General features: G+C 43.1%; 47 protein-coding genes and 1 riboswitch (2 of these 48 running past the window's edge). Of the genes, 31 read left to right on the top strand and 16 right to left on the bottom strand.

What is annotated here, in order from left to right; genetic code table 11:
- Positions 1-510, bottom strand: the 5' portion of a protein-coding gene (locus ACTWP7_RS11070) for an NUDIX hydrolase (RefSeq protein ID WP_443123223.1). It extends 117 nt beyond the left edge of the window; only the first 510 of its 627 coding nucleotides appear in the window; the start codon lies at positions 508-510; the stop codon falls past the left edge of the window.
- Positions 511-607: 97 nt separating this feature from the next.
- Here ACTWP7_RS11070 and ACTWP7_RS11075 point away from each other — a divergent pair, with 97 nt between their 5' ends.
- Positions 608-1,117, top strand: coding sequence for an O-acetyl-ADP-ribose deacetylase (locus ACTWP7_RS11075; RefSeq protein WP_443123224.1), 510 nt, complete (start codon positions 608-610; stop codon positions 1,115-1,117).
- A gap of 216 nt (positions 1,118-1,333) precedes the next feature.
- Positions 1,334-2,401 (top strand): branched-chain amino acid aminotransferase, encoded by a 1,068-nt coding sequence (locus ACTWP7_RS11080; RefSeq protein ID WP_443123225.1) that lies wholly within the window; start codon positions 1,334-1,336, stop codon positions 2,399-2,401.
- A 72-nt stretch (positions 2,402-2,473) separates the two neighbouring features.
- On the opposite strand, the gene ACTWP7_RS11085 is transcribed toward ACTWP7_RS11080, so the two are convergent.
- Positions 2,474-3,280 (bottom strand): LysM peptidoglycan-binding domain-containing protein, encoded by an 807-nt coding sequence (locus ACTWP7_RS11085; protein ID WP_443123226.1) that lies wholly within the window; start codon positions 3,278-3,280, stop codon positions 2,474-2,476.
- 204 nt (positions 3,281-3,484) lie between these two features.
- Between ACTWP7_RS11085 and ACTWP7_RS11090 the strand changes: the two genes are divergently transcribed.
- On the top strand, positions 3,485-4,387 hold the full coding sequence (locus ACTWP7_RS11090) for a hypothetical protein (protein ID WP_443123227.1): 903 nt from the start codon (positions 3,485-3,487) through the stop codon (positions 4,385-4,387).
- A 47-nt stretch (positions 4,388-4,434) separates the two neighbouring features.
- Here ACTWP7_RS11090 and dapA read toward each other — a convergent pair whose 3' ends face one another.
- Entirely contained in the window at positions 4,435-5,328 is an 894-nt protein-coding gene (dapA, locus tag ACTWP7_RS11095; RefSeq protein WP_443123228.1) for a 4-hydroxy-tetrahydrodipicolinate synthase, read from the bottom strand.
- Between the two features lie 119 nt (positions 5,329-5,447).
- Positions 5,448-5,626, bottom strand: a riboswitch (Lysine riboswitch).
- A 391-nt stretch (positions 5,627-6,017) separates the two neighbouring features.
- On the opposite strand from dapA, the gene ACTWP7_RS11100 reads away from it, so the two are divergent.
- Positions 6,018-6,839, top strand: a complete 822-nt coding sequence (locus tag ACTWP7_RS11100; protein ID WP_443123229.1) for a SurA N-terminal domain-containing protein — start codon at positions 6,018-6,020, stop codon at positions 6,837-6,839.
- 60 nt (positions 6,840-6,899) lie between these two features.
- Here ACTWP7_RS11100 and ACTWP7_RS11105 read toward each other — a convergent pair whose 3' ends face one another.
- The 3 genes from ACTWP7_RS11105 to ACTWP7_RS11115 form a co-directional block, all read right to left on the bottom strand.
- Positions 6,900-7,499 (bottom strand): response regulator transcription factor, encoded by a 600-nt coding sequence (locus ACTWP7_RS11105; RefSeq protein WP_014645232.1) that lies wholly within the window; start codon positions 7,497-7,499, stop codon positions 6,900-6,902.
- Complete coding sequence (locus tag ACTWP7_RS11110) at positions 7,496-8,632, bottom strand: sensor histidine kinase (RefSeq protein ID WP_443123230.1); 1,137 nt, start codon at positions 8,630-8,632, stop codon at positions 7,496-7,498. Before ACTWP7_RS11110 ends, ACTWP7_RS11105 begins: the two co-directional genes overlap by 4 nt.
- Positions 8,633-8,798: 166 nt before the next feature.
- Entirely contained in the window at positions 8,799-9,848 is a 1,050-nt protein-coding gene (locus ACTWP7_RS11115) for a fatty acid desaturase (protein WP_443123231.1), read from the bottom strand.
- A gap of 245 nt (positions 9,849-10,093) precedes the next feature.
- On the opposite strand from ACTWP7_RS11115, the gene ACTWP7_RS11120 reads away from it, so the two are divergent.
- The 3 genes from ACTWP7_RS11120 (at position 10,094) to ACTWP7_RS11130 (ending at position 11,964) form a co-directional block, all read left to right on the top strand.
- The gene (locus ACTWP7_RS11120; RefSeq protein ID WP_014645229.1) at positions 10,094-10,471 is read left to right on the top strand and encodes a YbaN family protein; all 378 of its coding nucleotides are present in this window, start codon (positions 10,094-10,096) and stop codon (positions 10,469-10,471) included.
- Between the two features lie 411 nt (positions 10,472-10,882).
- A complete protein-coding gene (locus ACTWP7_RS11125; RefSeq protein WP_443123232.1) occupies positions 10,883-11,209 on the top strand; it encodes a PadR family transcriptional regulator in 327 nt (108 codons plus the stop codon).
- Between the two features lie 2 nt (positions 11,210-11,211).
- Positions 11,212-11,964: a DUF1129 family protein gene (locus tag ACTWP7_RS11130; protein WP_443123233.1), complete on the top strand. Its 753-nt coding sequence runs from the start codon at positions 11,212-11,214 to the stop codon at positions 11,962-11,964.
- A gap of 119 nt (positions 11,965-12,083) precedes the next feature.
- Here ACTWP7_RS11130 and ACTWP7_RS11135 read toward each other — a convergent pair whose 3' ends face one another.
- The 3 genes from ACTWP7_RS11135 to ACTWP7_RS11145 all read right to left on the bottom strand — a co-directional run bounded on the left by ACTWP7_RS11135 (position 12,084) and on the right by ACTWP7_RS11145 (position 15,215).
- The gene (locus ACTWP7_RS11135; protein WP_443123234.1) at positions 12,084-12,461 is read right to left on the bottom strand and encodes a hypothetical protein; all 378 of its coding nucleotides are present in this window, start codon (positions 12,459-12,461) and stop codon (positions 12,084-12,086) included.
- Between the two features lie 191 nt (positions 12,462-12,652).
- Positions 12,653-13,372, bottom strand: coding sequence for an Ltp family lipoprotein (locus tag ACTWP7_RS11140; protein ID WP_443123235.1), 720 nt, complete (start codon positions 13,370-13,372; stop codon positions 12,653-12,655).
- A gap of 169 nt (positions 13,373-13,541) precedes the next feature.
- Positions 13,542-15,215 carry a CoA-disulfide reductase gene (locus ACTWP7_RS11145; RefSeq protein ID WP_443123236.1) on the bottom strand — a complete coding sequence of 558 codons (1,674 nt, stop codon included), beginning with the start codon at positions 15,213-15,215 and terminating at the stop codon, positions 13,542-13,544.
- A gap of 235 nt (positions 15,216-15,450) precedes the next feature.
- Between ACTWP7_RS11145 and ACTWP7_RS11150 the strand changes: the two genes are divergently transcribed.
- Positions 15,451-15,885, top strand: a complete 435-nt coding sequence (locus ACTWP7_RS11150) for a universal stress protein (protein ID WP_443123237.1) — start codon at positions 15,451-15,453, stop codon at positions 15,883-15,885.
- Between the two features lie 96 nt (positions 15,886-15,981).
- On the opposite strand, the gene ACTWP7_RS11155 is transcribed toward ACTWP7_RS11150, so the two are convergent.
- Positions 15,982-17,253, bottom strand: coding sequence for an MFS transporter (locus ACTWP7_RS11155; protein ID WP_443123238.1), 1,272 nt, complete (start codon positions 17,251-17,253; stop codon positions 15,982-15,984).
- An 800-nt stretch (positions 17,254-18,053) separates the two neighbouring features.
- Here ACTWP7_RS11155 and ACTWP7_RS11160 point away from each other — a divergent pair.
- Positions 18,054-19,220, top strand: coding sequence for a lactate 2-monooxygenase (locus ACTWP7_RS11160; RefSeq protein ID WP_443123239.1), 1,167 nt, complete (start codon positions 18,054-18,056; stop codon positions 19,218-19,220).
- 72 nt (positions 19,221-19,292) lie between these two features.
- On the opposite strand, the gene ACTWP7_RS11165 is transcribed toward ACTWP7_RS11160, so the two are convergent.
- Entirely contained in the window at positions 19,293-20,525 is a 1,233-nt protein-coding gene (locus ACTWP7_RS11165) for a dicarboxylate/amino acid:cation symporter (RefSeq protein ID WP_443123240.1), read from the bottom strand.
- Positions 20,526-20,994: 469 nt separating this feature from the next.
- On the opposite strand from ACTWP7_RS11165, the gene ACTWP7_RS11170 reads away from it, so the two are divergent.
- Together ACTWP7_RS11170 and ACTWP7_RS11175 are read left to right on the top strand one after the other, a co-directional pair.
- Positions 20,995-22,428 carry an NAD(P)H-binding protein gene (locus ACTWP7_RS11170; RefSeq protein ID WP_443123241.1) on the top strand — a complete coding sequence of 478 codons (1,434 nt, stop codon included), beginning with the start codon at positions 20,995-20,997 and terminating at the stop codon, positions 22,426-22,428.
- Positions 22,429-22,514: 86 nt separating this feature from the next.
- Positions 22,515-22,688, top strand: coding sequence for a hypothetical protein (locus ACTWP7_RS11175; RefSeq protein WP_443123242.1), 174 nt, complete (start codon positions 22,515-22,517; stop codon positions 22,686-22,688).
- A gap of 627 nt (positions 22,689-23,315) precedes the next feature.
- Here the strand turns inward: ACTWP7_RS11175 and ACTWP7_RS11180 are convergent.
- The 3 genes from ACTWP7_RS11180 to ACTWP7_RS11190 are packed head-to-tail and all read right to left on the bottom strand — an operon-like array spanning position 23,316 to position 24,913.
- Complete coding sequence (locus ACTWP7_RS11180) at positions 23,316-24,038, bottom strand: hypothetical protein (RefSeq protein WP_443123243.1); 723 nt, start codon at positions 24,036-24,038, stop codon at positions 23,316-23,318.
- Positions 24,035-24,481 carry a DUF948 domain-containing protein gene (locus ACTWP7_RS11185; RefSeq protein WP_443123244.1) on the bottom strand — a complete coding sequence of 149 codons (447 nt, stop codon included), beginning with the start codon at positions 24,479-24,481 and terminating at the stop codon, positions 24,035-24,037. The genes ACTWP7_RS11180 and ACTWP7_RS11185 overlap by 4 nt, the downstream gene beginning before the upstream one ends.
- A gap of 18 nt (positions 24,482-24,499) precedes the next feature.
- Positions 24,500-24,913 carry a DUF948 domain-containing protein gene (locus ACTWP7_RS11190; protein WP_014645215.1) on the bottom strand — a complete coding sequence of 138 codons (414 nt, stop codon included), beginning with the start codon at positions 24,911-24,913 and terminating at the stop codon, positions 24,500-24,502.
- 420 nt (positions 24,914-25,333) lie between these two features.
- Here ACTWP7_RS11190 and glgB point away from each other — a divergent pair, with 420 nt between their 5' ends.
- The 9 genes from glgB to ACTWP7_RS11235 all read left to right on the top strand — a co-directional run bounded on the left by glgB (position 25,334) and on the right by ACTWP7_RS11235 (position 38,474).
- Entirely contained in the window at positions 25,334-27,253 is a 1,920-nt protein-coding gene (gene glgB, locus ACTWP7_RS11195) for a 1,4-alpha-glucan branching protein GlgB (protein WP_443123245.1), read from the top strand.
- Positions 27,243-28,403 (top strand): glucose-1-phosphate adenylyltransferase, encoded by a 1,161-nt coding sequence (locus tag ACTWP7_RS11200; protein ID WP_443123246.1) that lies wholly within the window; start codon positions 27,243-27,245, stop codon positions 28,401-28,403. Before glgB ends, ACTWP7_RS11200 begins: the two co-directional genes overlap by 11 nt.
- Before the next feature lie 12 nt (positions 28,404-28,415).
- A complete protein-coding gene (gene glgD, locus ACTWP7_RS11205) occupies positions 28,416-29,522 on the top strand; it encodes a glucose-1-phosphate adenylyltransferase subunit GlgD (protein WP_443123247.1) in 1,107 nt (368 codons plus the stop codon).
- Positions 29,523-29,638: 116 nt separating this feature from the next.
- Positions 29,639-31,069: a glycogen synthase GlgA gene (gene glgA, locus ACTWP7_RS11210; RefSeq protein ID WP_443123248.1), complete on the top strand. Its 1,431-nt coding sequence runs from the start codon at positions 29,639-29,641 to the stop codon at positions 31,067-31,069.
- Between the two features lie 35 nt (positions 31,070-31,104).
- A complete protein-coding gene (locus ACTWP7_RS11215; protein WP_443123276.1) occupies positions 31,105-33,543 on the top strand; it encodes a glycogen/starch/alpha-glucan phosphorylase in 2,439 nt (812 codons plus the stop codon).
- 19 nt (positions 33,544-33,562) lie between these two features.
- Positions 33,563-35,482: a glycoside hydrolase family 13 protein gene (locus ACTWP7_RS11220; RefSeq protein WP_443123249.1), complete on the top strand. Its 1,920-nt coding sequence runs from the start codon at positions 33,563-33,565 to the stop codon at positions 35,480-35,482.
- Between the two features lie 16 nt (positions 35,483-35,498).
- Positions 35,499-35,873 carry a PH domain-containing protein gene (locus tag ACTWP7_RS11225; protein WP_014645208.1) on the top strand — a complete coding sequence of 125 codons (375 nt, stop codon included), beginning with the start codon at positions 35,499-35,501 and terminating at the stop codon, positions 35,871-35,873.
- A 364-nt stretch (positions 35,874-36,237) separates the two neighbouring features.
- Positions 36,238-37,524, top strand: coding sequence for an RNA polymerase factor sigma-54 (gene rpoN / locus ACTWP7_RS11230; protein WP_443123250.1), 1,287 nt, complete (start codon positions 36,238-36,240; stop codon positions 37,522-37,524).
- Positions 37,525-37,637: 113 nt separating this feature from the next.
- Positions 37,638-38,474 carry a YihY/virulence factor BrkB family protein gene (locus tag ACTWP7_RS11235; protein ID WP_443123251.1) on the top strand — a complete coding sequence of 279 codons (837 nt, stop codon included), beginning with the start codon at positions 37,638-37,640 and terminating at the stop codon, positions 38,472-38,474.
- 65 nt (positions 38,475-38,539) lie between these two features.
- Here the strand turns inward: ACTWP7_RS11235 and ACTWP7_RS11240 are convergent, their stop codons facing one another.
- The gene (locus tag ACTWP7_RS11240) at positions 38,540-39,493 is read right to left on the bottom strand and encodes a P1 family peptidase (protein ID WP_443123252.1); all 954 of its coding nucleotides are present in this window, start codon (positions 39,491-39,493) and stop codon (positions 38,540-38,542) included.
- Between the two features lie 380 nt (positions 39,494-39,873).
- Here ACTWP7_RS11240 and gltB point away from each other — a divergent pair, with 380 nt between their 5' ends.
- The 4 genes from gltB to ACTWP7_RS11260 all read left to right on the top strand — a co-directional run bounded on the left by gltB (position 39,874) and on the right by ACTWP7_RS11260 (position 50,443).
- Positions 39,874-44,454: a glutamate synthase large subunit gene (gene gltB, locus ACTWP7_RS11245; protein ID WP_443123253.1), complete on the top strand. Its 4,581-nt coding sequence runs from the start codon at positions 39,874-39,876 to the stop codon at positions 44,452-44,454.
- Positions 44,455-44,473: 19 nt separating this feature from the next.
- Positions 44,474-45,961, top strand: coding sequence for a glutamate synthase subunit beta (locus tag ACTWP7_RS11250; protein ID WP_443123254.1), 1,488 nt, complete (start codon positions 44,474-44,476; stop codon positions 45,959-45,961).
- Between the two features lie 784 nt (positions 45,962-46,745).
- A complete protein-coding gene (locus ACTWP7_RS11255) occupies positions 46,746-48,794 on the top strand; it encodes a catalase (RefSeq protein ID WP_443123255.1) in 2,049 nt (682 codons plus the stop codon).
- A gap of 290 nt (positions 48,795-49,084) precedes the next feature.
- A complete protein-coding gene (locus ACTWP7_RS11260) occupies positions 49,085-50,443 on the top strand; it encodes a dipeptidase (protein WP_443123256.1) in 1,359 nt (452 codons plus the stop codon).
- Positions 50,444-50,479: 36 nt separating this feature from the next.
- On the opposite strand, the gene ACTWP7_RS11265 is transcribed toward ACTWP7_RS11260, so the two are convergent.
- Positions 50,480-51,115: a GrpB family protein gene (locus ACTWP7_RS11265; RefSeq protein ID WP_443123257.1), complete on the bottom strand. Its 636-nt coding sequence runs from the start codon at positions 51,113-51,115 to the stop codon at positions 50,480-50,482.
- A gap of 250 nt (positions 51,116-51,365) precedes the next feature.
- On the opposite strand from ACTWP7_RS11265, the gene ACTWP7_RS11270 reads away from it, so the two are divergent.
- From ACTWP7_RS11270 to ACTWP7_RS11300, 7 genes are all read left to right on the top strand, one after another.
- A complete protein-coding gene (locus tag ACTWP7_RS11270; protein WP_014645199.1) occupies positions 51,366-51,527 on the top strand; it encodes a hypothetical protein in 162 nt (53 codons plus the stop codon).
- 303 nt (positions 51,528-51,830) lie between these two features.
- Entirely contained in the window at positions 51,831-53,018 is a 1,188-nt protein-coding gene (locus ACTWP7_RS11275) for a carboxylate--amine ligase (protein ID WP_443123258.1), read from the top strand.
- A 102-nt stretch (positions 53,019-53,120) separates the two neighbouring features.
- Positions 53,121-54,668: a Mur ligase family protein gene (locus tag ACTWP7_RS11280; RefSeq protein WP_443123259.1), complete on the top strand. Its 1,548-nt coding sequence runs from the start codon at positions 53,121-53,123 to the stop codon at positions 54,666-54,668.
- A gap of 41 nt (positions 54,669-54,709) precedes the next feature.
- Positions 54,710-55,420, top strand: a complete 711-nt coding sequence (locus ACTWP7_RS11285) for an aspartate/glutamate racemase family protein (protein ID WP_443123260.1) — start codon at positions 54,710-54,712, stop codon at positions 55,418-55,420.
- Between the two features lie 59 nt (positions 55,421-55,479).
- Positions 55,480-55,761 carry a hypothetical protein gene (locus ACTWP7_RS11290; RefSeq protein ID WP_443123261.1) on the top strand — a complete coding sequence of 94 codons (282 nt, stop codon included), beginning with the start codon at positions 55,480-55,482 and terminating at the stop codon, positions 55,759-55,761.
- Positions 55,762-56,169: 408 nt separating this feature from the next.
- Positions 56,170-57,066, top strand: a complete 897-nt coding sequence (gene ftsX / locus ACTWP7_RS11295) for a permease-like cell division protein FtsX (protein WP_443123262.1) — start codon at positions 56,170-56,172, stop codon at positions 57,064-57,066.
- A 43-nt stretch (positions 57,067-57,109) separates the two neighbouring features.
- Positions 57,110-57,671: the start of a murein hydrolase activator EnvC family protein gene (locus ACTWP7_RS11300; RefSeq protein ID WP_443123263.1), read on the top strand. Its footprint extends 920 nt past the window's final position; the window shows 562 of its 1,482 coding nt (coding positions 1-562); it begins with the start codon at positions 57,110-57,112; its stop codon lies beyond the right edge, outside the window.

Here is a 57,671-nt window from a genome sequence, read left to right on the forward strand (position 1 = left end):
GTAATCCTTGCCACCCTCAATTAATTCAAAAGGGAAATTTTCCTTAGGTCTTGCCTCGAATCCCACGTGATGGATTTCTGGTTCGGTTTCCATTAAATAGGATAAGGGAACCGTAAATACATCACCGACTTCATCCGGATTCGGATCAACCGCGCTGTAAGGCTGGTTAACGTAACCCGCATAAGGATACACAATCATCCCGAACGGGGAAACGAGGTAATCCAGGGGATGAACGTGAAGCAAATCCTGTTCAGGTATGCCCAGTTCTTCCCTTGTTTCTCGGAGGGCTGCTGCTTTTGCGTCGGGATCCTGCAGATCAATTCTGCCGCCGGGAAAACAGATCTCACCGGGCTGCCTTCTCATTTTATGAGAACGAACTTCAAACAGGACGTGTGTTTCATTGTTTTTCTCAATAAGTGGTAGCAGAATCGCGAACTTCACGAAATTTTTACTTCCAAGGATGGACGGGGTGTGCTTGCTGACTTTATGGAGTAGATTTTCCGGATCCATAACTTCACCTCAAACTTTCTCTATCTTTACTATAACAAATGAACAAGCTTCCGTAAGTCGGACATGCTTACATTATATTCAAAAGGAGTGGGTACATGTGAATCATAAGATCGAAGTCATCCAGGGGGACATTACCAAAATGGAGGTCGATGCGGTGGTGAACGCCGCAAACAAAAAGCTTGCCGGTGGCGGAGGTGTCGATGGAGCGATTCACCGGGCCGGCGGGCCATCGATTATGGAAGAGAGTAAACAGTTTGACGGATGCGAAACAGGCGAAGCGGTGGTGACCACAGCTGGAAACATGCCATCTGAGAAAGTGATTCATACCGTTGGCCCCGTTTGGAATGGAGGTCATAAAAACGAGGCGGACCGGCTGGCAGACTGCTATCGTAACTCCCTGAAACGGGCATCGGAACAAGGTCTTCGAACCGTGGCTTTCCCGAATATCAGCACTGGGATTTATGGCTTTCCGAAAGAGGAGGCGGCCGATATTGCAATCCGAACTGTCCAGGACTATTTAGAGGAGCACGAAGAAATCGAATACGTCTATTTCGTCTGCTTCGACGAAGAGAACAAACAAATCTACGAAAATCGACTAAGCAAGTAATATTACAAAATATTCCACCTCAGGTCATCCAGATTCTGGATGACCTGAGGTGGTCATTATGCTGACCCATTCACGAACCTTAATTGAAATTTTCTAAAAATGGAGACCTGGCTCTTTAAAAGTCCAGCCGTTACACGTACAATGAATACTAATATCTAATCCTTTGTTCATTTAAAGAATAGATGTAAACAAAGACAGGAAAAGGAGATTTGTCCTATGACTCAATCATTAACTACTGTAGAAAGTCGCCTTAGAAAGCAAAAACCGGATAGCGGCCAGATCCCTTTTGGCAGAACTTTCACGGACCACATGTTTGTGATGGATTATGAAGAAAGCAAAGGATGGCATGAGCCGCGAATCGTGCCTTATGAACCTTTGACTCTTGACCCTGCTGCCATGATTTTTCATTACGGCCAGACCGTATTTGAGGGCTTGAAAGCCTATCGTACCGATGACGGTCGTGTGCTATTGTTCAGACCTGAAAAAAACTTCGAGCGTTTGAATCTTTCCAGCGAACGATTGAGCATTCCGCCGATTGATGAAGAAGCCGTTATGGGTTATTTGAAAAAGTTGATCGATTTGGAAAGGGACTGGGTGCCGGAATTTGAAGGCACGTCCTTATATATCCGTCCGTTCATTATAGCGACGGAGCCGAGTCTTGCTGTGGCACCTTCGAAGATGTATAAGTTTATGATCATTCTTTCACCGGTAGGTCCTTATTTTTCAGGCGGCATTCGTCCGGTCACGATTAACGTCGAAGAAGAATTTACACGTGCGGTGAAGGGCGGAACTGGCATGGCTAAAACAGCCGGTAACTACTCTTCCGGCTATCAGGCGCAGGCGAAAGCCAGCAAAGAAGGGAATGCTGATGTGCTTTGGCTGGATGGCGTAGAGAAGCGATACATTGAAGAGGTAGGCAGTATGAATATCTTCTTCAGAATTGATGGAGAGATTGTGACGCCGGCTTTAAGTGGAAGCATTCTGAGAGGCATTACCCGGACCTCTATTCTTGAACTGCTGAAAGAGTGGGGCTGGACGGTGAATGAGAGAAGAATCTCGATTGAGGAACTGTATCAGTACTATGAAGAAGGTAAATTGGAAGAAGCATTTGGAGCAGGTACCGCTGCTGTTATTTCTCCGGTAGGGGAATTCAACTGGCTCGGGAAGAAAATGGTCGTTAATAATCATGAGATCGGACCAGTAGCTCAGAAGCTCTATGATACCGTAACCGGAATCCAGCGAGGAAGAAAAGAAGACGATCACGGCTGGACCGTCGAAATCTAATAGACAAATAATTCCACCTCAGGTCATCCAAATATTGGATGACCTGAGGTGGATTTTTTTTCCTCTTTTTTGTTATTTCATATAGTTGCGGATGTCTCCGGTTTTTGGATCAACGAGGTACCAGCCGTATGTGGCTGTATGGTTATCTACGACCTCATAGACGTGTACGAGATACTTGCGATCCACCATACGGTCGTATTCGACTTTCATATTCGGTTCGTTTTCCAGATCTTTATATTTCCTGACCATTGTTTCTGCCTCTTGCTTCGTTACTCCATCAGCTACAGGACCAGATTTGTCCCCACCCTCATATACTTGCACTTCGGATCCGATCGGTAGATTGTGAGGGTTTATGCCCGTGTTCAACTCGTACAAGTCTTCAAGTGTTACACCTTTATGAAGGTTCGCAATGCTGTAAAGCGTTTCTCCTGGTTCTACGGTATGATAAATTTCCTGTGAACCTTGATCATCAGGCGGGCTGACTCTTACTTCAGAACCAATCTGCAGATTCCAAGGGTCGATGCCAGGATTCCATTCAAATAATTCTGTGAGTGTAACTCCCTTGTGAAGGTTCGCAATGCTGTACATGGTACTGCCGGGAGTTACGGTGTGGAACTCTTCTGTAGGCTCTTCTTCACGTATGGTTTCATCTGTTTTAACTATAATTTTCGAACCTGGCTGAATGACATCTGCATCAATTCCCGGGTTCCATTTGTATAAATCTTCTACGGCCACATCACTGTATTCCTGGGCTATACTCCAAAGCGTGTCTCCTCGTTCAAAGGTCACCGTTGAATTCTCTGCTGATGCACTGCCGGCACCAACCCCAAACGTCATTCCCGCTGCTAATAACGGCGCAAGATATTTAGTTTTTTTCATACAGGACCCCTCCTTGAAAATATTTCAAAAGTGTTACATTTATTGTGTTTCGGTTTTCTCTGTAATCTAAACGTAAAATTTTAAATTTTTCCAATTAAAATTTGATCGTCTTCACGTATTCAGCTTATGATGACCTTAAGTATGCCGATATCAATAAAGAGGATTTGTCATTAATTCCGAAATAAACGTGCAGGAGGGTGAATAATGAAAAAGTTTCAACAGGCTTTAAAGAGAATAATGGTCGTTACCGCCATTGTGATGTTGTCTGGTACCACTCTTTCCTTACCATCGACTACGGTTCAGGCTAAAAGTTTAAAACACGAACTCTATCAGACGGAAAATGATGAACTGAAGTACTCGAAGGAGATTGTACGAGAGGTATTTAAAACCCTAAGGCGAGAAATGAAAGGCCCGCTCAGGTACGACGAAGCGATTTCACTCATTGAAAAAATGAGTAAAGTGGAGGTCATGGATCGCTACCTTGCTTCCTATGGCAAAAAAGTGGACGCAAAGGAAATTCCGAGAATCGTTAACCAGATTTATTCGATTGACCTCGAGCGAATATCTGAGCTGGGAGCGGGAAATCAAACGTATCCGGACGAAATTATCCAAGGGGTGAAAGAATCGCTGCCCAAATGGTTAGATGAAGAAGACATTCCGTCACTATCCAAATTAGAAGTACTGGATTTATACTTAGCGTCTTATGGTAAAAAGATCGATGGCCCTGAAATTCGAAGAGTACTCAATCAGATTTTCGGAATAAACCTGGATGGCATTTCCTCGCTTGAAGGTTCAGGCGTCTCTTTATTTTCAAAAGACCAGTGGATATCCCAATATGATCAGGACTTATTTGTCGTTCAAACAGGGTTAACGGATGTAGATGTGTGGATCTATCCAACCGACTATTTTACAGCTCAAACTGATTTGGAACAGCTGCCTGAGGAACTGCAGAACCAGCTTAAAAAATTGGGGTACAGGTACAATGAGGAAGTAGGAGCGCTTTATTATGCCGATCCGGATGGGAACTCTGTACCTGATCAATTTAAAGGTCAGACACTTGGCACACTCATTCAATTCATCCAGACGAATTATCAGAACTTATTATAAAAAAATCCCTGTGCTCGATTAGACGAGCACAGGGATTTTTTATATAACTAGCTATATGCATGTTCTCTTTGCTGAACAGAAGCCAGAATCGTTTCAATCTCATTGGCTTCTTCTTCTGTTAAGGGAAGCAGCGGCAAACGAACGCCGCCGACTTCTATGCCTTTTCGGTTCAAAGCGGCTTTAACCGGAGAAGGACTAGGGGCAGAGAAAATGGCATGCATGACGGGAAGAAGGGTACGGTGCATAGCTGATGCATAGCTGCCGTTCCCGTTTCGATAGGCTTGTATCATGGCCTGCATTTCATTTCCAATCACATGGGCTGATACGGACACAATTCCAGTACCGCCAATGGATACAAACGGAAGGGTATTGGAGTCTTCGCCGCTGTAAACCGTGAATTCATCCGGTGTACGACTGATAATTTCAGAAGCTGCGTCTAAATCACCGCTCGCTTCTTTTACCGATACAATGTTCTCAATTTGAGATAGGCGGACGATCGTTTCAGGCGTCATATTCACGACACTGCGTCCTGGGATATTATAGAGCATGATTGGCAGGGAAGTAGCTTTGGCAATCGTCGTAAAATGCTGATACATGCCCTCTTGGGTTGGTTTATTATAATAAGGGGTCACAAGCATAATCGCGTCAACGCCTGCTTCTTCTGCTTGTTTAGTTAATTGAATGGAAGCTCTTGTATTGTTGGAACCCGTTCCCGCAATAACTGGAACTCTGCCACTCACGACTTCCACGACAAATTTATACAGGCTTACTTTTTCCTCTGACGTTAACGTTGGAGATTCTCCTGTTGTGCCTGCGATCACTAAACCATCAGAGCCGTTGGAGATTAAGTGATTAACCAGGGAGCGGGTCGCATCAAAATCAATATTTCCTTCTGAATCAAACGGAGTTACCATAGCTGTTAGTACTTGACCAAAGTTCATAACCTCACACCTTTACTTAGTTTTTTATACGTTCGAGGTTTGAGGGCTCTGCAGCAGTAAAGCACAAAAAAGCAGCAACGAGGGTTCGCTGCTGCTTAGAACTTTGATATCCGTTCCTGCATTAAGATAGCCCTCCATATAGTCTCCTATATGACAGTTCTGCACCTCTTAAGCATCAGAACCAGCATCGGGAATATGAGATTCCGTCAGCTTCGGCAAAAACCCCTTTCCTCATGTTTCACAGGATCTCATTCTCCTTCACATGCGTACTCTTGGAATTTGCACCTCTATCCTTACTTCAATAGAATTGAAATAAGAAAATATTTAGTTCCTTGTAACGTATCATAATTTATTTGAAAATTCAAGGTTTATATTTTGTGGTATTTAATGTAAGTTGTTATAGTTAGGGAGAGTTACTATCCATTTATTATCTCATTTATTTCGCAAAAGGTGAAAGATTCCTATACAGTTTGGCAAAACTGAAGAGGACGAGTAATTTTGGCTGTAAAAAATTTTTACACAAAAATTCCACATTTAGAATTACGGGATGACTGGTGTGGTATCGAAGGCTTTGTGACAGGGCATAGGTATATTACAGATGTTACAATGGGCATACACACGAGAATGTGATGGATGTACAGTAGGCGGGCACGTGTTACAATGACAAGCATTAGGTATTCGAAAGGGGAATGACATTGAATAAGAAATGGTTATTAAGCTTATCACTTGCTTTATTCATAGCGTTATTAACAGCATGCGGTAACGATGAAGGATCAGGTGGAGACAGTAACAATGAAGAAGCTCAACAGGAAGAATCTTCTGAGAACAGTGAAAGCAGCCAGGAAGGCGAAGGCAGCAGCCAAGAGGGCGAAAATTCTGAGCAGCCTCAAATGCCAGAACCTGACTTAGAAGGCGTGCCTGAAGTAGTAGCTACCGTCAACGGCGAAGAAATTCCAAAAGAAGAATTTACCCGCACGTACGAAAGCCAGTTCCAGCAAGCTGCCATGCAGTCTCAAATGTCTGGCCAGGAAGTTGATCAAGAACAGTTGAAGAAGCAGACGGCAGAAGGTTTAGTTGGACAGGAGCTTCTTGTACAGGAAGCCAATGACCGCGGACTTGAAGCAACGGAAGAAGAAGTCAATGAACGAATTACCGAAGTGGTCGAATCCAATCAAGGGGTAGAATCTAAAGAACAGTTCTTCTCCACGATTGAAGAACAGCAGGGTATGAGTGAAGAAGAGGTTAGATCCCAGCTTCAGACTCAGGTCAAAGTAGACAAGTTACTAGCTGAAGAAAACGGCGATCTTGAACCTACAGAAGAAGAGATTAAACAAGCGTATGACGATGCGAAAGCTCAGCAAGAAGAATCCGGAAGTGAACAGCAGCTTCCGTCCTATGAAGAAGCTAAGCCAACGCTTAAACAGCAGTTGACTCAGCAAAAAGAATCCCAAGCATATCAAGCTCTTGTAGAGAAGCTTCGTGAAGATGCAGACGTTACAGTTAATCTATAATTCATTAAAAAAACCAGGTCCTTTCCCGCGGGACCTGGTTTTTTAATGGATTTTTTTAACTTACTTGAACCATCCTCTTTCCTTGAAGCGTGAGATGGCTTCAATCCGGTTGGAAACCTCAAGCTTATCCAAGATGACGGACACGTAATTTCGTACCGTACCCGGAGTAATATATAATTCTTTCGAGATGTCTTTGGTGTTCTTTCCCTCAGCCATTAACTTAATCACCTGGCGTTCTCTTTCCGTGAGCGGATCCTGCTCTGTATAGGCGAGATCCACCAGCTCAGGGGAGAAAATACGCTGACCGTCGATAATCTTGCGTATTGCTTCCGCAAGATCTTCACTTGGGCTGTCTTTAAGTAAGTATCCACTGACGCCGGCCTTTCTTGCCCGTTCAAAATAACCGGGGCGTGCGAACGTTGTAAGAATGATGATTTTGCACGGTTCGTCTGCCAGCTCTTCCGCTGCCGTCAGGCCATCTTTCACCGGCATTTCAATATCCATCAGGCAGATGTCCGGCTTAAGTTCGCGCACCAGTTTGCACGCTTCTTCTCCATTACTGGCTTTACCTGCTACTTCCATCCCGTCCTCTAAATCAAGTAAAGCTCCAAGCGCCCCAAGTAACATACGCTGATCTTCTGCAATGACAATTCGGATCATACTGACTCCTCCTTATTAGACTGCTTGATAATATTCGGAACATGCAGACGCAGAGTGGTGCCATGGGACGAGTAGATCTCCAGACTTCCATTTACGAATTCCAGACGTTCCCTCATTCCCTGCATACCATTGCCTTTAAAGGGCTCAATGTTATCGGGCAGCCCGTGTCCATTGTCTTCCACGACGACTAAAATCTCTGTACTGGTCTGGGTAATCGTCACTTTACAATGCGAGGCATGACTATGCTTCACGATATTCGTAGCGGCTTCCTTCAGACACATGCTGAGGACGTTTTCTACGAGTAAGGGTGTGTTTTCAAGCTTAGGGCTGCCTTCGTATTCAAAGCTCATTTCAGCTGCTTCTATAATCTGCTGGACACGAATCAGCTCGTCCTCAAGCTTCGTTCCTCTCATATCGGATACCATTTCCCGAACTTCTTTTAAAGCTGTACGGGCGGTTTGGCGAATGTCCTGGACTTCCTCCACCGCTTTTTCGGGTTTTACGGGAATGAGCTTGCCTGCCAGGTCACTTTTCAAGCCGATCATGGAAAGCTTCTGCCCCAGTGTGTCATGGAGGTCACGTGCAATTCTTTCTCGTTCTTCCAGCACCATTAATTGTGAAATGCGATCATTGGCATCTTGAAGCTCTCCCTCGAGTTTATGCTGCTTATTTCTATATCTCACGGTAAACGGCAGTAAAATAACACCGATTACGGTAATAACGATAAAAGGAAGGTGGGGGAATATATCTTCCACTTCTGTAACAAACGTCATCGTTACAGCAGCAACCGTCGTCGTCAAATGGACAATATAAAGAGACAAAAACCCGCCCAGATGTTTAATGTTTCCGATAAAGAAGGCCAGGAATAAGGCAAAATATATATAGCCAAACAAGAAAGTCATCACAAGACTTATCGCCATCTCTATACTGACCCAAAGGTAAACCATCCGGCTGTTGGAAATGAACGATAATCGATAGGATAAGAAAAAGAGCAAAGTCATGAATATGCCGAATGCGATTTCATACATCGAAGAAGAACGGAAGATGAAGAAAAAGGGCAAAAGGCAGAATATAATCCACACATAAGTGCTCAATCCTGTGTTTTTAGGTATGATATGGTACCAGCTTTGCATGGAAGCTCATCTCCTTAGGTAAATCCATTCTACTACATCCAAATATATATGATAAGCGTTCCTTCTGTCACGATAGATATTTGGATGTAGAAAAAAAGCCCATTCTATGTAGAATGGGCTTTCAGCATTATTATTTTGAAATAGGGAGCAGGTCATATGTGAACCTCTATTTGTCCTGAAATTCAGGATATCTTCGTTCCGGGAGGGTCAATTTATTTCTTTTGATCCGCGGTTTCACTTCTTTAAAGGATACAAAGGTTTTATTCGCTGTATCATATAACCGGAAGCGAATGGATTCAAGGCTCGTGGCCAGTGTGATCGTCGTCGCATGCTCCAGTGCAGGCGTGTTATCATGAGCTTTCTCCAGGTTGTAGTTCGGTACACGAGGGCTCAAGTGATGGACATGGTGGAATCCAATGTTACCGGATACCCATTGTAATGGCTTTGGCAGTTTATAATACGAACTGCCGTCTACCGCAGCCTTTACAAAATCCCATTCTGACTCGTCTTCGAAATAAGAATCTTCGAACTGATGCTGTACATAAAATAACCAGATTCCAAGCATCCCGGAAACATAAAGGATAGGAAGATGAATGATCAGGAAGGACTGCCATCCAATTGCCCATATGATCGAGGAATACAAGACGACGATTGCCGCGTTGATCACATACGTATTCATACGTTCTTTTCGTTTCGCGCCTTTGCGGTTGAAGCGGTTAGAGATCAGGAATAAATAAATCGGACCTAATCCGAACATAACTAACGGATTTCTATAAATACGGTACGCGATTCTCGTTTTTAGAGGAGCTTTCATATATTCCTCTACCGTCATAACCCAAATATCACCGGTGCCTCGCTTGTCCAGGTTGCCGCTTGTAGCATGGTGGATGGAATGGCTGCGTTTCCACTTATCGAACGGAAAAAGGGTCAGAATACCTGTGATCGTTCCGACGATCCGGTTGGCTTTATTGTTTTCAAAGAAGGATTGGTGAGTACAATCGTGAAAGATAATGAATAGACGTACAACGAATCCTCCTGCGATAAATGCAAGTGGAATGGTAATCCAGAGGGACCATGACAGGCTTTCGTAGGCCAGGTACCATACGAGGAGAAACGGAAGCAGTGTATTCAATAGTTGGCGGATGCCCGCTTTATTATCAGGTTTCGCGAATCGTGCTACGCTTTTTTTCAACTCTTTTTGCTTATCTTTATTCATAGTAAGACTCCTTTGTTGTGTCTCTTGTATTCTTAGCATAGGAAAAAAGCGCATATTTTATAAGGCATAAACGTCAGGGTATACCCATGACACTTGTCATGGGTGACAGCCTTCCGGTGGGTTATTAGAAAATGGTAAACTAAAATAAATGCGTAAGGGTTTGCGTTAAAAGGTGCATGGGGAAGCATATATGTGACCAGCAAACCTTTTGGAATAGAAAGTGTTGAATAGTAAGGGAGTTCAAAATGAAGCAGTTTACTAACATTCTTCTTATTATAATCGGAACGATCTCATTGATTCTGGGAGTGCTTGGGATAGTGCTGCCACTGCTTCCCACCACCCCATTTTTATTATTAACGGCCGCTTGCTATGTAAGGAGTTCTGATCGTCTATATAATTGGTTAATGACGAATAAGTGGTTCGGTTCTTATATAGAGAACTACAAAGCGGGCAGGGGAATTCCTCTCAAAGCAAAAGTGTCTGTACTCATTATGATCTGGAGTTCTATGCTTTATTCAGCTTTTTTTATTGCTCCTAATCTGCTGCTTAGAATCGGCTTTATCTTTGGCGCCTGTTTCTTTACCGTGGTGATCGGATTAACGAAAACCTTGCGGAAAGAGTAAGCCGGATCATTTAAATAGCTCTATTAATTCTGAGTGTTGATCTTACAGATAAGCTTCCATTACTTTAAGACTTGAATTCGAGTTTTTTGGTTCGTTACTTTATTAGAGAAGGGGTGGCTACAGGGAACGGCTCGCTTTCCGGCCCTGCACGACGCAGGAAAGCGAGTTGTTTCTGTAGCCCCTTCTCCACCCAATATCTCGAAATCGAGTCTTCAACTAAACGGTCCGTTTGTTTAATAACTTTAATATGAAAATTCCCAATAAAGCTTAAATTAAATTTTTAAAGAGTACTTGTCGTTTTTGGAAAGGCATGGTAATCTTTAACTATATTGTATTGCAAGTTAGTTGCAATACATTTGTTTTGATGTACTATCATGCATAACAAGATAGTGGGGTAAGGAGGCACATATATTGTCATCTAGTCAATTGCTGAAAGGGATCCTGGAAGGCTGTCTGCTGTCGATCATTTCCAAAGGAGAAACCTATGGATATGAAATGATCGAGAAGCTTAACCAGCACGGATTTACGATGGTGAAGGAAGGGAGCATCTATCCGCTTTTATTACGAATGAAAAAAGAAGGATGGGTTGAAACCAGCCAGAAGCAGCTGCCTTCTGGCGGTCCGAAAAGGAAGTATTATAAGCTGACGGAAAAAGGAGAAGTCGAACTTGAGGAGTTCAAGAAAAGGTGGGATACCGTTTCAAGCAGTGTCGAGCGATTATTGGATAAGGAGGGATAGAATTGGAACTTTCTAAAGAAAGTAAAGACTTTATCGGACGGTTACAGGTGTATTTAATGGCGAGCGGTAAAAAGGAAAAGGAGATCGAAGAAATAACGGAAGAATTGGAAGATCATTTACTTGAGGCTGAGCGAAGAGGCAAGAGCATAGAAGACGTGGTCGGCAACTCTCCTAAAGAGTATATGGGACAATTTTCACAGGAGATGAAACTGGATAAAGGTATGATCTTTAAGGTTATTCCTGTGATTTATATCGGAGCACTTGCCTACCTCCTGATTGGAGAAATCATGGATGGAGGGGTCGAATTTTCTCTATTAGAGGCTGTGGGATATCCCGTCATTTTTCTTTTCATTATTGGAATATACTCGGCGGGGCTGAGATATATCAGTAGTCACCAGTCCGCCAGGTGGAAAGAATGGCTGATCTATGCCGTAGCTGGCGTTCTCCCCATGGGTTCTTTCGGCGCCTTAATAGTCTTGAATAATTATTTCAACACCCCCGCGGTTGAATTCGGAACTGTGGGTAATATCCTGGCATTTCTTGTGGCGGCAGCTGTTTTTGTCGGCATGGCGGTATGGAGCAAGCTTTGGCTGCCGATTATTATTCCGATTCTCTTATTCGTCCCAGAGTATCTAATTGGATTAACTGGACTTTCCACCTCCACACAACTCACTTTGACCAGCATCCTCATTCTTACGGGACCGCTGATCTACTTTATAATCGTTTACAAAAAAGAACATTCGAGCTCGACGTAAAGATCGTCATAAAAATGGCCTGAACGGCACCCTGAGGTGGGAAAACACAAACTAGTAAGCCATATCTAAAACAAAAACGCCTGGACGCTAGCATCCAGGCGTTCTGTAGGATAGCTCGATTAACTATTCAATGCAGTCATTAAAAAACAAATAGCTGTGATCAAAGATAAGGGGGTCATGACAAGCTTTTCCTTATTACTTTTCGAAAAAAGGTTCAGGACGGTATTCAGGGATAAATAAACAGCCAAAAAATAACAGGCTCCTCTTGCAATGGGAGCTATTAAATCGATTGAAATTACATGCCCCGCCTGCAATAAAAAGAGGATGGCAGCCAATTGAATCAGTACAGAGATTGCGCAGGCTACTCGCATTTGTTTGGGTAATATTTTATATTTTCCGCCCATGGCAAACTCTCCATAAGGTAAACCTAACGCTAATAATACGTACAAAACAGCTATTGCCAATAAAGTAATACTGCCAATCCAAGCTGTTATCACGATATCACTCCCAACAATGATTAGCCTTTTAACCCAACATTCCTAACTTATTTCCACATAGCATCAAAATTACCCTTCTGGTAAAGCAAATATCATTCCAATTAATTTAGCAATAAATAGCGGCTTGGTCATTTGTTACAGTATATAAGAAAAGCGATGGGAATTTATTCTCCACCGCTTCAAAATGTTCCTTATAGTCCAACTTGATCGACCGCATATTCGGCTTGTTCATCCGTGAATCCATCCCCGACTTTCAATTGCTCAATCAAGCCGCTTCGAGAAAATGAACTAAATTCTAAATAACTTTCGGCTGATTTGACCGCCTGTTCTTTCCAATCGACTTCATCTTCAATTTGGTTTACCGCATATTCAGCTTGATCTTGTGTATAGCTATCCCCGACTTTTAATTGCTCAATTAATCCATCTTTACTGAAGGCAGAGAAATCTAGATAACTTTTTGCTGATTTGACCGCTTGCTCTTTCCAATCGACTTCTTCCTCAATATGATTGACTGCGAATTCAGCTTGATCTTGTGTATAGCCATCCCCGACTTTTAATTGCTCGATTAATCCATCTTTACTGAAGGCAGAGAAATCTAAATAACTTTTTGCACTCTGTACGGCATTTTCCTGGGCCGTTGTCATTTCCGGCTCTTGTTCTTTTGGTTCTTCTTTCGACTCATCGGTTGATTCTTCATTTGGTTCTTCTGTCGTTTCTTCTGTATCGGCATCGGCACTCTCATCGCCGGAGCTTTCATTGGTTTGGTTTGTTTCGGTTTCTTCTGTTTCAGTTTGTGTTTGTTCTTGGTCGCTTGTGTTATCATCGCCGCCTGTCGCAAAGATCGCAATAATTATAACGATCACGACCACCGCGCCGATTAATGTTAAACACCCTTTAAATAGTTTCCCCATGATATAATCCTCCTATTTTTATAAATCCATTATGTAACTTTACTCTATTTCTTCTAGTTTTTTAATAGTTTTTTCCTAATTCTTTTGAAACATGGAGCCTCCAGAGCCGCCCGGATTTTATAAACTTGCTTAAGAAAAGAGGCAGCCTGTCATGGGCTGCCTTTGCCTTTTAGAGCGGAGCTGCTTCTTTATTTTTAATCCTTTGAACCATTTCATATGTTTTATATCCACCACTTAGATTAACCGCCTGATAACCATAATTCATCAATGTTTTAACGGCTAAATATCCACGCATTCCCACCTGGCACGTCACGTAAATAGGGTGGTTCTTAGGTAATTCATGCCGTCTTTCTCTCAGCTGCCCTAATGGGATGTTAATGGATCCTTGGATAAAGCCGCGTTCTCTTTCTTCCGGCTCTCGTACATCCAGCAGAACTCCGCCCCAGGCTACAATTTCATCGATTTCGTCGTAATGAACCACGCTCAGTTCCTTATCTACTATATTCGCGGCTACATATCCTGCCATGTTTACCGGATCCTTCGCAGATGAATAAGGAGGAGCATAGGAAAGTTCCAGATCGGCTAAATCTTCAACCGTTAAGTTTCCTTTAATTGCTGTAGCAATAACGTCGATCCGTTTTTCGACTCCTTTGACTCCCACAGCCTGGGCTCCAAATATTTTTCCTGTATTTGGATCAAACAGTAATTTGAGGGAAAGGGGACTTCGTCCAGGATAATAGGAAGCGTTTGAAGAAGGATGAACATGGACAGCTTCAAACGGGATTCCGAGTTGGTCTAGTAATTTTTCATTGTTACCAGTAGCGGCCACAGTTAGATCGAACACTTTGGCAACAGACGTTCCAAGTGTGCCGTTATAAGACACCGCCTTTCCATGAATATGGTCCGCTACGAGTCTCCCCTGACGGTTGGCGGGCCAGGCAAGAGGCACCATGGTTTGAGTCTGCTGAATATAATCTTTCACTTCGATAGCATCGCCAATCGCATAAATGTTCTTATCCTCCGTTTGAAGATGTTCATTGACGATAATCCCGCCGCGCTTGCCAGTAGAAAGCCCGGCAGTCTTAGCGAGTTCGTTTTCAGCCCGAACACCTATAGAGAGAATAGTCAGATCGCTTGAGAGGAGGCGTCCGCTTTGCAGTTCCACTGTGCTACCCTGATCACGGAAAGCTTTAACTCCATCTTCCATGATTACATTTACCCCTTGATCCAGGAGTTCCTGGTAAACGATGGCTGACATTTCATAATCCAGTGAAGACATGACTTGATTTCCTAACTCTACAAGACTGACTTTAATCCCACGGTGCATTAAATTCTCAGCCATCTCAAGGCCAATGAAGCCCCCGCCAATAATGACGGCTTCCTGAGCTTTTCGTTCATCGATCCAATGCTTGATTTGATCCGTATCGGGGACAGATCGTAAGGTGAAGATGTTAACTGCTTCCTTGTATCCTTCCAAATTCGGAATAATGGGTTTAGCTCCGGGAGAAAGAATCAATTTATCATAGCTTTCTTTGTATTCGGTGCCGGTTTTTAGGTTTTTGATGGTCAAGGTTTGTAATTCACGATCGATTTCAACGGCTTCACTTAGATTCCGAATATCTAACTTGAACTTTTTGGACATGCCTTCTACAGTCTGTACCAGCAAGGCATCACGATCTGTAATTACGCCGCCAATATAGTAAGGCAGCCCGCAGTTGGCATATGAAATGTATTCTCCTTTTTCGAGTACAATAATTTCATCTTCTTCGCTTAAACGGCGAAGTCTCGCTGCTGCTGTAGCCCCGCCTGCTACCCCGCCTACAATAATAATTTTTCTGCCCATCATCATCTCTCCTTTATGTTCACCTTACACATTATTATGTGATTTATTTCACAATGTGAATAATAATTTCATTTTACTCCTATTCAGCAGAAAACACAATATACCCCTAAGTGTATATTTTGTGACGGTTTGATGTAATTTATATGAATCTTTGTCTAGACATTAGGAAAACGTTTTCAAACATGGTAAAATAATAGTGAGAAAGAAATGCTTATATATGAATGGAGGTTTTCCTATGACTAAGAAAATCCTCGTTGCTTATGATGGCAGTGAACCTAGCAAACAGGCAGTGATGGAAGCCAAAAGCCATGCTCTTGAATCAGTAGACAGAGAAATTCATGTCGTTTCTGTCGTCAAGCCGACTGGTCCATTTACGAATGCCGCCATCTCCAAAAGTATTGGAGATGAAATGGCCAAGAAGTATCGGAAAGAACTGGAAATCATTAAAGAAGAAAATGAAGAAGAAAACATTAAGATCGTGACAAACGTGCTTGTAGGAGAACTGGAGCATAATCCAGGAGAAGATGTATGCGCCTACGCGGAAGAACAGGGAATTGATATGATTATTGTTGGAAGCAGAGGGCTTGGCAATGTGAAGCGGATTTTCCTCGGTAGTGTAAGTAATAACATCGTGCAGCATGCGAAATGTCCAGTTTTAGTAATGAAATAATATGCGATAACGCCTTTCCATTACCGGGAAGGCGCTTTTTTTAGAAATAGGAGTAAAAAAACAAAGACGCCGGCTTTTATGGAGCTGGCGTCTTCTTCAATCAAGTTCTCTTAATTCTTTAAAGGTCAGAAATACAAAGGAGGCAAATAAAGTAACCAATATAGACCCAGCAGCCATGATGTGGTGAATGGATATTCCTAAAGAGAGTACAGCAGAGGTAAGGGCATAACTGACAGGAATGAGTCCCATCGACGCTAAGGAAATAAGCCCCATTACGCGCCCCAGTACCTTTTCTTCGATCATACTTTGAATAGCGGAGATGGAAGAGATATTGGAAATAGAGAGAAAGGTTCCAAATAACCCAAGCATGACCATGCTTTGCCACAGTTCTGCCGTGAAGCTCAGCCCTATAAAGGCGATGCCTGAAAGGACTAGCGTCAAAAGGGTGAGTTTCCCTCGTTTTTTGGTCACATTTAAACTTCCGATAACGATGGAGCCAATGAGCATGCCACCCGCTAAACCAGCCTCAAGAAAGCTGAAATCCACTGCCGTACCTTCCAGAATATTTTTAACAAATAAAGGGAGACCCATCGTCATCGGTCCAACGATGAAGAGGTTTAAAAATATAGTGGCTAATACGATAAGGGTGAGTAAGCGGGAGTCTTTAACATAGGTGACTCCTTCCCTGAAGGTCTGCCAGAACTTCTTGTTTTTATTAGCTTCCATCTCTTCGTCTTTTTTCGGCTTCATAGAAATAACCAACAGACTGGCTGTAAGAAGCATAGCGGCCGTCACGGCAAATACGATTTCATAATTGCCATAGGCGATGAGTAAGCCTGCAAGCATAGGTGCCAGAATAAAGGAGGTCTGGTTGGTCATCTGAATGATCGAGTTCCCTCGCGTCAGGTTTTCTTTTTGAACAATCGATGGAATAATGGCACTCTCAGCTGCCCAGAAGAAGGCGTCTAATATTCCGAAGAAAAAAGCAAACCCGACGAATGTCCAGAGGGTAATACTACCGAACAGAAACCACAGCACAAGCCCAGCTAACAAAAGTCCTCTAATAAAATCTGAAAGAAACATAATCTTCGTCTTATCGTATCGGTCCGCCACTGTACCGCTAATGATCATAAACAGAAGGCGGGGGATGCTGGCTGCAATATAAATGAGCCCAAGGGAAGCTTCAAGATCCAAAACATTGACTACATACCAGCTTTGGGAAAATAAAAAGAATGAAATACCGAAACTGGATAAAAGAGCAGCTCCCCATAATAATAGGAAATTGCGGTTTTTAAAAACGGAAGGTGTACTTTCTTCCTGGAGAACTTCCGTACGTTCACGCACCGTAGCTTCGTTAACTGATGACATTTTCATCACGCCTTTATAATTGGATTACATTTATTGTATAGCGGATAAGGGAATGCCACGATGAACTGCAGAAGGAATTTAGTTCCGCCTTGAGGCTGAAATTGCCAGGTTACCTTTTGGAGATTTGATAAACAGCAACGCTGATTTTGATAGGAGGTTTACTCAATTAACGGGCCGTATTGTGGAAGACTCAGTTTCGAGATATTTTTATGAGAAGAAAGGTCCTGCGGGGGATGATTCGCTTTCCGCGGGCATGTGCTGAGCCTCCTCGAGCTAAAGCTCTCCGGGGTCTCACCGATCATGTTCATCCCGCAGGAGTCTTCATCATCCCCCTCCGGACCTGGCCAAATCAGAAGCTCGAAACCACTTTAACTCGTAAGGAATTAGACCAGGTGGTTCTGTACCTATTTTCGGGGCATAACGATGCACAATAGCCTGTTATAAAAGCATTTAATGCAGATTAAGGAGAAGAACTTTCATCTTCTGAAAGGGTCCGTTTGCAACATTATAGTGGGGTTAGTGGGGAAATGATGAGACTCCCATGGGAGAAGGGACTAGGTGAGATCCCGCAGGGAGTGAAACGAGCGAGGAAGCTCACCGTTCCCCCATAGGAAAGCGAGTTATTTCCCCACCAACCCTTATCCACCTTACGTAACGGACATAACTATCTCGAAATCAAGTCTTCAACAAACGGGAGCTTTTCTCTAATTACCAGAGCCTATATATTGTAAGCGCATTTATACGATGTGGTAAACTGAGTTTATAACCATATTGTGTAAATTATAAGGAGGAGAAGCGTGATGGCGAACTACGGTAATCAGATTCAGTTCAAGGTCTACCAGACGATGCCCGATCCGGATCCAGACAGACTGCCTGTTGTTTATGAAGAGTGGGAAAAACTCGCAAGAGAGGTACTGGACGATGGGCCTTATGATTACATTGCTGGAGGGGCAGGCGGAGAAAGCACAATGAATGCCAACCTTGAGGCCTTCAAGAAATGGAAGATTGTGCCGAGAATGCTTAGAAACGTTGAAAGCCGCGAATTAGAAGTCGAGTTATTCGGTCATACATATGCGTCACCCCTGATGCTTGCGCCTATTGGGGTCCAGTCTATCATCCATCCAGATGGAGAGCTGGCTGCCGCCAAAGCCTCGGCTGAAATGGAAGTCCCCTATATTACAAGTTCTGCTTCCACAAGAACGCTAGAGGAAATTGCGGATGCAATGGGCGATGCACCCCGATGGTTTCAGCTCTATTGGAATAAAGACCCTGAAGTAACGGCCAGCTTCTTGAAGCGAGCCGAGAATTCAGGGTATTCCGCTATCGTCGTAACCCTGGATACACCCATGATGGCTTGGCGTGAGAAGGATTTAAAAAACGTCTATCTTCCATTTCTAGTAGGAGAAGGCGTAGGAAATTATTTATCGGACCCTATATTCCGCTCTCGACTTGAAAAAACCCCTGAAGAGGACCCGGCTTCTGCCATTATGCATTGGACGCAGACCTTCGGAAACCCTGGACTAACCTGGGAGGATCTTACTTTTATCAAGGAGCATACGAACCTTCCTATTCTGTTAAAAGGAATTCTCCACCCTGAAGACGCAAAGCTTGCCTTGGAACACGGAGTGGATGGAATTATTGTATCCAATCACGGAGGCAGGCAGGTGGACGGCGCCATCGGAGCGCTGGACGCGCTGCCGGAGGTTTGTGAAGCAGTAGGAGATCAAATCCCTGTACTTATGGATAGCGGGATTCGAAGAGGGGCTGATGTGGTGAAGGCCCTGGCTCTTGGAGCGGATGCTGTACTTGTCGGAAGACCGTGCATGTACGGACTGGCGGTAGCGGGAGAACGAGGTGTGCGGGAAGTTTTACAAAACATGCTGGCCGATCTGGATTTAACTATAGCGCTTGCGGGAGAAACAGCAGCTGGAGAACTGGATAGTTCTGTACTAAGAAAATCTCAATAATAATTGCTTTACTGATAATAAAAACCCTCGTGTGCATGAGCTGACACGAGGGTTTTCTGCTTTTTTAAAAATTCATGAAGCGGATTCTGCATTTTGATTTTTCTCCGTTTTATTGATCACGGAAGAGCCTACTAGATCTCCTGTGACGTTCAGAGCGGTTGCGCCCATACCGACAAGGACATCCACAGCTGTTAGAAGCGCCACGGCTTCCATAGGGAGGCCTACTTGAGAAAAGACCGTAGCAATCATGATAATACCTGCTCCAGGTACTCCAGCCGTACCAACAGAAGCGAGAGTCCCTACAATAACGACCTGAATAATGGCCGCCATGCTTAGCGGATCTCCAACGACATTAGCAGCGAATACAGCAGACACGGCAATCCTAATGGCTGCCCCGTCCATATTTATCGTTGCCCCTAAAGGCAGACTGAACCCGTATAAGCTTTTGGAGATGCCGAGGTTATGGGCTGCATTCAAAGTTACAGGCAGCGTACCCGAACTGCTCTGCGTTACAAACGCCGTAAGCATAGGAGTGCGCGCTTCTTTAAAGAACCCGCCTGGATTTCTTTTCGTTACAAAAAGTAAAACGGTGTATAGCGCGAGCTGAACAAGCAGGGCTATATAAAGAACTAAAATAAAGTTTCCTAAAGACCCTAATGTGTTAACTCCCTGAGTCCCTACGACTTCGGCAATAATAGCGAGAATACCGATGGGTACATACTGCAGGATCCCTTTCATAACGGTAAGCGTTGCTTCGTTGAGGGCCTCTATTACTTTATAGAGGTGGTCGCCTAAATTCCCATAGGTTTGAGTGGATCGTAAATAAGAAATCGCAATTCCAAATACAATCGCTGTGAAAATAATCCCGAGCAAATTCATTTCTGTGAAGGCTGTAAATATATTATCCGGTACAATGTTTAATAGAACCTGCGTAACACCTGGATTCTCAGGAACTTCAAAACTTTCGCTTCCATCGAGCGTCGTGCCTGTACCAGGGTTGAAAAGACTGGCGACCAGCACGCCGACTATAATTGCAAAAGCAGAGGTACCTAAATAGTAAAGAAATACCTTTCCTCCCATTCGTCCAAGGTTGCCTATATTCGTCTGGTTTACCCCGACAATCAGGGTCAGCAAGATTAATGGAATAATGATAAACCGAAGCAGACGAAGCAGTAGGTCACCAAAAGGAGCTAAAACAGAAGCTTCCTCTCCAAAAATAAGTCCGATTATAATACCAAGAATAAGAGCGGCGGTGATTTTTTTAATTAGAGACGTTTGCACGTATGTGTTCCACAATGATTTCATGGGGTACCTCCTTTATCCAGCAGGCTGTTGCCTGTTTTAATCCTGACTAAAATACTACATATTACCTGAATACAATAAGACATTGCATCATATGTGTCAAAACTAATGCTCCTTATTGCGTTGCGATCGCTGCCACAGTCTATTGTAAGAGTATAACCATAAAGGCTTTACGACATGAATTGCTCTGTTAATAATCAAGCACCTGTGTGTATTTGTTTGTTCTTTTAACAGAGAAGGTCACGATACTGTAAGGCTCAGTTGCGGACCTGCATGATGGATGTCCTCAGGAAAGCGAGTTGCTACCTTAGTTCACTCCTCCCTTTTTTAATAACGGATTCGAATGATCTCAAAACTGATTCTCTCCTCAATGAAACTCTAAGAAAGAGTATCACACCAGCCTATCCAAAAGTTACTTTCAGGGAATAAAAGGGAATTCAATTTATATGGAACTAAAAAGGAGAGGATCGTTTTGCCAAATCAAAGACCTGTAGTTGCTCTTACGGGAGCGAGTGGGTATATAGGAAATAATTTAATGGATAAACTGACGGATCACGCGGATGTCATTGCTTTATCAAGGAGCGGCGATAATAAAGAGGACAGTGAAAACGTCACATGGCGTTCCTGTGACCTATACTCTATGGCAGACGCTGAGAAAGGACTTGAGGGAGCGGACATTGCCGTGTACCTTGTGCATTCCATGATGCCTGGAGCTAAGCTGACCCAGGGATCTTTTCAGGACATGGATGTTATTTTAGCGGATAATTTTGCCCAGGCAGCTAAAAAGCAAGGGGTTAAACAGATTATTTACTTAAGTGGCATCATTCCGAAGAGTTCGAAGTCTTTATCGAGGCATTTAAAGAGCAGGCAGGAAGTCGACCAGATCCTGCGTTCTTATGGTGTTCCAGTGACCACAATCAGGGCAGGGCTTATCGTAGGTCCAAAAGGTTCCTCATTTCCAATTCTGAGAAAATTGGTGAAAAGACTGCCGGTTATGCTTCTGCCGAAATGGACCAAGACAGAAACGCATCCTGTCGCTTTACCAGATGTGTTGAATGCACTTGATCAAAGTGTGGACAAAGAGGAATTAAAAGACCGGTCGATTGATGTAGGAGGTCCGGAAGTCATGTCGTACCGGTCCATGATGCTGAAAACCGCCCAAGTGATGGGACGAAACCCGAAGCTGTTCGACCTTCCGTTTATGACGGTGAGATTATCACGTTTATGGGTAACTTTAGTCGCCGGTGCTCCTAAAGAAATTGCTTATCCACTGATTGAAAGTCTTACGCATCCGATGACGACTCACCCAGAGAATGAAGTTCCCGGAATCAGCCGGGGGTCGATAACATTTGAAGAAGCAGCAAGGGATGCGCTCGAAAAGGAAAAACAAAGTGAAGGAAAAAGCACTAAAAAAACACCCAACCTGGACATCCAGCCTGACGTTCGTTCCGTTCAGCGAATTATTGTACCCGCTGGTAAAGATGCCAATTGGGTAGCCCAGCATTATGTGAAATGGCTGGAAGACAAATTAAATCCGTGGATTACAACTACCGTAGATGAGAATTTAAATTGCCGCATCGGCTTTTCCTTTTCAGACTCGTCCCTGCTGAAGATGAGTTACTCTCATGAGCGGAGCACGTCGAGCCGTGCGCTATATTACATTACGGGTGGCGGTCTTTCGGACGACCAGAAGAATATGAGAGGGCGGATGGAGTTCAGGCAGATCCCCGGAACTCACGAAGCCATTGTGGCTATTCATGATTTCATGCCATCTCTTCCGTGGTTCTTCTATAAGTACACGCAGGCCAAAGTCCATTTGCTGGTCATGGCCATGTTCAGCAAACATTTAGAGCGGATGGAAGATCGTTCGCAGGAAGAAGTGAACAGGAACTTTATTACGGAATAGTCCTCCTTCCAATTCATATGTATAAATGACCCTGAATTTCAAAGCCTAAACCGAAGAGGCATTTATTTTGAAAGGGTGATCATCAAATGAGTAAGAAGGACAAAAAGCCGGATAATCAGTTTAAAGAAAATAAAAACAAAGGCGAGAAAAGAAACGGCCGGCTGGCTCAGTTCAAAAACCATAGCACAGAATTTGGTATGTCTGACAATGAATATATCGATAAGGATCGATTACCGGATCGAGATCTAGATGACATGTAAAGAGGGCGTACGCCCTCTTTTTTAGTAGGCTCTGATAAAGTTTACTGTTGATCTTTCATAAGAAGCTTATTACGCAATAGGGCCGGATTGTGGAAGACTCAGTTTCGAGATATTTTATGAGAGGAAAGGCCCTGCGGGGGACGATTCGCTTTCCGTGGGCATGTGCTGAGCCTCCTCAGTCTTCGACTTCCGGGGTCTCACCGATCATGTTTATCCCACAGGAGTCTCACCGTCCCCCTCCGGACCTGGATGAAATGAGAGGCTCGAAACATTGGCAAAAATTACTTGGATAGGAAATATAAAAATTATGTAACGAGTTCCTGTTTTCTCTAGTTTTTGTTAGAAAATGCCTGATACCACTGGATTTAGAAAGGTTCAACTCCAACACCTGCACTTCTAAAGAAGGGTCCGTTCCCCACCAACCCTTGTCCCCATTTTAGTAACGGGCACAACTATCTTGAATTCGAGTCTTCAAGTAATGGGAGTTTTACCTTAAAATCATCACGAATTTAGCAAAGCCTTTTAGTAAGAATGATCAGAGCTGAGTAGATCCTGATAAATGTATGTAGTTGTAAATAAATAAAGACTCTACTAATGAAATTCACTAGTAGAGCCTTTATAGTCTGTTTATCGAGTTTTATTTACACTTACTACATTGTCTTCCTTCTCAGAAGAAGCAGCTGCTTCTTCTTCAGATTCAGTTAATTCGTCTTTTGCTTCTTTAGCCTTGGTGCCTGCTTCCTGCAGGTCCTCTCCAGCATCTTTCGCTGTGGAGATGATTTCTTCGGACTCTTCTTTAATGTCCTGTACTTTATCGGAAATCTCTTTACCCTGATTGTTGAACACTTCTTGAATCGTGGAAATCGCTTCGTTTGTAATGTTTACGACTCTTTTTACGCGAGTCATAATGTCATCTTTTTTACCTGATGGATCTTCTTTTACTTCAGAAGCAAATCCGGTTACAGAATCTTTAGTGGAGCGGGAACCTTCTTTCAGACGCTGTCTTTCCTGAGGATCCTTAATTAGAATAAAAGCTCCACCGATTACGGCACCTGTAATAATTGCAAGTGGAAGTTTTCTGCCGCTTCCGCGTTTAGATTGATTTTGAGTTTGAGTCGTTTGATTATTTTCCATGTTTGATTTCCCCTTTGTATTAGTTTTAGCTTTTCTTTGCAGCTCTTGTCTCGCTGACTGTATGTTCCTGTACTTCTCTTTGCCCGTTTCTACGAAATTGTCTTTCTTGCGTTCAAACTTCATTTTATAAACAGAGGGGCTTTTCTTAAGTGATTGAGCACTTATACCACTTAAGGCACCTACAGATAAACCAGTTAGCCAGTCTCTTTTACTCATGATTGACCTCCTGTACTAGCCGTTTTTAACTCTTTCCGTTTTTGTGTTAAATAATAGGTAAGAGCAAGAGCGCCGTAAATACCGCGCCAGCCTTCTTCGTTAATTTTCTGTTCACCCTCGTGCGTACTTTCCTTCATGGAATGAGTCATATCCACGAGTGAGGATGTCAGCTTTCTGGAAGATTCCCCGATATCGCCGACGATATAGAAAAGAGGGCTCAGGGCACGTATCTTCTCATTTACATCTGCTAAGGTATCATTACCATTGTTAAGAACGTTCGAAGTTTCTTTCATAACGGAGTCCAATTGTTCCGGGAGCTGATCGACGGTTTTGCGAACTCCTCCAAGAACATTGGCTAAATTATTCAATGCTTTAATTAAAAATATGGAGACAATTGCAAAAGCTATCCCTATGATAAGTACGCCAATTCCTAAATAGTCCATTGTGTAAGCCTCGCTTTCCTATTTTCTTTGAGTTCTTTTCCATTTCATATACAGATTGAGAGCTGCATCGCCCCATCGCATGGCTTGAGCCACCTGGTCATCTCTCTTATTGGATGCATGAGCGACACTTTCACTCATTCCCTGTAAGGATTGATTCACATTCCCAACTGTTGAACCGACGTTTTGTAAGGAACTTACCAATCCGTTCAATGACTGGGTCTTATTTTCAAAGTCTGCTGCAATGTTGTTTGTTTTCTTTAATAAGCTTTCTGATTCCGTTGTAATCCCCTGCATCTGTCCTTCTACTTTTTCAAGAGTAGTAGAGACACTCGACATTGTACTGGATGCTGCTTTCAATGTCTTCACCACAAATATGGCAATTAAAGCAAAGGATATTGCGATAATCAGTAAACTGATCCCTGCTAATGACATAACCACTCACCTCTTCATTCGTTTACTCTGTCTTTACCACTAAATAATTTTGGTGAAACCAATTTATTACCATAATCTTTATTACAATAATGTTACCATAAAAGGATGCTGGTAATATCCTCCACCTCAGGTCATCCAATTATTGTAAATTACAAAATAAGGTTTTTAGGTTGGGTTATAGTGGAATAGGAGGAGTAAATCGGTGTAAGCGCTTACTATAAAGGCTTATTTAGCATTTGGCTCCAATTCGAGCAATATTTACGGAAGCAGGCAAAATTCGACAAAACTTTTCAGAAAATTTTTATTAAATTCAATTGTAAAAGCTAATCTTGGATTTTATGATAAGAATATAGCGGAAATTAGCATGAATTCTTGCTTTAGCGAACAAACTATATTTCTAATCGATAGAGGAGTGATGGTGTGGCCAATGAATCAACGCTAGAACACGATATCTACTTATTTCATGAAGGAAATCTCCGGTATAGTTACCGGCTTCTTGGGGCTCACCCGGATGTACAGGACGGAGTAGAAGGTATTCGTTTTGCAGTCTGGGCGCCCAATGCTGTACAAGTAAGTGTGGTAGGTATATTTAATGAATGGGACGGAAGACAGAATCCTATGGAGAAAGTGAACGATAATGGGATATGGATGGCCTTTATTCCGAACCTTGAAAAAGGAACTATATATAAATATGAAATTTTGACGGCTCATGGACATCTTCGTTTAAAAGCTGACCCTTACGCTTTTTCCAGCGAATTGCGCCCCGATACGGCTTCCGTTGTCTATCCTCTTGATAACTATACATGGAATGACGATGAATGGATGAAGGAACGAAAAGCTCAAAATATCTATGAATCTCCTGTATCCATCTATGAGCTTCATTTAGGTTCATGGAAGTATATTGAACCTGAAGTTTACTACAATTATCGTGAATATGCAGATATGGTTATACCTTATGTTAAGGATCTCGGCTATACACATATCGAACTCCTTCCAATTATGGAACATCCTTTTGACCGTTCCTGGGGCTATCAGACCACTGGTTACTTTGGTGTGACATCACGCTACGGATCGCCGGATGACTTCAAATATTTCGTCGATCAATGTCACCAGCATGGCCTCGGAGTCATTCTCGACTGGGTTCCAGGCCACTTTTGTAAGGATGAACACGGATTAAGACGTTTTGACGGGGAAGCTCTCTATGAATATCAGAACCCGAGCAAAGCGGAAAAGACACAGTGGGGTACGTTAACCTTTGATTTTGGCAGAAGTGAAGTACACAGCTTCTTAATATCCAATGCCATTTACTGGCTGAAAGAGTACCACCTGGATGGTCTGCGTGTCGATGCTGTAGCAAGTATGCTGTATTTAGACTTTGGCAAGAACGAAGGGGAATGGGAGCTGAATGAATATGGAGGCCGTGAAAATATCGAAGCGGTTTCTTTCATTAAGAAGATGAATGAGGCTGTATTTGAAGAAGTTCCAGATACACTCATGATGGCAGAAGAGTCGACTTCGTGGCCATTAGTCAGCTCTCCCACTTATATCGGGGGGCTCGGCTTTAACTATAAATGGAATATGGGCTGGATGAATGACATGCTCAAATATATGGAGACAGACCCGATTCATCGTAAGTACCACCATAATCTCATTACGTTCTCATTGTTCTATGCTTTCTCAGAAAATTTCGTACTACCGATTTCCCATGATGAAGTTGTTCATGGTAAGAAATCGTTATTAAATAAGATGCCGGGCGATTACTGGCAGAAATTCGCAAACTTAAGAGCTTTCTTAGGGTACATGTATGCCCACCCAGGTAAGAAGTTATTATTCATGGGAGGTGAGTTTGGTCAGTTCGATGAATGGAAAGACCTTGAAGATCTTGATTGGGAGCTCCTGGAGTATGACTCCCACGCTGCCACCAAGAATTATATGAAAGAGCTTCACCAACTCTATCTGGACTCGGCTCCTTTGTGGGAGCTCGATCACAAAGAGGAAGGGTTCTCATGGATTGATGCCCAGAATTACGATCAAAGCATTGTATCATTTGCAAGGAACAGCCGTACATCAAACGATCAATTAATTGTGGTATGCAACTTTACTCCTCAGGTTTACCACGATTATAAAGTAGGAGTACCGAAACATGGCTCATACAAAGAAATTTTCTCGAGTGATGCGGAACGCTTCGGAGGTTCAGGGCAGGTCAATGGAGGGCCGCTCGGAACAATTCCTGAACCCTGGCAAGGCCAGGATCAGCATATCACCATGACCATTCCACCGCTCGGTGTGAGCTTCTTGAAGAGAACTTCAGTATCCAAGGAGGAAAATCATGAAAAATAAAGAATGTGTAGCTATGCTGTTAGCTGGAGGACAAGGAACAAGATTAAAATCACTTACCAAAAAGATTGCCAAGCCCGCGGTCTATTTTGGTGGGAAATACAGAATCATCGATTTTCCTTTAAGTAACTGCACAAACTCAAGGATTGATACAGTCGGGGTGCTGACTCAGTATGAGCCTCTTGTTTTAAATGATTATATTGGTATTGGCGCGCCCTGGGATCTCGACCGTAAATATGGCGGAGTATCCGTTCTTCCTCCGTTTATGCAGGCAGAAGGAGGAGGCTGGTATGAAGGAACAGCCAACGCCATTTACAGAAACCTGGAATTCCTGAATCAATACGATCCGGAGCATGTGCTTATTCTTTCCGGTGACCACATTTATAAAATGGATTACAGCGATATGCTTGATTATCATGAAGCTTCCGGCGCAGACGCCACCATTTCCGTCCTGGAAGTGCCGTGGGAAGATGCCAGCCGCTTCGGCATTATGAACACAGAAGAAAATGGCCGAATTGATGAATTTGATGAAAAACCTGAATTTCCGAAGAGTAACCTAGCCTCTATGGGCGTATATATTTTCCGCTGGGACGTGTTGAAACAGTACCTGATCGAAGATGCGGAAAAAGAAGATTCTTCCCATGATTTCGGAAAAGATATTATACCGGCTCTTCTTAAAGATGAGAAGAAGTTAATGGCTTATACCTTTGACGGTTACTGGAAGGATGTTGGTACCGTTGACAGTCTATGGGAAGCCAATATGGATTTGCTTCAGCCTAAACCGGAGCTTAATTTGAATGATCATACATGGAGGATTTATTCCAAAAATCCAAATCAGCCTCCGCAGTATATTGCACCTTCTGCCACAGTCAGGAATGCACTGATTAATGAAGGCTGCCGCATATATGGAACGATTGATACTTCGGTTATCTTTTATGGGGTACATGTTGACGAATCCTCCGTTGTTAAGGATTCCGTAGTCATGCCTGATGTGAAAATCGGTAAAAATGTAAAAATTAATCGCGCTATCATTGCAAAAGGAAGCGTTATCGAGGATGGAGCAGTCATTGGTGATCCTGCCCCGGACAGTGAGATTACGCTTGTAGCAGAAGAAGGCAGCGTCATGGCATCAAGCTATGCTGCTAATAGTTAAGAGGAGGATTCTATGGATCAAATAGCAGGAATTATAAACTTGGATCATGAACAAGATTTATTGGATGAACTAACCTACTTCCGGTGCGGAGCTGCGGTTCCATTTGCCGGACGTTACCGAATGATTGATTTTACGATTTCCAACATGACGAATTCGCGCATTGAATCCGTTGCCGTATTCGCCCGTCGCAAGTACAGATCTCTTATGGACCACCTCGAACAGGGCAAAGCCTGGGATCTTGACCGTAAACGCGGAGGTCTTTTCATTCTTCCGCCGGACTGGAATGATCCAACTGATATTTCCAGGGGAGATCTGCAGCATTTTCATAACAATATAGATTTCCTAAGGCGTACACTTGCTGACTATATTCTAGTCTCGGGTTCCCAGCACATTTGCAACATCAATTTCCAGGATGTGCTTAAAGAGCATAAAGATGTAAACGCTGATGTTACCGTTATTTATAAAAAAGTGGATGAGCTTTATCCCGAGCATCAAATGGCCCATAAACTGGATGTGGATGAAGAAGGCCGGGTAACTTCCATTAACAATGATCATGGGAATACAAATGTTTATATGGATATGTATCTCATTAAAAAAGATTATTTGTATGAATTGGTGGAAGAGTGTATTGCCCATGGGTGCTCGCACTTCTTCCTTGATGGCATTAAAGCCAAGATTCCGGATCTTCACGTCCATGCGTATGAATATGAGGGAGTACATGCTCTCGTGAATTCTGTGGAGAGTTATTACCGTGCCAGTGCCAAGCTGCTTGATGTTGAGCAGCGCGACGAATTATTTAGAGATGAATCCCCTGTCTTAACGAAAGTTAAGAATGAAGCACCTGCTAAGTATGCTGCTTCTTCCAATGTTAATAATACTTTAGTAGCCAATGGCTGTATTATAGAAGGCCATGTGGAAGATAGTATTCTGTTCCGTGGCGTTAAGGTGGGCGAAGGTGCCGTCATTAAAAACTCGATCATTATGCAGCGTTGTGAAATTGAAAGTAATGCGGTCCTGGAAAATGTCATTCTGGATAAAGATTGCAGCATTTCCGAAAGCCGCACACTAATTGGTGCCCCAGAAAAACCATTTGTTTTACCTAAACGAAAAACAATGTAAAATTTTATAAAAAGGGCTGTCTGAACCAATTCATTCTGACAGCCCTTTTTCATCATCATTGCAAGTTTATCGGTCATAATAAGTGAGGTAGTGAACACATAAAGGAGTGAACCACAATGAACATATTGATGATTGGGTCTGAATGCACACCATTTATAAAAACAGGGGGACTGGCGGATGTATTAGGATCTCTGCCTCAATCCTTGAGAGAACAAGGGACAGATGTAAGAGTTGTCCTGCCGAAGTATGAGAATATGGACGACCATTGGAAAATGCAGCTGACTCATCTGGACGAATTGAATGTTCAAATGGGCTGGCGGAACCAATATGCAGGCGTGGAATATATAGAATACGAAGGTGTACCTGTATATTTTATTGATAATGAATACTATTTTAAACGTTCGAACTTGTATGGATATGATGACGAGGCCGAACGATTTGTCTTTTTCAATCGCGCGATCATGGAAATGGTAAACGCGCTGGACTGGCGTCCTGACGTTCTGCACTGCCACGACTGGCAAAGCGGACTGATTCCTGCCTTGTTACATACCCACTATAAGGATGTGGAAAAGTTTCAGGGAATGAAAACGGTCTTTACCATCCATAACCTGAAATACCAGGGAGTTTTTGCCCGTTCAGTTGCCCATGACTTAATGGACTATGATGAGAATATGATGACAGAAGACACGTTCGAATTTTACGGTGATGTCAATTTTATGAAAGGCGCACTGAATTTCGCAGATTTTATTACAACCGTTAGTGAAACTTATGCAAAAGAGATTCAAACGCCCTATTTCGGGGAAAACCTAGACGGAGTATTAAGAAAGCGTTCCAATGAATTAGTCGGTATAGTCAATGGAATTAATGAAGAAAATTATAACCCTATGAATGACGAAGCTCTTGCTTTTCCTTTTCGCAGTTCATTGATTCAAAAAAATCAGAACAAGTTATGGCTTCAGGAGCAGTTAGGTTTACCAGTCAGGCAGGAGGTGCCTATGATTGGCATCGTTTCCAGATTGGTTGAACAAAAAGGATTCGATCTCATCGGCCGCGTGATTGACGATTTACTGTCCGAAGAGGATGTACAAATCGTATTACTGGGTACTGGAGAACATGAATATGAGGAGATGTTTCAATGGGCCCAGGATCGGCACCCTGACAAAATGTCTGCCAATATTACATTTTCGGAACCTCTTTCCCGTCAGATTTATGCGGCAAGCGACATGTTCTTAATGCCGTCAAGATTTGAGCCGTGCGGTATCGGGCAATTAATCGCATTACGTTATCTGACTGCTCCTATTGTCCGGGAGACAGGCGGTTTAGCGGATACGGTGCATCCTTTTGTAGAGGATACGGGAGAAGGGAATGGCTTTACCTTTGAGAATTACAACGCCCACGACATGCTTTATACGATCAGAAGAGCCATCGAAATCTATCATGACCCTGTTTCTTGGGAGAAATTAGTCAATAATATTAGCAAGAGCAAGTTCACATGGGAGACCTCTGCTAATGAGTACTTGGATTTGTATAAATCTATGATCCAGTAGCAGGCGGGATGAGAGGAGACGATAAGGTGACTTTAATGTTCAGCGATAAAGAAGAGTTTAAGGAAGCGTTTAAAGCAAAGCTTGAGACAAAGCTTGGGAAAAAGGCAGAAGAAGCCACAGAGCGCGATGCCTACAAAGCCTTAGGTGCATTAGTTCAGGAAAGAATCAGTAGAAATTGGGTTAAAACGAATGAGGATTACAGGACCAATAAGAATAAGCAGGTCTATTACTTTTCTATGGAGTTTTTAATGGGGCGTCTGCTCGGAAATAATTTACTTAATCTGAAGATGTTATCTCTCGTAGAAGAAGGACTCGACGATTTAGGTCTGAATCTGACCAGTCTTGAGGAGAAGGAACATGATGCGGGGCTTGGAAATGGCGGATTAGGCCGGTTGGCAGCTTGCTTCTTAGATTCACTGGCCTCCATGGAATTAGCTGGTCATGGATATGGGATCCGGTACAGATATGGAATGTTCGAGCAGCATATTATTGACGGCCAGCAGGTTGAACTTCCAGATCACTGGCTGTCCCAGGATTTTATATGGGAAGTCCGTCGCCCTGAAGAAGCGGTGGAAGTCCGGTTTGGCGGTAACGTGGAAGCGGTAAAAAATGAATCGGGTCCTCTTCACTTTGAATATAAAAATTATGAACAGGTTCAGGCGGTACCTTATGATGTTCCGATCGCAGGCTATAACAATGATACAGTTAATACGCTGCGACTATGGTCGGCCGAGCCAATCGTGGAGAACACGTTAAGAAAAGCCGAAATCGAAAATAATTCTGCTTCCTTTTTAGACTATAAACGGGAGCTTGAGTCTATTTCTTCCTTCCTGTACCCGGACGATTCGACGGATGAAGGAAAGAGACTGCGACTGAAGCAGGAATACTTCCTGGTGTCTGCAGGGGTTCAGTCTGTCATACGCTCGTTTGAACGTCTGGATCTGCCTTGGACATCTTTCCCAGATAAAGCTGCTCTTCATATCAACGATACACATCCTGCCCTTGTCATTCCTGAATTAATGCGCATCTTAATGGATGAAAAAGGTTTAGGGTGGGAAGAAGCCTGGGATCTTACGCAATCATCAGTTTCTTATACGAACCATACAACACTCAGTGAAGCCCTGGAGGCATGGCCTGTAGATATGGTCCGCTCTCTCCTTCCCCGCATTTTTATGATTATCGATGAGATTAATGAGCGTTTTTGCCAGGATCTATGGCGTACGTACCCTGGAGATTTTGACAGGATTGCTGATCTTGCCATCGTGGCTGACGGGCAAGTGAAAATGGCTCATTTATCTATTGTGGGCAGTCATAGTGTCAACGGAGTAGCGAAACTCCACACAGAAATTTTAAAGAAACGGGAAATGAAGCGGTTTTATGACACCTTTCCTGAACGCTTCAATAATAAGACGAACGGCATCACTCACAGAAGATGGCTGATGCACGCCAATAAACCTTTGAGTTCTGCCATCACGGAAGCCATTGGCGACAGCTGGATGGAGCAGCCTAAACGATTAGAAGATCTGTTGAATAAACAGGAAGATCACTCATTCTTAGATCGTTTACATGATATTAAACAGGAAAATAAACAAAAACTAGTTGACTGGGTTCAAGAGACTCAGGGGATCGCCGTAGATCCCGCCTCGATATTTGACGTCCACATTAAAAGGCTTCATGGCTATAAACGCCAGCTGCTGAACGCACTCCACATTATGCATTTGTACAATGAGATTAAATACGATCCTACGTTGGATATTGTACCTAGAACCTTTTTCTTTGGGGCTAAGGCAGCCTCGAGCTACCATTTTGCTAAAAAGGTGATTCAGCTGATTAATCGAATCGCGCATGTCGTCAACAATGACCGTGACGTGAAAGATAAAATTAAAGTAGTCTTTTTACCTAACTATTCCGTATCGATTGCTGAGCGCGTCATTCCAGCCAGTAATGTGAGTGAACAAATTTCAACGGCCAGTAAGGAAGCTTCCGGAACAGGAAACATGAAGTTCATGATGAACGGAGCGTTAACGGTTGGAACCATGGATGGAGCGAATGTGGAAATCCATGATCTGGTCGGAGACGATAATATCTATACATTCGGAATGAGTTCAGAAGAAGTATTAGAGTATTACCGTAATGGAAGCTATTCCTCTAGAGAAATTTATGAAAATGACTCAAGAGTAAGACACACCTTAGACCAGCTGGTGCACTATAGTCCTTTTTCAAAGGGAGAAACCGACTTCCAGGAAATCTATGACGCACTGCTTACCTACAACGATGAGTTCTTTGTACTAAAAGATTTTGCCAGCTATCTCTTTACTCAACAAAAAGTGAGCCGGGATTTTCTGAATCAGCGGGAATGGAACAAGAAGAGTCTAATCAACATTGCGAAATCCGGAAAGTTCTCCAGTGATCGAACGATCCAGGAGTACGCAACTGATATTTGGCAGATCCAGCGCACACGAATGTTAAAGTGAGGTCTTAGGGGGAATTTATGTGAAACACAAGGACATCTATCATAATAGTTTTGACTTAGTCTATAGAGAACCTTTTGGTGCTGCACCAAAAGGTTCCAAAGTATCATTATCCATTGATATTCACAATCGGTTTGAAGTGTCTCATGTTATTCTTCATTACATTCTTGATAAAACCGATACAGAAAAAACGAAAAAGATGGATCTGTACAGCGAGGAGCATCAGTTCGATTCGTATGAAACGTCGATTACGATGCCGGATGAACCTCAGTTAATCTGGTACTTTTTCGAAATTATACTGACGGACCATACCTTGTTTTACGGTCGTGAGAATATCTTTGAAAGCGGAGAAGGAACCATATATGACCATGTTCCGCCTTCCTGGCAGATTACGGTTTACAATCCCGAGTACGAGACACCTGACTGGTGGAAAAACGCCACGATGTACCAAATCTTCCCGGACCGATTCTTTGCGGGAGGAGAAATAGATTCCAAAAAGGCTCCCAAAACAAGCTTAATTCATGCTCATTGGGAAAATGATCCTTTCTATATTCGAAATGAACGAGGAGAGGTTGTACGCTGGGACTTTTTCGGAGGCAACTTGCAGGGAATTCAGGAAAAGTTAGACTATATTGCTTCTCTTGGAGTTACCGTTATCTATTTAAATCCGATCTTTGAAGCTGAAAGTAACCACCGGTATGACACCGGTGATTATCATAAAATTGATCGCCTGCTCGGAACCAAAGAGGAATTTGAGCAGTTAATTAAGGAAGCCGCTGACCGGGGCATCGAAATCATGCTCGACGGTGTTTTCAGCCATACAGGCAGTAACAGTATTTATTTTAATAGGGAAAATCAATATGACTCTTTAGGAGCCTATCAATCTAAGGAATCTCCGTATTATACCTGGTACACGTTCCATCACTATCCAGATGACTATGACGCCTGGTGGGGAGTAGGAACACTTCCAACGCTCAATAAAGAAAATGAAGACTACCAACGCTTTTTAGTCGATGATGAAAACAGTGTCATCCAGTCGTGGCAAAGGTCAGGGGTAAAGCACTGGCGTCTGGACGTCGCCGATGAGCTGACGGACGATCTGATTAAGAAGCTTTACCAGCAATTGAAAAAAGAGGACAAATCAAGCGTTCTTCTAGGGGAAGTATGGGAAGACGCTTCGAATAAAAGTTCGTATGGAAACCGCAGAGATTATTTTCTTGGTGGCGTACTTGACTCGGTGATGAACTACCCACTTCGAAGAATTATGCTCGACTTTATGAAAGGCGATGTAGATGCGTTCTTTGTGAACCGTCGGCTGACCACACTCAATGAACACTATCCACAGCAATATTTTTACGCGTTAATGAACATGCTCTCGAGTCATGATGTGGAGCGTATTATCACGATGCTGCACGACTACCTGCCGGACGATATGGATGAGGAGCACCGGGTAAACATTAACCGGGCGCAGGTAAAAGGCCTGAGCTTATGGCTGTATACATTTCCCGGAATTCCTTCCCTCTATTACGGAGATGAAGCTGGAGTTGACGGGGGAGCTGACCCGGATAACCGTAAGCCCTATCCATGGGGCAACGAGGAGCGGGATTTGCTGAAATGGTATAAACAAATTGGAAAATGGCGCAAAGAACACCCTGTGCTGCGGACCGGTCACTGGAAACCGCATGATCTGCATGAAGATCTATTCGGCTTTGAAAGATGGATTGACAATGGAGTAGATGCTTTTGGACATGAGGCGCATGATGAACATATGGTCTATCTATTTAACCGTAATATTACAGAGAAGCGAACCGCCCATATTCCGATCCGAAAAGGAAAATGGCAGGCTCTGCAAAATAAAAAGCGCATCTTCAGTTCAAAGAAAGGAAATCTTTCTATTGAATTAAATCCCAGCGAATGTATTCTGCTGAGATTTATGCAGTAAGAGAGGAGTATATACGATGGGTTTTTTCGATGAATTAATGGGAAATGCGAGTGAAGCGAATATTGAAAAGCTGGAAGAACAGCTGGATGATATTCTAGTAGACTATGAAGAAATTGAAAGCGGCTTTAAAGTACTTCGGGACTTATTTGTTTTTACTGATAGACGCTTGCTGCTCGTAGATAAGCAGGGAATGACAGGAAAGAAAGTAGAATACCACTCCATCCCTTATAAAAGTATTACGCACTTCAGCGTAGAAACGGCTGGAAGTTTTGACTTAGATTCAGAATTGAAAATTTGGATTTCAGGATCTAGTGAACCGATCGGGAAGCTTTTCAAAAAGAACAGCCCGATTGAAGATGTACAGAAAACGTTAGCTTCCCACGTTCTTTAATGAATTGTTTCACGTGGAACATTTGTAAAGAATTATTTTTTGCCGGTACCCATGTACCGGCTTTTTTATTTGGCTATGTTAAACGTCGTTGCTGATGTTACTAAAGAAGGGGAAAGCTCTGAGGGGTAAAAATTCAACTAGTAATACCATGTCCTGTGGCAATGCAGAACGACCCTGCATTCGTGCATGGCCGAAACCGATCCTTACAAAATCGCGAATGTTTATTAAATAATCAAACTGGCACTTTACAGACTATCGATCTTTATTTGTCTTGTCCCTTCTTGAAAATTCTTGTAATTTCCTGCAATATAAAAAGAAAGACTTATAAACTTGAAAGCGTTATCATATCGAGGAGGATATTGGTGTGAACCTTAATTTGACCCAGACTCAGACCGTTGGATTAGTAATGACCCCCGAGATACGTCAAGCCATTTCCTTACTGCAGTACTCTACCACCGATTTGTGGGAATATTTAGAGGAGCAGGCTTTAGAAAACCCCGTTCTTACTATAGATGAAGTACCGGCAGCCCCAAACAGTACAGGTAGTAAAATCAATAAAACGATGCCTTCTAATCCGGTGGAATACTTTGCTGCCTACGAAAAAGGGTGGAGAGAAAAGCTGGTAGATCAAGTTAACTGGCTGGAGGTAGAAGAAGATTTAAAAGAAATCAGCCGTTTCTTACTGCTCAATTTAGATGAACAAGGCTATCTTCGAATAACAATTGAAGAAATTGCAGGCCATCTATCCTTTTCCAAGGAGAAAATAGAGCAGGCTCTTCAGCTTATCAAGAAGTTAGAACCCTGTGGTTTAGGATGCTTTACGATGCAGGAATATCTCCTCTACCAATTAAACAAGAAGTACCCGGAAGACCAGTGGATGTATGACGTCGTTTCCAATCATCTGAACGACCTGGCTGAGAGGCGGTGGAGCAAGATTGCGAAACAAGCCGGTGTTTCTACCGGTCGGATCCAGAGTGTTTTTGCTGTACTAAAAACGCTGCAGCCCCATCCATTAACCGGAATTTATGGAGAGACAACCTCCTATTTAACTCCGGATTTAATGGTAAAGAAAGAGCAGGGGGCGTTTAAACTGACCTACATCCCATCAATTGCCTCTTCGGTCAGAATGGATCCTTCCATTGCGGATTTATCCGTTGGTTCCCCCCAGGCTCAACCTTATGTAGATAATTGTTATAAACAAGCATCCTGGCTGATCAGAAGTTTGGAGCAAAGAAAGGAAACCATCCTGAAAGTGGCCGAAGTCATTATTGAAAAACAGACCACTTTTTTAGAGGGCGGATCTCTACGGCCCATGACACTTAAGGAAGTCGCAGAGAAAATTAACATGCACGAGTCAACCGTGAGCCGTGCCGTAGCTAATAAAGCGATTCAAACACCACTAGGCGTGTACGAGCTTAAATTTTTCTTTAGTTCTGCGCTTAGCAAAGATCAAGAAGATACGGTGTCGGCAAGTCACGTTAAATCACTCATAAAAGGTCTTATTGATGAAGAAGATAAAAAACGGCCGGTGTCTGATCAGAAATTGGCTGATCAACTTAAAAACGATAGTGAGATCATGATTTCCAGGAGAACGGTAGCTAAATACCGAGAAGCGATGGGAATTCTGTCTTCTTCCAAAAGGAAAGAGTAAATCCTTCTTCTAATCTTCCATTTTCACCCTTATCCTGAATTTATAAGGTTAATAATCTTCCAGAAAGGGGAAAGGATACTAAAAGGATGGTTAGACAGGAGGGTTATTTTTTTATGAAAAAGTTAGTCAGTTACGTAAAAGAACTCGTCCATGAGTTTCAAAAAGATAATATTCCGATATTGGGTGCTGCCCAGGCCTATTATTACTTACTTGCTATAGTTCCTATGATTATTTTACTGCTCTCGATTCTTCCTTATATGAACATAGAAGCAGAAACCGCCATTAATGCTCTTGGTAAGGTTATTCCTAGTGACACGGCAGAAGTATTTCGTGAAAATATTATCAGTATTGTCGAGCAGCCTAAAGGCGGGCTCTTAACGGTTGGTATTCTCGGTACGTTGTGGTCGGCTTCCAATGGAGTAAATGCGTTTATCCAGTCGGCTAACCAGGCTTACAATGTAGAAGAAACTCGTTCTTTTATTAAAGTAAGGTTGTTATCCATCGTATTAACGCTTGGTATGATTTTAGCCATTGTAGTTGCGCTCGTTCTTCCTGTTTTTGGCGATGTGTTAATCAACTTTATGAATAATACATTTAACCTGCCAAGCCAGACGGTTATTATCTTTCAATTATTGAGATGGGTGATTAGTGTATTAGTTATTGGAGCAATTTTAATGGCTTTATATCATTTTGCCCCGAACAAAAACATACCATTTAAGCATATTCTTCCTGGAGCCATTATTACGGCTGCTTTATGGCAGATTATCTCTCTTGCGTTTTCTTTCTATGTTAGTAATTTCGCCAACTATTCAGCTACGTATGGAAGTCTCGGAGGTATCATTATTTTAATGCTGTGGTTCTTCTTAACCGGTATTATCTTAATGGTCGGTGCTGAAATTAATGTGATTTATCACCGTCGTCGTGATGATCACAACCGCAAAGCTGCATAAACAAAAAAGACCAGTCCACTCAAAGGAACTGGTCTTTTTTGCTGGTCTTGTTAATTTTAATGTTGTTAGTACGTAAGAAGCTTATTAAACAATAGGGGCCGAGTAGTTGAAGACTCGATTTCGAGATATCTTAGGTCAGTTGCTGATATAGAGAGGGGCTGGCTGCGGAAACAACTCGCTTTCCTGCGGGGGAACTGGCAAGCCTCCTCAGTCGTAATCAGGGATCCTGTACGTGAGAGACCGGTGACCGAACGTTTAATAATACGATATAATTGCCTTTCAGAAACAGGAAGATCCGTAGCCACCACCACCATCACCGAGCCTTTGTCAGCCTCATTTGAAACTTCGACATGCCGGCTCAACTGCTCCCCTACAGGCTTGCCATTCACTAGCAGATCACCCATACGTCCAAAGTTAGTGAGAACGAGGACCCCGATCGTGTAGGTGCCGTGATGGAGTTCAACCAGACGGGAAGAAGAACCCACACCTCCTTTTAAGGAATAACAAACCATGCCTCTTCCGGCTCCCACGCTTCCTTCAGGAAATTCGAAGGATGCATCTTCCAGTGCCTGGATCACATGCTCCTTTTCTATGGATAGGTCTCTAATATCATTTAAGATCATGTCATTGCATTCTCCCACCACAGGGTTCACACTTCCCGTCGATCGCCCAATCTCGGGGTTTCGTTCGAGCATGTATTCAATCAATGCCTCTGAGGCCGTCCCTATACCCAATGTACTAGTCAGAAGAATCGGAGTTTCCAGGGTCCCTAATTCATTCATTTGAACCGTTCCCATCGTTTTTCCGAACCCGTTGATAATGTAGTTGGATGCTATCAATTTTTCTTTAAAAATATTCCCCTCATGCGGCAGGATGGCTGTAACTCCTGTTTGAGTACTTCCTTCACTTAATGTGCAATGTCCTACCCGGACTCCTTCTACATCCGTGATGGCGTTACGTCTTCCGGTACTTAGTGTTCCTATATCAATTCCAAAATCTCTTATTCTCAGCTGGCTCATTGTAACGTCTCCTTTCTCTTTTTACTGCTTTCGAAAAAACATCGTGAAACTCCTTTATTTTTTAAAGTGTATATTCATCCGGTGAGAGGTGTATATATACAAAATTCTTGTTCAATAAGACAATAAAAAGGTGATGATCGTAAAAAAATTAAGAAAATTTTTCAAGAAATACAAAGGTTTATGATTGCGCTTACACTATCTAAATGAATGTGTTCAAGCATATTTTGAATGGTTTCATTTTTGTGAAAATATACGCAAATACTGTCACGAAAGCGTGAATCATCTAATTTTTCATGATATACTTGTAAGAAACTAAAAAGACAGAATTTTTTAATTTCTACTTTTGACCTACAAGAATAAGTCCGCTAGGGGGAATGAATATGCAAAAAAACGGCTACCCTGTACCGCAGGGCCTTTATCATCCTGAGAATGAACATGAAGCTTGTGGCATAGGCATGATTGCGAATATTGATGGAACGAAAAGTCACAGCATTGTTGAAAATGCGATTACTATACTTTGTAACCTGGAACACCGCGGAGGACAATCCGCTGATATCAGTACTGGTGATGGAGCGGGAATTCTAACCCAGATCCCTCATTACTTCTTTAAAAAGCAGTGTGAGAAAGAAGATATTGAACTACCGGAACCGGGAGAGTATGGAATTGGGATGTTCTTCCTTCCAGAAGATCACGATACTCGAATGGAATGCAAGCGCATCTTCGAAAGAATTGTGGAAGAGGAAGGACAAACCTTCTTAGGCTGGCGTACTGTACCAATCAATGATTCATTTGTGGGGGACGATGCTAAGAAGACGAAACCATTCATCCGCCAGGGATTTGTTGCGCCTTCAGAAAATATCAAGACGCAAATGGACCTGGAGCGCCGCTTGTACATTATTAGAAAGCGTGCGGAAATTGAGATAGCTGGTAAAGAAGGCTACGACGATTTCTATATGAGCAGTCTGTCTTCCAATACGATTGTTTATAAAGGGATGCTGATTCCAGAACAGTTGGATTCCTTCTATATAGATTTGAACCACCCCGACTTTAAAACGGCTCTGGCTTTAGTCCATTCCCGTTTTAGTACGAATACATTCCCGAGTTGGAAACGTTCACACCCGAACCGATTTACCATTCACAACGGGGAGTTTAATACATTAAGAGGTAACGTTAACTGGATGAGAGCTCGTCAGGAGCTTTGCAGTTCTGAGTATTTCAGTGAAGAGGACCTCCAGAAGATTCTGCCGATCATTGACTCAGAGGGCAGTGACTCTTCTATGTTTGATAATGCTTTTGAATTTCTTTATTTATCAGGACGCTCCCTTGCTCATACAGCCATGATGATGGTTCCTGAGCCATGGGCAAATGACGATACCATCCATGAAGATAAGAAGAGCTTTTATGAATACCATAGTACGTTAATGGAGCCATGGGACGGCCCGGCAGCCCTTGCTTACACCAATGGAAAGCAAATTGGTGCTTGTTTGGACCGGAATGGTTTAAGACCGGCAAGATACTACGTCACAAAAGACGGAATGATTGTGCTTGGTTCAGAGGTAGGGGCTCTGGATATCTTTGCGGACGATATTTTGTATAAAGATCGTCTCCACCCAGGAAAGATGCTCCTCGTGGACTTAGAAGAAGGCAAAATTATTCCGGATGAAGAAATCAAACTCCAAACTGCCAGGGAACATCCTTATCAGGATTGGATTGACAACCATAAGTATGATTTGGAAGATTTACCGGAACCAACGGAAGAGCACCGTCCAGTAAATCCATTAATCGATCAGCAGCTCGCTTTTGGATACACAACAGAAGAATTAAATAAAATTATTGTTCCTTTAGTATCCAGTCAGAAGGATCCTGTAGGTTCTATGGGATATGACTCCCCGCTTGCTGTTCTATCTAAAAAACCACAGCTGTTATACAGCTATTTTAAACAACTGTTTGCACAGGTGACCAACCCGCCGATTGACGCCATTCGTGAGAAATTAATTACAATGGTAGAAACCACGATCGGAGCTGAAGGGAATTTAGTAGAACCGAAACCGGACAGCTGCCGCCAGATCAGGCTGGAAACTCCCGTGTTAACGAACCGTCAACTGGAACAGCTGCGTCAGCAGTCATTAAAAGGATTTGAAGCTCGCACTTTATCCATCTTATTTGAAGCAAAAGAAAACAAGATGGAGCGGGCCCTGGATCGTTTGTTTGAAGAGGCTGATCAAGCTGTAGAAGAAGGGACGACTCTCCTCATCCTGTCTGACAGAGGCGTTAATGCAGGGGAAGCCGCTATTCCTGCTCTTTTAGCTGTGTCCGGTCTTCACCATCACTTAATCCGTCAAGGAACGAGGACGAAAGTCAGTCTGTTAATCGAATCCGGGGAACCTAGAGAAGTTCACCACCATGCCGCTTTATTAGGCTATGGAGCTGAAGGGATCAATCCTTATTTGGCCTATGACACCATCCGCGACCTTGTAGACCGCGGTGATATACAGGTAGACTCCTATGAAGCTGCGGTACAAACATACGTTAAATCCGCAACAGACGGAATTATTAAAGTCCTTTCGAAAATGGGTATATCCACGATTCAAAGTTACCGCGGTGCTCAAATTTTCGAAGCTGTCGGTATCCAAAAGGATGTAGTCGATAAATACTTTACGCGTACAGCGTCCCGTCTTGGCGGAATTGGGTTGGATATTATTGAAAAAGAAGTATTAATGAGACATGAGAAAGCTTATACAGAAAATCGTGGAGGCAACCGTAAGTTAGAAGCGGGAGATGAATTCCAGTACCGTGAAAACGGAGAGGATCATCAGTATAATCCGCAGACGATTGCTACACTCCAGCACGCTTGCCGAAGCAATGACTATGATCTTTTCAAACAATATTCCAACATGCTGACAGATGAGAAGAATAATCTTCAGTCACTTCGAGGCTTGTTGTCCTTTAAGAGTCGTCCATCGGTGCCAATTGAGGAAGTTGAATCTGTAGAAGATATTTGCAGCCGTTTCAAAACAGGTGCCATGTCTTATGGTTCGATCAGTCAGGAGGCGCATGAGGCGTTAGCCATCGCTATGAACCGTGTCGGCGGAAGCAGTAACACGGGAGAGGGCGGAGAAGATCCGGATCGTTTTACTCCTGACGATAACGGTGACACCCGCCGAAGCTCCATCAAGCAGGTAGCTTCCGGACGCTTCGGAGTAACGAGTCACTATTTAGTTAACGCAGATGAAATTCAAATAAAAATAGCTCAAGGTGCAAAACCGGGAGAAGGCGGACACCTTCCTGGTAAAAAAGTGTATCCGTGGATTGCAGAAGTACGCGGATCTACACCTGGTGTTGAGTTGATCTCACCTCCGCCGCACCATGACATTTATTCAATCGAGGACCTTGCAGAATTGATCTACAATTTGAAGAACGCGAACCCTAAAGCACGCGTAAGTGTGAAGCTTGTTTCAGCGGTTGGTGTAGGTACGATTGCAGCCGGTGTTGCTAAAGGCCGGGCGGACCTGGTTCTAATCAGCGGCTATGACGGGGGAACCGGAGCGGCTCCGCGAACAAGTATTAAACATACAGGTCTCCCGTGGGAAATCGGCCTTGCCGAAACGCACCAGACCCTTGTACTGGACCGTCTCCGTGACCGGATTGTCGTGGAAACGGACGGGAAAATGATGACAGGGCGCGATGTAGTCGTTGCGACCTTGCTTGGAGCTGAAGAATATGGATTCTCTACAGCCCCGCTTGTCGTATTAGGCTGCGTCATGATGCGTGTATGCCACCTGAACACATGTCCAGTAGGAGTGGCGACACAGGATCCTGAGCTCCGGAAGAAATTCACGGGTGAAGCGGATCACCTGGAGAACTTCATGCGTTTTATCGCGCAAGAAGCAAGAGAATTAATGGCGGAGCTTGGTTTCCGTACGATTAATGAAATGATCGGTCGTACCGATGTGCTGCAGGCGAACGAAGCGATTGACCACTGGAAAGCTAAAGGTGTCGACTTATCAGCACTTCTTTATCAGCCTGTTGTACCTGATAACTATGGACGCTATGCGATTAGAAAACAGGACCACGGTCTTGAGAAAACACTCGACGTGGAAGAACTGATTCCACTTTGTAAAAAAGCGATTGAAACAGGTGAGCCTGTTGAAGGAACAGGTTCCATTCGAAATATTCACCGGGTTACCGGAACCATATTGGGAAGTGAAATCACCCGCAAATATGGAGCGGAAGGTCTTCCGGAAGACACCATCCGTCTGACCTTTAAGGGCTCAGCCGGCCAGAGCTTCGGTGCTTTTATCCCGAAAGGAATGACGCTTAGACTCGTCGGGGACGCCAATGATTACGTCGGAAAAGGACTGTCCGGAGGTAAGATCATTGTACATCCATCTCCTAGATCTACTTTCGTTCCAGAAGAAAACACGATTATCGGGAACGTTTCATTCTATGGAGCTTCTGGTGGAGAAGCCTATATAAATGGACTTGCAGGTGAGCGTTTCTGCGTGCGGAATAGTGGAGCAGAAGTAGTCGTTGAAGGAGTAGGAGACCATGCATGTGAGTACATGACTGGTGGAAAAGTGGTCGTTCTTGGGGGAACGGGCCGCAACTTCGCCGCCGGAATGTCTGGTGGAGTCGCTTACGTGCTGGACGAAACCGAAGAAGTTTTTGAGACAAAATGCAACCACGAACTCGTTCATACTCAAAAACTGACGGACTCTAAGGAAATTCAAGAGCTCTATGAAATGATCGAGAAGCATATGTCTTATACCAATAGCACAAATGCCCAGCGGATTTTGAATAATTGGGATGCCTTCGTTTCCAAGTTTGTGCGTGTCATACCGACGGATTATCTTGCTATGCAAGAACGTATCCAAAGTTTAAGAGAAGAAGGCATGGAGAAATTTGATGCTGAAATGACCGCATTTGAAGAAAGTAATAAGCCAGTAGAAACAGTAAAATAACAACAGAGGGGGAGATCTGATGGGAAAGTCTACTGGATTCATGGAATATGAGCGTCAGTCGATACCTGAGCGTGATCCGGCAACTAGAACGAAAGATTGGGAAGATTATACTTTACCCATGTCAGACGAGGAAGCACAAAAACAAGGGGCGCGCTGCATGGATTGCGGCGTACCTACTTGTCATTCAGGGATGGAAATCAAAGGGATGACCACCGGTTGTCCGGTTTATCATCTAATTCCTGAATGGAACGATCTCGTCTACAGAGGCCAGTGGAAAGAAGCTTTAAAGAAAGAGCATGAAATGAACAACTTCCCTGAATTTACGGGATTCGCCTGCCCGGCTCCATGTGAAGGGGCCTGTGTGCTGGGTATAAATGAACCACCTGTAGCTATTCGATCCGTCGAGCGTTCGATTATTGAAAAAGGATTTGCTGAAGGCTGGGTAGTACCAGAGCCGCCAGAAAAACGAACAGGAAAAAGCGTGGCTGTTGTAGGTTCCGGCCCTGCAGGTATGGCCGCAGCAGCCCAGCTTAACAAGGCAGGGCACTGGGTTACTGTATTTGAACGTAGCGACCGTGTAGGCGGACTGTTAACTTATGGCATTCCTGAAATGAAGCTTCCTTACGAAATCGTGGAGCGAAGAGTAAACATCCTGAAACAGGAAGGGATTCGTTTTCAAACGAACACAGAAGTAGGAAGAGACTACCCGGTGTCCCGTCTTAATGAAGAGTATGATTCCGTAATCCTATGTGGCGGAGCAACTACTCCGAGGAATCTGGAAGTGGATGGCCGCGGGTTGAAAGGCATCCATTATGCTATGGACTTCCTTTATGCAAATACAAAGAGTCTGCTGGATTCAAACCACGAAGATAAAAATTACATTAGTGCGAAAGATAAAAATGTGATCGTTATCGGCGGTGGCGATACAGGGACAGACTGTATCTCTACTTCCGTCAGACATGAATGCAAGACTCTGACCCAATTTGATATTTATGATAAAAAAGGGTCAGAACGTGATAACGAAGTAAACCCATGGCCTCAATATCCGATTATTCATACAGTAGGTTATGGACAAAAAGAAGCGGAAGCCAAATTCGGTGATGACCCGCGTGCTTATGCCGTAATGACAAAGAAATTCGTCGGGGATGAGAATAATAGAATAAAAGAGGTTCACACCATCGATGTGGCTTTGTCCTTTGACGATGACGGCAATAAAGTAAGGACAGAAATACCTGGCACAGAAAAAGTCTGGCCAGCCGATCTTGTTTTGCTTGCCATTGGATTCAGTGGTCCAGAACAGGACTTGATTGAGAAGCTGGGAATCGAAACGACGGTTAGAACGAACGTAGCTGCTCAGTACGGTAAGTACACGACCAACGTGGAAGGTGTATTTGCTGCCGGTGATATGCGCCGCGGACAGAGTTTGATCGTTTGGGCCATTAATGAAGGACGCGAGGTTGCGCGTGAGTGCGATCGATTTATGATGGGCTCCACTCAACTGCCATAACTTTAAAATGATCAGAGATGTCTCTTTACCATAGAGGCATCTCTTTTTTTTAGAAGGATCTTATAAATCAAAATATATATTTCACAGATAAGCTCCCAATACTTGAAGACTCAGTTTCGAGGTATTGGGTTGTGAGGAAGGTCCTCCGGAGGACGATTTCGCTTTCCGCGGGCATGTGCTGAGCCTCCTCGAGCTAAAGCTCTCCGGGGTCTCACCGATCATGTTTATCCCACAGGAGTCTTCATCATCCCCCTCCGGACCTAGCCGAATCAGAAACTCGAAACCATCTAAGACATCGAGAGTTGATGAGAAAAAAGCATGTGATCATGAAGCTATTTTTATGCTATAACGGTTTGAAATAGCCTGTCATAAAAGCATTTAGGACCGATTAAAAAGGAGAGCATTCTCTTTTATAAAAGCGTCCGTTATTCTTACTCGGCTGGGTTGGTGGGGAAATGACGAGACTCCCATGGGAGAAGGAACTAGGTGAGATTCGCAGGGAGTGAAACGAGCGAGGAAGCTCACCGTTCCCCCATAGGAAAGTGAGTTATTTCCTCACCAGCCCCCTCCTCATATCGAAACGGACTCAAATTATCTCGAACTTGAGTCTTCCACAATCGGGCCCTATACTATAACCCTTTTATAACAACGCTGCCATTGTGTGTATTGACTTTATTGAAGAAAATATCTCAGTTTGAAAGTTTTAACAGACGGATGATGGGGTACTAGTTATGTGGAGTTTATAAGAAATGTTTTTTTATAATCATTTTAAGGAGGAACCTTAATGAGTGATAAGAAAAAGGTAGATAAGCAAAGTAAAGACGAACAGCTGGAGCACTATCGCAGAGACGATTCAGGTAAGCACCTTACGACAAACCAGGGTCTCAAAATGTCAGAGGACGAGTTCTCTTTGAAAGCTGGAGAACGTGGTCCAACATTGATGGAAGATTTCCACTTCCGTGAAAAGATGACACACTTTGACCACGAGCGTATTCCAGAACGTGTTGTGCACGCAAGAGGATTCGCCGCCCATGGTGAGTTTGAACTCTATAAATCTCTTGAAAAATATACAAAAGCAGATTTCCTAACGGATACATCTAAGAAAACCCCTGTATTCACCAGATTTTCTACAGTAGCTGGTAATCGCGGTTCTTCTGAAACGGTACGCGATGCTCGCGGTTTCGCTACTAAATTCTATACGGAAGAAGGAAACTACGATCTAGTGGGTAACAATATCCCTGTATTTTTCATTCAGGACGCCATTAAATTCCCTGATCTAGTTCACGCTTTAAAACCTGAGCCCCATAATGAAATGCCTCAGGCAGCATCGGCTCATGACACATTCTGGGATTTCATAGCGAACAATCAGGAATCCGCTCATATGGTAATGTGGGCCATGTCTGATCGTGCCATTCCTAGAAGCTTCCGTATGATGGAAGGATTCGGAGTACATACGTTCCGTTTGGTTAACGCGGAAGGTAAATCTCATTTCGTTAAATTCCACTGGAAACCGGTGCTGGGTACTCACTCCTTAGTATGGGACGAAGCCCAAAAGATTTCCGGTAAAGACGCAGACTTCCATCGCGGAGACCTGTACAGTTCCATCGAAAATGGAGATTACCCGGAATATGAACTAGGGATACAGGTCATTCCAGAAGAAGATGAGGATAAATTCGAATTTGATGTTCTCGATCCGACGAAGCTTTGGCCGGAAGAAGATGTACCGGTAGAAATCGTCGGTAAATTAACATTAAACCGTAACGTCGATAATGTTTTTGCTGAGACGGAACAGGTGGCATTCCATCCAGGTCATGTCGTACCAGGCATTGACTTCACGAATGATCCCCTGCTGCAAGGCCGTTTATTCTCCTATACGGATACTCAGTTAATTCGACTCGGAGGACCAAACTTCCATGAGCTTCCAATTAACCGTCCAGTTTGCCCATTCTTTAATAATCAGAGAGACGGATATGGCCGCCAGACGATTAATACAGGGCAGGTCAGCTATCACAAGAACTCTCTGGCTCAAAACACGCCGGAGCCTGCAGCTCCAGAAGAAGGCGGTTATGAGCATTACCATGAGAAGGTAGAAGGGCGCAAAATTCGCGCAAGAAGTGTCAGCTTTAAAGATCACTTCTCTCAAGCAACTCTTTTCTGGAATAGTATGAGCGAACCAGAGAAAGGGCATTTAATTCAAGCCTTCAGTTTCGAACTGGGTAAACTTGAAAGTGATTCCGTTAGAAAGCAAGTGATTGAAATGTTCTCAAACGTCAGTCTTGATCTGGTTCAAGAAGTTGCCAAAAATATCGGAATCACCCCACCAGAACATGGCGGGTCCGATGTAACTAAATCTTCTCCAGCGCTAAGTCAGCAAAATACAGTATTTAAACCGGATACACGCGTAGTGGGTGTTATTGTATCTGATAACTTTGCTGGCACGGAGGTGACGAACGTACTAGAAGGACTAACCGATAAGGGTATTTCTCCTGTTGTGATCAGCACCCATCAGGGTACTTTGAAAGGCACAGATGGTACGGAACTAACCGTTGACCACACGTTTACAACAGTTGATCCTGTACTGGTGGATGCTGTTTATGTTGCAGGAGGCGGCGAGCAGAGTAAGGCATTCAGGAAGAAAGTATCTTATTATCTAAACGAAGCCTTCACACACTTCAAGCCAATTGGTGCTACGCATGAAGGAATCCAGCTATTGCAGGATAATGAATTGTTAGAGGAACCAGGCGTTGTGGCAGAAGAAAATGGTGTTGAATTTGTAAGCAAATTCACCGAAGCAGTAGCGGCCCATCGTCACTGGGACCGCCAGGTGATATAAGAAGGAGATATAAAAGACTGACCCCGCTGGGTCAGTCTTTTTTTACTATAATAAAAATAAGTAGAATGGATTGTTTTAACTTGTCCAAAATAAGGAATAGTTATATACATAATCCTAAAGTGAAGAGGTGTTTCCATGTTACGTACGATTCTAATGATTATTGGTCTTATTGTGGTTATTGGTTTTATCATTTCATTGCTATAATTTAATTATTTATTCATCAAACTCACCTTTCTTAAGGTGAGTTTTTCGTTATACTAATACGTATAATCTTAAGGAGGGTTTTTATCGTGAGAGAACAGGTGGAATTACATAAGGATTCATTTATAGAGGAACTAAAAGATTTCTTAAAGATCCCGAGCATATCTTCCTTACCTGACCGTAAAGAAGATGTAAATAGGGGAGCCGATTGGGTAGCTGAATCTCTAAAGAAAGCCGGTATGGATAATGTAGAGGTTATTCAGACCAAAGGTCATCCTATTGTATATGGGGACTGGCTCCATGCGGAGAACAAGCCTACAGTCCTTATTTACGGTCATTACGATGTCCAGCCCGAAGACCCTCTTGGATTGTGGGAGACTCCGCCGTTTGAGCCAGTGGTCCGTGATGGGAAAATTTATGCCCGCGGAGCAACGGATGATAAGGGGCAATTGTTCCTTCATATTAAAGCGATGGAGCTTCTCATGAAAGAAAACGGCACGCTCCCGGTTAATGTCAAGTTTTGTATCGAGGGAGAAGAGGAAGTCGCGAGCCCTAACCTTTCTCCTTTTATAAGGAATCATGAAGAAAAGCTGGCTGCAGATGCTGTCGTCATCAGCGATACAACCTTTATTGAAAAAGGACAGCCGGCTATCTGCACTTCGCTTCGCGGAGCCCTTGCTATGGAGGTGAAAGTAAGCACAGCAAACACTGACTTACATTCCGGCTCCTACGGGGGAGCTGTACCCAACTCGATTCACGCCCTTGTTTCTCTAATGGACAGCCTTCATGATGACACAGGAAAAATCGCTGTAGAAGGTTTTTATGAGGGTGTTCCTGAAGCTACTGAGGATTTAAGAGAAGAAGTGGCGCAAGTTCCATTTAATAGTGAAAAAATAAAAAGAGAACTTGGACTGGAAGCTTTTTTCGGTGAAGAAGGGTTTACTTTCCAGGAGCGTGTAGGTATTCGTCCGACGCTTGAGATCAACGGGATTACAGGCGGTTTTCAGGGAGAAGGGTTAAAAACCATTGTGCCCAATCAGGCCAGTGCCAAAATCAGCTGCCGCTTAGTAGGCGAGCAGAATCCGCAGGCGGTTTATGAAGCTATTCAGAGTCACCTTCAGACCCACAAGCCTGCTGGAGCCCGAATCGAAACGGAGCAATTGATTCAGGCAGATCCGGTGGCTATTGATTCTAAAGATGCCTATATCCAAACGGCAGCGGATGCTTATGAAGAAGTGTACGGAATTCGTCCGCTTTTCCCTAAAGAGGGAGGATCGATTCCCATTGTTGAAGTGTTTGCAAGCGTCTTGAAGGCTCCTGTTGTACTCATGGGCTTTGGCCTTCCTTCTGAAAATCTTCATGCTCCGAATGAACATTTTCACTTGGAGAACTTTACCAAAGGGATCGAAACTGCTGCTAATTATTACACTAGATTAGGAAATAAATAACCATTAGCATCCATATCCGTCCAGGGTTTGGGTGCTTTATTTTTTCTTAGCTTTCTTAATGATGGAGGAAATAAAGGGTTCCTTACTTTTCGTATAGGAAGGCCGGTCTTTTTGATAGCGAATGGCTAGTGTGTGTTTGAGGGAATTATATTCTTCCATCGCTTCCGGATGCTGGCGCAGGTAATCCCGAAACAGAAGTTTTTCTTCCCATTCCTTCCCGCCCAATTCACAAAGGTGTAAATGAAATGTCTGCGTTTCCTTTTTCTTCTTGAAAAAACGACGCTCCACAAGTTCCGGCTTAGGGACGTACATATATCCAATTGCTGATAAATGCGTTATGTATGAATCGTAAGAGGCCAGAGACCTGATCCCTGTCATAATGTCAATAATAGGCTTAGCTTGTAACCCGGAGATGGCTGTGCTGCCTATGTGTTCAATTCCAAGAGCACTTTCACCCAAAGCTTCTGCAATTAATTTTTGTTCCTGATCGAATAATAGGGGCCATTCTGGACGATAGGAACGTAATGAGACCGTTAGTTTCTCTGTGGATGTCTGGTTCGCACAAGTAAAACAGCAGAGGGTCTGATCATTGTTTACCACTCCTTCCAAAAATCCAGCTGAACAATAAATTAACGTTTCACAGTTTCGGCACTTGCCTGCTGGCTCTCTCATCAGAATCGCTCCTTTAATAATAAAGTGTTTTTTTAGGGATGGAAACGCCTGCATAATACGGAGGTACATTCAGTATAGCAGAGGAGGATTATGTGATAGGAATTAAAAGGAAGACTTAAAATACGGTAGGAAAAAGATGTATGGAAAAGAATTTAGGGATATAGGTTTACAAGACCCCGATTTCTGGTATTATATACAAGGATTTGGTGATAAATCCTAATAAATACTATTTGAAAGGGGATATTAGCTTATGCTTACATCTCTTTATATGCTGTCCCTTACTGTCCTTCTTACGTTTCTAGTGTTATATGCCGTGGATAAAGTGGCGAATCGCTTTAAGAAGATCCAAAAAGAGCCGGCTCAAGCTGAAGAAGTCCCGTCAGAAATTGATTTCAGTCATTCCTATAAATAAATGATTACGTCCAAGCGGCCTCCCTAAAGGGAAAGGCCGCTTTTTTACATGAGGAAGGAATTCTGAATACTCTTACAAATATTACCCCACCAAATATTACCGGACCAGGTCATACATATATTTCCAAGTATTCTTCCCGGTAAACGGTGGGTATTCTTCCATAATCAAGGCCTGCTCGTTTTGTTAGCCTGGATAATATGGTAGAATAGATATGTTTAGATATTCGGCGAATAGGGTTTGCTCAACTATGAATGAGTTTAATGAAATAAATGTTATGTCACGTTTGAAAAAAGGGGATTATTCATGGATAATAAAGCGGTTGTTTTAGGTGCGAATTATTATATAGGATTGAGTACAATCCGCTGCTTAGGCATTCACGATGTGCACGTAGCGGCTGTCGATTATTCGTGGGAAGGGGCTTATGGACTTGAGTCTAAATATGTCTCTGAAGCGTTAATCGCTCCTCATTATAAAGAGAATCCAGAAGGACTTCTTTCCTTTTTGATTGATTACTCCAAACAGCAGAGCAAGACTCCTGTTCTTATTCCTACAGCTGATCCTTACGTAGAGTTTGTAGACGAGCATTTAATGGAATTACGGGAACATTTCCTTATTCCCCAAAAAGAACAAGGACTATATACTAAAATAATGGACAAAGGTACGTTGCATACGCTCGCTTCCGAGCACGGGGTAGCGGTTCCTGAAACCGTTCATATTGATGAAGAGAACTTTTTACAAAAAGTAGAGGAAAAGATTCAATTTCCGTGTCTCGTTAAACCGGTCGATTCTCCAGCTTTTGTGTCCAAGTTTAGAAGGAAGCTGTTTAAAGTCTTTACGGAAGAAGAGCTTCTGGAAAAGGTCAATATGGCTAAAGAAGAAAATATCGAAGTGATTGTACAGCGGATTATTCCGGGCTTCGATGATCATATGTACACCTTCGACGCCTACTTGAATCAGGATTCAGAGGTTACACACTGGGTCACTTGCCAAAAACTTCGTCAATTCCCTGTGAACTACGGGGCCTCGGTTTACACCCAGCAGAAATATGTCCCGGAACTGTATGACCTTGGGAAGAAGTTTCTTGAAGGCATCCAATATAAAGGATTTGCAGAAATTGAATTTAAAAAAGATGAACAAACTGGACAATTCTATTTAATTGAAATTAATGTCCGAATTACGAACTTAAACAGCTTGTTATATAAAACGGGAATCAACATGCCTTATATTACTTACATGGAGCTTACCGGAAACCCGGTCGAGCCAAAAGCCGTTGAGAAAGACATGAATCTGGTATTCTGGTATGCTTACGAGGATTTACTGGCCGTACGTGAATACGTTAAAACGGGACAGCTCTCCATTCAAAAAGTACTGGCATCTTATTTCCGTCCCAAGGCCCATGCGATATGGGATGCAAAAGATCCTAAACCCGCTTTTGCATTCGGTAAGAAAATGGCGGGTCTAGTGGCTGGAAAAGTACGGAAAACAAGCTGATTCAGTAAGATTGTGAAAAAACATCAAAAAGCTTACCCATATACAAAAAAAGGATCGCAATAATCGGATAAGGTTAAAACATTGCAGGGAAGGTAGATTAGAATGGCTAAACTATATGAATTGCTGAAATCCATTCAAGTTTTAGATGCTTGGAATGAGCAGGAGCTGGAGATTCATGGACTGGCTTATAACTCCAGAAAAGTGAAGCAGGGAGACATTTTTGTATGTATTAAAGGGTTTAAAACGGATGGGCATGCGTATATATTAGAAGCTATATCTAATGGAGCGGCAGCCATTGTGGTCGAGGATTATCAAGAAGGATGGGATGACATTCCTCAGTTTCGCGTAGAGGATAGCCGTCAGGCGCTTGCCGCGCTGAGCGATGCTTTCTATCATCATCCGTCCCAATCGATGAAAACGATCGGCATTACCGCGACCAATGGGAAAACCTCTACATCCTTTATGACCGATGCGATCCTGGAAGAGCATGGAGTCAAAACAGGGCTCATAGGAACAGTAGTCGTTAAATTCGGTGACTACTCCGAGCCGACGAAACTGACGACACCGGAATCGCTGGATCTCCATCACTACTTTGCCCAAATGAGGGACCAGGACGTCTCTCACGTAACGATGGAAGTTTCTTCTTCCGCCCTCGATTTAAAACGCGTGGGGAGCGTGGATTTCGATATTGTCACGCTGAATAATATCAGCCGCGAACATATCGATCTGCACGGTACCTTTGAGGAGTACTTTAACGCTAAAGCAAGTCTTATCAGGGAAGCCGGTGCAGATAAGTGGGCCATCCTCAACCTGGATGATCCTTATTCAGCTTCTCTGGTGGATGAAACGAAAGCGCAATTGCTCACCTTTAGTGTAGAAACAGGAGATGGGGATCTGATTTGTAAGAACCTTGATCTATCCACCGGCCGCGCGAAATTTACAGTTGAAGTCCGGAAGCCGATATATGTAGGAGAGGCACCAATTGAGCCTCAGGAATTTGATATTGAATTATCCACTCCAGGTTACCATTCCGTATATAATTCCATGGTGGCGATTGCAGCTGGGTTATTGAATGAGGTTCCGGTTCCAACGATTCAAAAAGGACTGAAATCCTTTGGAGGCGTGGAACGCCGCTTTGAAATGGTATTTGAAGATGATTTTAAAATTCTGGATGACCATTTTGCGAACTACGGCAATATTAACGTAACCTTAAGTACATTGCAGCAGATGGAGTATAATCAATTGAAGCTCGTTTATGCGATCCGCGGAAGCCGGGGTGTAACGGTAAATCGTGAGAATGCAAAAGCGATTGTTGAATGGGCTCCAAAGCTCGGAATTAAAGAAGTCATTGCGACACTCAGTGAGTCCCATGTTACAGAAAAAGACCAGGTAACTGACGAGGAGCTGCGGGTCTTCCAGGAAATGATGAAGGATGCAGGAATCAACGTGCATTTATATAAAGAACTGAACGACGCTGTCCGCCACGCTTTATCAGAAGCAGGAACAGACGATGTTGTACTCTTAGCGGGATGCCAAGGTATGGACCCAGGAGCAAAAATCGCGCTTGAGCAATTAAACAAAGCGAGACCAGAAATGGATGAAGAAGAATTATTCAAGCCGCTGAAAAACAGAGTGGCAGGAATCATGTAGTCATCATAGGAGAGTTCGGGTCTTAAGCAAGGAGGCATTTCATGAACGATAAACTAATCGGTATACTCGGAGGTATGGGGCCTGAGGCTACGGCCGAATGCTATCTGAAAATCATCCGGGCAACCAGTGCCAGAAAGGATCAGGAACATTTCCGCGTCATTATTGACAGCAATGCAAAGATTCCTGACCGCACAGAAGCTATTTCCGGAAGGGGCGAGGATCCGGTACCTGAGATGATCCACGCTGCAAAAAACTTAGAAAAGCTGGACGTGGAGGTTGCCTGTATTCCGTGTATGACCGCCCACTATTTCATAGAAGACGTACAAAAAGAGGTTTCGTATCCGTTACTGAATGCCTTTTTAGAGTTGAAAAAGTTTATCCGTAATTTCTATCCGGATATTTCTAAAATCGGCATTCTTGCTACGACGGGTACATTAGAGACCGGTCTTTTTGAAAAGTATCTCGATCACCTGGATATTGTATATCCAACGCCCATGACGCAAAATGAAAAGGTCATGAAGTCCATTTATGGTGAAAATGGCATAAAGAGCGGGAATACGGATGGAGAGCCACTCCAGCTTCTGAAAGACGCTTCTCAGGAACTTCTGGATAACGGCGCCCAGTTAATCATATCCGGGTGTACGGAGATTGGTCTGGTACTGAGACCTTATCACCTTCCCGTACCGCTCGTTGATCCGATGGAAGTAGTAGCTAATGTCGTTGTAAAAGAATCTGTGTATCAACAATCTTAAGCCGGTGAATGGCTGAATAACTCGTTTTTTAAAGACCAATATATAAAGGAGCGAAGCACATGGCAGCTGATGACTTCAACAAGTTTTTGTCAGAATCCTTTAGTGAAGGTGTTTATTTTAGAGAGCTTCGGCTATCTCAGAAAGAGATCGATGCAGTAAAAACGATGTACCCAACAGCTCTGATCAAACGAACGAGTGAAGGGAACGATGGGCAGAGTAAAGCCTGGTATGAAATCAACCTTTTGCCGGTAGAAGGCCAAACAGAAAATGTGGAAGCCATTCGAAATGAAAACACGCGCTTGAAACGTGAACTTGAAGCATTAAAGCAATTTAAAAATTAATGATGAATTTCATACAGTTATTAAAGACAATTCCAAAAGGAGTTGTCTTTTTTGTTATGGTTTGAACCCTGTATGTATATACATGTGTCATTCGACGAAATATTGGGCAACAGACCATAAATACCCTGGTTTTGTCACGTTTATGTAAAAGCATGAAACACAAATGTAATAATAAATTGTCTTTTTTTATCGAACTTGTTTGTTATAATTAGAAAGGTAAAAGAAGCCGGAAATGTAAGACTACATATTTCAGACATCGAAGATTTACATCATGAGTTTAAAGCAGGAAGTGATATAAATTGTTTGATAAGCATCATCGCAGTCGTTTATCTTTCGGTGTCCTGGAAGCCATCCGATTTAAAAAAAGAGAGAAAATCGGCAATTCGGAAGTAAGAGGTGGCATCAAAGATGAAACTTAAGACATTTGGACGACATGGTAAAGAGGGCGTAAAGAACATTACTAGAAACCGCTGGATGTCCTTAGCTTCTATATCAGCTGTAACGGTTACGCTGCTGCTGGTAGGAGTCTTCGCTGCATTACTCCTTAATTTGAACCATATAGGCTCTCAAATCGAAGAAAACGTAGAAGTCCGTGTCTTTATGGACTTAACACTTGAAGAGCCGGGTCAAAATGAACTAAAAGATAAACTGCAAAACATCCCCGAAGTGGACACCGTTACCTTTCAATCCAAGGAAGAAGGACTGGAAAAGTTAATCGACAGTCTGGGAGAAGAAGGAGAAGTATTTGAATCCCTTAAAGATGAGAACCCGCTAAATGATGTGTACATCGTCAAAACAAAAAATCCTGAAGACACCATTCAAGTGGCTCAGTCTATTATTAAGTCATTCGAAAACGTTGAGAAGGTGGAATATGCCAAAGAAACCGTTCAACGGCTTTTTAATGTGATGGATTTAGCTCGTAATATTGGGCTTGCCATAATCGCAGGTCTGTTGTTCACAGCCATGTTCCTCATTGCGAATACCATCCGTATTACCATTGTGGCACGAAGAAAAGAAATCGGAATTATGAAAATGGTAGGAGCAACCAACTGGTTTATTCGCTGGCCATTTTTAGTAGAAGGCATCTTAATTGGTATGTTAGGAGCTGCTATTCCAATCGCCGTCGTAGTCTTTGGATATAGATACTTGTTCCAGGAAGTTACGACCCGATATCCGACACTATTCGTTGAATTACTCCCTGTCTACCCGTTTATATGGAAAGTATCCATTTTGCTCATTTTAATGGGTGTCATTATCGGATTATGGGGAAGCTTTACGTCTATTAGAAAATATCTGAAAGTTTAATATAAACATAAACATATACATGTGTTTTGGGGAGGAAGAGGGATTGAAGTTTAAGTTTACAGTTGCACTCCTGATCGCCACGCTTGTACTTGCCGGCTTATCGTCCGGAACGAGTCCAGTTTTCGCAGAATCGTATGAAGAACAAATCGAAAAAAGTAAAGAGCAAGTAGAGGAAAATGAGGATCAGCTAGAAGAAAACAAAGACAGCCAATCAGACAATGAATCTGAGAAACAGGAAAAACAGGAACAAATTGACAAACTTAAAGAAGACCAGGAACAATTGAACCAGGAAATTGAGCGCCTGGACAAACAAATGATGGAGACGACTGAGAAAATAGATAAAAAAGAAGAAGAAGTAGAGCAAACAAGAGAGAACATCGAACAGTTGAAAGAAGATATTACTGAACTGGAAAAGCGAATCGCTGAACGGGACGAGCTTCTAAAAGATCGTGTGAAATCCATGTACCAGAATGGAGGAGCCATCGATTACTTAGACGTACTTATGGGAGCAGAAAGCTTCGGTAACTTCCTCGAAAGAATCATGAGCTTAAATACCATTGCCGAACAGGATAGGGAAATACTTGAACAGCATAAAGCCGATAAAG

It is taken from the genome of Halobacillus sp. B29 (assembly GCF_052246755.1).
Classification (GTDB): domain Bacteria; phylum Bacillota; class Bacilli; order Bacillales; family Halobacillaceae; genus Halobacillus; species Halobacillus halophilus.

Coding starts and splice junctions, on each gene's coding strand:
- ACTWP7_RS11175 (WP_443123242.1), top strand. CDS start 22,515: ATGAGTAAGAAGGACAAAAAGCCGGATAATCAGTTTAAAGAAAATAAA.
- ACTWP7_RS11110 (WP_443123230.1), bottom strand. CDS start 8,632: ATGCAAAGCTGGTACCATATCATACCTAAAAACACAGGATTGAGCACT.
- ACTWP7_RS11185 (WP_443123244.1), bottom strand. CDS start 24,481: ATGGACTATTTAGGAATTGGCGTACTTATCATAGGGATAGCTTTTGCA.
- dapA (WP_443123228.1), bottom strand. CDS start 5,328: ATGAACTTTGGTCAAGTACTAACAGCTATGGTAACTCCGTTTGATTCA.
- ACTWP7_RS11250 (WP_443123254.1), top strand. CDS start 44,474: ATGGGAAAGTCTACTGGATTCATGGAATATGAGCGTCAGTCGATACCT.
- glgD (WP_443123247.1), top strand. CDS start 28,416: ATGGATCAAATAGCAGGAATTATAAACTTGGATCATGAACAAGATTTA.
- ACTWP7_RS11155 (WP_443123238.1), bottom strand. CDS start 17,253: ATGTCATCAGTTAACGAAGCTACGGTGCGTGAACGTACGGAAGTTCTC.
- ACTWP7_RS11270 (WP_014645199.1), top strand. CDS start 51,366: ATGCTTACATCTCTTTATATGCTGTCCCTTACTGTCCTTCTTACGTTT.
- ACTWP7_RS11215 (WP_443123276.1), top strand. CDS start 31,105: ATGTTCAGCGATAAAGAAGAGTTTAAGGAAGCGTTTAAAGCAAAGCTT.
- ACTWP7_RS11115 (WP_443123231.1), bottom strand. CDS start 9,848: ATGAATAAAGATAAGCAAAAAGAGTTGAAAAAAAGCGTAGCACGATTC.
- ftsX (WP_443123262.1), top strand. CDS start 56,170: ATGAAACTTAAGACATTTGGACGACATGGTAAAGAGGGCGTAAAGAAC.
- ACTWP7_RS11235 (WP_443123251.1), top strand. CDS start 37,638: ATGAAAAAGTTAGTCAGTTACGTAAAAGAACTCGTCCATGAGTTTCAA.
- ACTWP7_RS11145 (WP_443123236.1), bottom strand. CDS start 15,215: ATGGGCAGAAAAATTATTATTGTAGGCGGGGTAGCAGGCGGGGCTACA.
- ACTWP7_RS11200 (WP_443123246.1), top strand. CDS start 27,243: ATGAAAAATAAAGAATGTGTAGCTATGCTGTTAGCTGGAGGACAAGGA.
- ACTWP7_RS11240 (WP_443123252.1), bottom strand. CDS start 39,493: ATGAGCCAGCTGAGAATAAGAGATTTTGGAATTGATATAGGAACACTA.
- ACTWP7_RS11180 (WP_443123243.1), bottom strand. CDS start 24,038: ATGAGTAAAAGAGACTGGCTAACTGGTTTATCTGTAGGTGCCTTAAGT.
- ACTWP7_RS11265 (WP_443123257.1), bottom strand. CDS start 51,115: ATGAGAGAGCCAGCAGGCAAGTGCCGAAACTGTGAAACGTTAATTTAT.
- glgA (WP_443123248.1), top strand. CDS start 29,639: ATGAACATATTGATGATTGGGTCTGAATGCACACCATTTATAAAAACA.
- ACTWP7_RS11120 (WP_014645229.1), top strand. CDS start 10,094: ATGAAGCAGTTTACTAACATTCTTCTTATTATAATCGGAACGATCTCA.
- ACTWP7_RS11255 (WP_443123255.1), top strand. CDS start 46,746: ATGAGTGATAAGAAAAAGGTAGATAAGCAAAGTAAAGACGAACAGCTG.
- ACTWP7_RS11285 (WP_443123260.1), top strand. CDS start 54,710: ATGAACGATAAACTAATCGGTATACTCGGAGGTATGGGGCCTGAGGCT.
- ACTWP7_RS11275 (WP_443123258.1), top strand. CDS start 51,831: ATGGATAATAAAGCGGTTGTTTTAGGTGCGAATTATTATATAGGATTG.
- ACTWP7_RS11105 (WP_014645232.1), bottom strand. CDS start 7,499: ATGATCCGAATTGTCATTGCAGAAGATCAGCGTATGTTACTTGGGGCG.
- ACTWP7_RS11280 (WP_443123259.1), top strand. CDS start 53,121: ATGGCTAAACTATATGAATTGCTGAAATCCATTCAAGTTTTAGATGCT.
- ACTWP7_RS11160 (WP_443123239.1), top strand. CDS start 18,054: ATGGCGAACTACGGTAATCAGATTCAGTTCAAGGTCTACCAGACGATG.
- ACTWP7_RS11190 (WP_014645215.1), bottom strand. CDS start 24,913: ATGTCATTAGCAGGGATCAGTTTACTGATTATCGCAATATCCTTTGCT.
- ACTWP7_RS11090 (WP_443123227.1), top strand. CDS start 3,485: ATGAAAAAGTTTCAACAGGCTTTAAAGAGAATAATGGTCGTTACCGCC.
- ACTWP7_RS11085 (WP_443123226.1), bottom strand. CDS start 3,280: ATGAAAAAAACTAAATATCTTGCGCCGTTATTAGCAGCGGGAATGACG.
- gltB (WP_443123253.1), top strand. CDS start 39,874: ATGCAAAAAAACGGCTACCCTGTACCGCAGGGCCTTTATCATCCTGAG.
- ACTWP7_RS11290 (WP_443123261.1), top strand. CDS start 55,480: ATGGCAGCTGATGACTTCAACAAGTTTTTGTCAGAATCCTTTAGTGAA.
- ACTWP7_RS11100 (WP_443123229.1), top strand. CDS start 6,018: ATGACATTGAATAAGAAATGGTTATTAAGCTTATCACTTGCTTTATTC.
- ACTWP7_RS11080 (WP_443123225.1), top strand. CDS start 1,334: ATGACTCAATCATTAACTACTGTAGAAAGTCGCCTTAGAAAGCAAAAA.
- ACTWP7_RS11140 (WP_443123235.1), bottom strand. CDS start 13,372: ATGGGGAAACTATTTAAAGGGTGTTTAACATTAATCGGCGCGGTGGTC.
- ACTWP7_RS11150 (WP_443123237.1), top strand. CDS start 15,451: ATGACTAAGAAAATCCTCGTTGCTTATGATGGCAGTGAACCTAGCAAA.
- ACTWP7_RS11225 (WP_014645208.1), top strand. CDS start 35,499: ATGGGTTTTTTCGATGAATTAATGGGAAATGCGAGTGAAGCGAATATT.
- ACTWP7_RS11165 (WP_443123240.1), bottom strand. CDS start 20,525: ATGAAATCATTGTGGAACACATACGTGCAAACGTCTCTAATTAAAAAA.